At 44.5% G+C, this 57,671-nt stretch carries 40 protein-coding genes and 1 pseudogene (1 of these 41 running past the window's edge); 14 read left to right on the top strand and 27 right to left on the bottom strand.

From position 1 onward, the window contains the following. Nucleotides 1-326, bottom strand: the start of a protein-coding gene (gene fdhA, locus RB622_RS17325; protein ID WP_308047843.1) for a formaldehyde dehydrogenase, glutathione-independent. The gene continues 865 nt to the left of window position 1, outside the view; the window shows 326 of its 1,191 coding nt (coding positions 1-326); the start codon lies at nt 324-326; the stop codon falls past the left edge of the window. A gap of 202 nt (nt 327-528) precedes the next feature. On the opposite strand from fdhA, the gene RB622_RS17320 reads away from it, so the two are divergent. Beyond that, nucleotides 529-1,443: a helix-turn-helix domain-containing protein gene (locus RB622_RS17320; RefSeq protein ID WP_308047842.1), complete on the top strand. Its 915-nt coding sequence runs from the start codon at nt 529-531 to the stop codon at nt 1,441-1,443. 104 nt (nt 1,444-1,547) lie between these two features. Here the strand turns inward: RB622_RS17320 and RB622_RS17315 are convergent, their stop codons facing one another. From RB622_RS17315 to RB622_RS17290, 6 genes are all read right to left on the bottom strand, one after another. Beyond that, complete coding sequence (locus tag RB622_RS17315; RefSeq protein WP_308047840.1) at nt 1,548-4,166, bottom strand: glycoside hydrolase family 95 protein; 2,619 nt, start codon at nt 4,164-4,166, stop codon at nt 1,548-1,550. A gap of 168 nt (nt 4,167-4,334) precedes the next feature. Then, nucleotides 4,335-6,047 (bottom strand): RagB/SusD family nutrient uptake outer membrane protein, encoded by a 1,713-nt coding sequence (locus RB622_RS17310; protein ID WP_308047839.1) that lies wholly within the window; start codon nt 6,045-6,047, stop codon nt 4,335-4,337. Nucleotides 6,048-6,059: 12 nt separating this feature from the next. Beyond that, complete coding sequence (locus RB622_RS17305) at nt 6,060-9,239, bottom strand: TonB-dependent receptor (protein WP_308047838.1); 3,180 nt, start codon at nt 9,237-9,239, stop codon at nt 6,060-6,062. A 259-nt stretch (nt 9,240-9,498) separates the two neighbouring features. Continuing rightward, entirely contained in the window at nt 9,499-11,154 is a 1,656-nt protein-coding gene (locus tag RB622_RS17300) for a sodium:solute symporter (RefSeq protein WP_308047837.1), read from the bottom strand. A gap of 27 nt (nt 11,155-11,181) precedes the next feature. Then, a complete protein-coding gene (locus RB622_RS17295; RefSeq protein WP_308047836.1) occupies nt 11,182-12,414 on the bottom strand; it encodes an enolase C-terminal domain-like protein in 1,233 nt (410 codons plus the stop codon). An 18-nt stretch (nt 12,415-12,432) separates the two neighbouring features. Continuing rightward, nucleotides 12,433-13,245 carry an SDR family oxidoreductase gene (locus RB622_RS17290; protein ID WP_308047835.1) on the bottom strand — a complete coding sequence of 271 codons (813 nt, stop codon included), beginning with the start codon at nt 13,243-13,245 and terminating at the stop codon, nt 12,433-12,435. Nucleotides 13,246-13,548: 303 nt separating this feature from the next. Between RB622_RS17290 and RB622_RS17285 the strand changes: the two genes are divergently transcribed. Continuing rightward, entirely contained in the window at nt 13,549-14,451 is a 903-nt protein-coding gene (locus RB622_RS17285) for an AraC family transcriptional regulator (RefSeq protein WP_308047834.1), read from the top strand. Between the two features lie 13 nt (nt 14,452-14,464). Here RB622_RS17285 and RB622_RS17280 read toward each other — a convergent pair whose 3' ends face one another. The 5 genes from RB622_RS17280 to RB622_RS17260 all read right to left on the bottom strand — a co-directional run bounded on the left by RB622_RS17280 (nt 14,465) and on the right by RB622_RS17260 (nt 26,188). Continuing rightward, nucleotides 14,465-15,919: a DUF1501 domain-containing protein gene (locus RB622_RS17280; RefSeq protein WP_308047833.1), complete on the bottom strand. Its 1,455-nt coding sequence runs from the start codon at nt 15,917-15,919 to the stop codon at nt 14,465-14,467. A gap of 146 nt (nt 15,920-16,065) precedes the next feature. After that, nucleotides 16,066-18,384 (bottom strand): PSD1 and planctomycete cytochrome C domain-containing protein, encoded by a 2,319-nt coding sequence (locus RB622_RS17275; protein ID WP_308047832.1) that lies wholly within the window; start codon nt 18,382-18,384, stop codon nt 16,066-16,068. A 468-nt stretch (nt 18,385-18,852) separates the two neighbouring features. Then, a complete protein-coding gene (locus tag RB622_RS17270; RefSeq protein ID WP_308047831.1) occupies nt 18,853-21,330 on the bottom strand; it encodes a hypothetical protein in 2,478 nt (825 codons plus the stop codon). 88 nt (nt 21,331-21,418) lie between these two features. Beyond that, nucleotides 21,419-23,095, bottom strand: a complete 1,677-nt coding sequence (locus RB622_RS17265) for a RagB/SusD family nutrient uptake outer membrane protein (RefSeq protein WP_308047830.1) — start codon at nt 23,093-23,095, stop codon at nt 21,419-21,421. A 33-nt stretch (nt 23,096-23,128) separates the two neighbouring features. Further along, nucleotides 23,129-26,188, bottom strand: a complete 3,060-nt coding sequence (locus RB622_RS17260) for a TonB-dependent receptor (protein WP_308047829.1) — start codon at nt 26,186-26,188, stop codon at nt 23,129-23,131. Nucleotides 26,189-26,368: 180 nt separating this feature from the next. Here RB622_RS17260 and RB622_RS17255 point away from each other — a divergent pair, with 180 nt between their 5' ends. Continuing rightward, the gene (locus RB622_RS17255; RefSeq protein WP_308047828.1) at nt 26,369-27,703 is read left to right on the top strand and encodes a hypothetical protein; all 1,335 of its coding nucleotides are present in this window, start codon (nt 26,369-26,371) and stop codon (nt 27,701-27,703) included. A 20-nt stretch (nt 27,704-27,723) separates the two neighbouring features. On the opposite strand, the pseudogene RB622_RS17250 reads toward RB622_RS17255, so the two are convergent. After that, nucleotides 27,724-27,939, bottom strand: a pseudogene (locus RB622_RS17250) (transposase); the annotation flags it as partial. A 1,205-nt stretch (nt 27,940-29,144) separates the two neighbouring features. Between RB622_RS17250 and RB622_RS17245 the strand changes: the two are divergent. From RB622_RS17245 to RB622_RS17220, 6 genes are all read left to right on the top strand, one after another. Next, nucleotides 29,145-29,573 carry a hypothetical protein gene (locus RB622_RS17245; RefSeq protein ID WP_308047827.1) on the top strand — a complete coding sequence of 143 codons (429 nt, stop codon included), beginning with the start codon at nt 29,145-29,147 and terminating at the stop codon, nt 29,571-29,573. A gap of 72 nt (nt 29,574-29,645) precedes the next feature. Next, nucleotides 29,646-31,121 carry a capsule assembly Wzi family protein gene (locus RB622_RS17240; protein ID WP_308047826.1) on the top strand — a complete coding sequence of 492 codons (1,476 nt, stop codon included), beginning with the start codon at nt 29,646-29,648 and terminating at the stop codon, nt 31,119-31,121. Nucleotides 31,122-31,355: 234 nt separating this feature from the next. Continuing rightward, nucleotides 31,356-32,972, top strand: a complete 1,617-nt coding sequence (locus tag RB622_RS17235; RefSeq protein WP_308047825.1) for a sulfatase — start codon at nt 31,356-31,358, stop codon at nt 32,970-32,972. A 118-nt stretch (nt 32,973-33,090) separates the two neighbouring features. Next, a complete protein-coding gene (locus tag RB622_RS17230; RefSeq protein ID WP_308047824.1) occupies nt 33,091-33,621 on the top strand; it encodes a carboxypeptidase regulatory-like domain-containing protein in 531 nt (176 codons plus the stop codon). Beyond that, entirely contained in the window at nt 33,506-34,054 is a 549-nt protein-coding gene (locus RB622_RS17225) for a LytTR family DNA-binding domain-containing protein (RefSeq protein ID WP_308047932.1), read from the top strand. Before RB622_RS17230 ends, RB622_RS17225 begins: the two co-directional genes overlap by 116 nt. Nucleotides 34,055-34,140: 86 nt before the next feature. Then, the gene (locus RB622_RS17220; RefSeq protein ID WP_308047823.1) at nt 34,141-34,992 is read left to right on the top strand and encodes an MBL fold metallo-hydrolase; all 852 of its coding nucleotides are present in this window, start codon (nt 34,141-34,143) and stop codon (nt 34,990-34,992) included. Between the two features lie 31 nt (nt 34,993-35,023). Here the strand turns inward: RB622_RS17220 and RB622_RS17215 are convergent, their stop codons facing one another. Continuing rightward, on the bottom strand, nt 35,024-35,641 hold the full coding sequence (locus RB622_RS17215; RefSeq protein ID WP_308047822.1) for a dihydrofolate reductase family protein: 618 nt from the start codon (nt 35,639-35,641) through the stop codon (nt 35,024-35,026). A gap of 319 nt (nt 35,642-35,960) precedes the next feature. Between RB622_RS17215 and RB622_RS17210 the strand changes: the two genes are divergently transcribed. Both RB622_RS17210 and RB622_RS17205 read left to right on the top strand, forming a co-directional pair. Beyond that, the gene (locus RB622_RS17210) at nt 35,961-36,956 is read left to right on the top strand and encodes an OmpA family protein (protein WP_308047821.1); all 996 of its coding nucleotides are present in this window, start codon (nt 35,961-35,963) and stop codon (nt 36,954-36,956) included. 134 nt (nt 36,957-37,090) lie between these two features. Further along, a complete protein-coding gene (locus RB622_RS17205; protein ID WP_308047820.1) occupies nt 37,091-37,867 on the top strand; it encodes a 3-hydroxybutyrate dehydrogenase in 777 nt (258 codons plus the stop codon). Nucleotides 37,868-37,996: 129 nt separating this feature from the next. Here RB622_RS17205 and RB622_RS17200 read toward each other — a convergent pair whose 3' ends face one another. The 10 genes from RB622_RS17200 to RB622_RS17155 all read right to left on the bottom strand — a co-directional run bounded on the left by RB622_RS17200 (nt 37,997) and on the right by RB622_RS17155 (nt 53,046). Beyond that, nucleotides 37,997-40,258, bottom strand: a complete 2,262-nt coding sequence (locus tag RB622_RS17200) for a DUF6259 domain-containing protein (protein ID WP_308047819.1) — start codon at nt 40,256-40,258, stop codon at nt 37,997-37,999. Between the two features lie 21 nt (nt 40,259-40,279). Beyond that, nucleotides 40,280-42,253 (bottom strand): hypothetical protein, encoded by a 1,974-nt coding sequence (locus RB622_RS17195; RefSeq protein ID WP_308047818.1) that lies wholly within the window; start codon nt 42,251-42,253, stop codon nt 40,280-40,282. Then, nucleotides 42,253-43,707 carry a RagB/SusD family nutrient uptake outer membrane protein gene (locus tag RB622_RS17190; protein ID WP_308047817.1) on the bottom strand — a complete coding sequence of 485 codons (1,455 nt, stop codon included), beginning with the start codon at nt 43,705-43,707 and terminating at the stop codon, nt 42,253-42,255. The genes RB622_RS17195 and RB622_RS17190 overlap by 1 nt, the downstream gene beginning before the upstream one ends. 12 nt (nt 43,708-43,719) lie before the next feature. Next, entirely contained in the window at nt 43,720-46,956 is a 3,237-nt protein-coding gene (locus tag RB622_RS17185) for a TonB-dependent receptor (protein WP_308047816.1), read from the bottom strand. A gap of 191 nt (nt 46,957-47,147) precedes the next feature. Further along, nucleotides 47,148-48,335, bottom strand: a complete 1,188-nt coding sequence (locus tag RB622_RS17180) for a FecR domain-containing protein (RefSeq protein WP_308047815.1) — start codon at nt 48,333-48,335, stop codon at nt 47,148-47,150. A 196-nt stretch (nt 48,336-48,531) separates the two neighbouring features. Continuing rightward, nucleotides 48,532-49,107, bottom strand: a complete 576-nt coding sequence (locus tag RB622_RS17175; RefSeq protein ID WP_308047814.1) for an RNA polymerase sigma-70 factor — start codon at nt 49,105-49,107, stop codon at nt 48,532-48,534. An 802-nt stretch (nt 49,108-49,909) separates the two neighbouring features. Then, nucleotides 49,910-50,284: a group 1 truncated hemoglobin gene (locus RB622_RS17170; RefSeq protein ID WP_308047813.1), complete on the bottom strand. Its 375-nt coding sequence runs from the start codon at nt 50,282-50,284 to the stop codon at nt 49,910-49,912. A 244-nt stretch (nt 50,285-50,528) separates the two neighbouring features. After that, on the bottom strand, nt 50,529-51,392 hold the full coding sequence (locus RB622_RS17165) for a DMT family transporter (protein WP_308047812.1): 864 nt from the start codon (nt 51,390-51,392) through the stop codon (nt 50,529-50,531). 44 nt (nt 51,393-51,436) lie between these two features. Next, a complete protein-coding gene (locus RB622_RS17160) occupies nt 51,437-52,129 on the bottom strand; it encodes a phosphonatase-like hydrolase (RefSeq protein ID WP_308047811.1) in 693 nt (230 codons plus the stop codon). 26 nt (nt 52,130-52,155) lie between these two features. Further along, on the bottom strand, nt 52,156-53,046 hold the full coding sequence (locus RB622_RS17155; RefSeq protein ID WP_308047810.1) for an alkaline phosphatase: 891 nt from the start codon (nt 53,044-53,046) through the stop codon (nt 52,156-52,158). 519 nt (nt 53,047-53,565) lie between these two features. Here RB622_RS17155 and RB622_RS17150 point away from each other — a divergent pair. Then, complete coding sequence (locus RB622_RS17150) at nt 53,566-54,138, top strand: XRE family transcriptional regulator (protein WP_308047809.1); 573 nt, start codon at nt 53,566-53,568, stop codon at nt 54,136-54,138. On the opposite strand, the gene RB622_RS17145 is transcribed toward RB622_RS17150, so the two are convergent. Both RB622_RS17145 and RB622_RS17140 read right to left on the bottom strand, forming a co-directional pair. Beyond that, on the bottom strand, nt 54,135-55,385 hold the full coding sequence (locus tag RB622_RS17145) for an MFS transporter (RefSeq protein ID WP_308047808.1): 1,251 nt from the start codon (nt 55,383-55,385) through the stop codon (nt 54,135-54,137). The two genes, RB622_RS17150 and RB622_RS17145, sit on opposite strands and share 4 nt — an antisense overlap. 18 nt (nt 55,386-55,403) lie before the next feature. After that, a complete protein-coding gene (locus RB622_RS17140) occupies nt 55,404-56,489 on the bottom strand; it encodes an alcohol dehydrogenase catalytic domain-containing protein (RefSeq protein ID WP_308047807.1) in 1,086 nt (361 codons plus the stop codon). A gap of 248 nt (nt 56,490-56,737) precedes the next feature. Here RB622_RS17140 and RB622_RS17135 point away from each other — a divergent pair, with 248 nt between their 5' ends. Together RB622_RS17135 and RB622_RS17130 are read left to right on the top strand one after the other, a co-directional pair. Further along, a complete protein-coding gene (locus tag RB622_RS17135) occupies nt 56,738-56,938 on the top strand; it encodes a rhodanese-like domain-containing protein (protein WP_308047806.1) in 201 nt (66 codons plus the stop codon). Between the two features lie 100 nt (nt 56,939-57,038). Next, the gene (locus tag RB622_RS17130; RefSeq protein WP_308047805.1) at nt 57,039-57,224 is read left to right on the top strand and encodes a hypothetical protein; all 186 of its coding nucleotides are present in this window, start codon (nt 57,039-57,041) and stop codon (nt 57,222-57,224) included. Between the two features lie 234 nt (nt 57,225-57,458). Here the strand turns inward: RB622_RS17130 and RB622_RS30350 are convergent, their stop codons facing one another. Beyond that, nucleotides 57,459-57,566, bottom strand: a complete 108-nt coding sequence (locus RB622_RS30350; RefSeq protein ID WP_409021607.1) for a helix-turn-helix domain-containing protein — start codon at nt 57,564-57,566, stop codon at nt 57,459-57,461. Between the last annotated feature and the right edge of the window lie 105 nt (nt 57,567-57,671).

Here is a 57,671-nt window from a genome sequence, read left to right as displayed (position 1 = left end):
CCCGTCTGACCAGCCTTGCAATTTCGGCAGCGCCCGCAGGCGATGTTGAATGGGACTGATACCAGGTCGCCGACCTTTACAAATTCAACATCCCTTCCTGCTTCAATGACCAAACCGGTAATCTCGTGGCCGAGTACCAGTCCTGTGGGCGCCGTCGTACGTCCCCTGACCATATGTTGATCACTGCCGCAAATATTGGTCGATACAATTTTGAGGATTACCCCATGTTCACATTTTCGGCCTCCCAGGGAAAGTTTCGGATATTCTATTTCCCTTACCTCGACAACTCCTGGGCTAACGTAGGCCACTCCATGATTCTGACACATATGATTATAATTTTAAATGTTCTTGCGCTGTTATGAAACTGATTTAAAACAAAACCCAATATAGCTATACAGGAATAATAGCAATAGAACAATCCTCTTTTTTAGTGGAACAATGATATAATTATTAAGAATGCGGGAGTAGACTCAGGGGAACCCTGCCTTATTTTCTTAGTCAGATTATTAAGTTTCTTCAAAAAATCAAATGCAGAAAGCAATGAACCAGGCATGCCATCTTTCTCAGATAAACCTCAGTGATAGCACAAAACGCGATTCACTTGTAGAACATAGAAGGGTGTACAGCCTTAAGCACTGCGAATTGAATATCTTTGAAACGTCTCAAAGATGCTCGGATGTGACGCTTTCATATAATGGTCTGGTCGTTTCAAGCATGATGAGAGGCAAGAAGGTTATTTCCCTTTCCGGAGAAAAGGAATTTGATTTTTTACCCGGGGAGAGTGTCATCCTACCTGATCATGTATCCATGCGCGTGGACTTTCCGGAGGCTGACATAAACCATCCTGTACAATTCGCGACGTTGACGCTCGACTGGGACGTTGTGGATAAGAACCTGGAATTTCTCAACGAGCACTATCCCAACAGCGAAGCCCCTTTTCAATGGCAGCTTAATTTCAGCAAATACCACTTCGTAAATAATAAGGAACTGGCCGGCAGTATCAATAAATTAATCAGCATCAGCATGGAAACTGATCCTGCCAAGGACGCCCTTGCAGATCTTTCGCTTAAATTTCTACTATTAAGAATTATTCAGACACAAAATCTGGCATCGGTTCAGGAAACCATTTCAAATGCAGGTCGCTTTGCTGAGGTCATCGATTTTATCAATCGGCATCTTGTGGAAAAAATAAGTGTCGATATGCTGGCGCGTGAGTGCTGTATGAGCCGGTCGACATTTTTCCAATCCTTCAAGCATCAGTTTTCGATAACGCCTCTGGAATATATTTTGCGTGAGCGCATACGACTCGCCAAGGTACTGCTTGAAAATTCCCAGCTGAATATTACTGAAATCTGTTACCAGTCAGGCTTCAACAACCTGAATTATTTTATCAGGCAATTCAAAAAACAGGAAGGAATATCCCCTAGTTTGTTCAGAAGTTAAGTTCGTGCAGGTTATTGCAATTCCAGTTGTTGGGAGACGAATTTCCGGAAGCCCCCCAGCTCCCGGAAATTCCCCAATATATTATGGGGTGCCCCACCAGCTCTTTATTTACTTCGGATGGTGTATTCTTTCCCCTTGATCGTTTCAAAATCCTGCACAGCAGTCGGTTCAACGGTCAATTTTGAAGCCTGCGTTCCGCCATGTAACAATGGGTTTCCCGGGTTAATGAAAGTGAAAAGATCATTAGCATTTACGTCCGTGGCTTCTGTCGATTTCACACCGGCTATTTCCACTGGTTTATTTGTTCTAATACGGCATTTCCCGCCAAGCATTGACCGCACCGAAGCGTGTTTCACTTTCCCGTTTTCCCATTCCATGTCTATTTCAAAACCACCTCTTGCTTTCAACCCCTTAACCTTTCCCGAACTCCACGCTTTTGGAAGTGCGGGCAGCAAGTGTATTTCACCGGCATGACTTTGCACCAACATCTCGGCAATACCTGCCGTTGCGCCAAAATTACCATCGATCTGAAAGGGTGGACAGGCATCAAACATATTGGGATAAAGGCCACCAAGTCCACGGCTCTTAGGATCGTTTTCTTTGACCAACGTAAACAGATTTGACAAAAGGGTATGTGCTTTATCTCCGTTCAGCAGTCGCGCCTGAATATTTATTTTCCAACCCATTGCCCATCCCGTCCCTTTGTCGCCACGACGTTCCATTGTCCTGGCAACGGCAGCATTCAGTTCCGGATTGGCCTGAGGATTTATTTGGTTGGAAGGATAAATTCCATAAAGATGGGAAATATGGCGGTGTTCCTTTTCTCCATCCTCAAAATCAAATTGCCACTCCTGCAATTGTCCGTATTTACCAATTTGATACGGAAGTAATTTTAATATTTTTGCTTTGATTTCCTTGTAAAGGCGCTCGTCTTCTATGCCCAAAACGTCCGATGCTTCAATAAATCTGGCAAATGACTCCCTGATAATGGCCATGTCCATGGTTGGGCCTGGACTCATTGTGGATGTTTTGCCCTCACCGTATTTGAAACTATGCTCAGGAGAATGACCAACCGGTGTCACCAGATAACCTTCTTTGTTCGGAACAAGCCAATCGTTATAGAACTGCACGGCTCCTTTTAACAAGGGATAAACTTCATTTTTAAGGAATTTTTTATCGCCATGAAAAAGATATCGTTCCCAGTAATGACTGGTCATCCAGCCCGCACCCATTGGCCAAAACGAGCAGATACATATATCAATCGGTTCGGTATGCCTCCAAATATCCGTGTTGTGATGCACGACCCATCCTTTGTTGCCATACATAGCGCGCGCGGTAGCAGCGCCATTTACCGAAAGCTCTTTGACCATTTTTAAAAAAGGCTCGTGGCATTCTGATAAGTTCGTAATCTCAGCAGGCCAGTAATTCATTTCCGCATTGATATTGGTCGTATAAGCACCGTTCCAGGGCGGAATTATTTTATCATTCCAAATTCCCTGTAGGTTCAGCGGCTGCCCGCCCGGCCTGGAACCGGCAATCATCAGATAACGCCCAAATTGGTAGAAGACTGCAGCCAGGGCCTGGTCCTGACCATTTGAAAACAACTGTATGCGCTTATCCGTAGTAAGCCTGGATTGCTCTCCAGGGCTACCAATCTGAATTTGTGATCTGTTAAAAAGTTTTTGATAATCCGCAAGATGGATCTGACGCAGCACGTCATAACTTTTATTATCGGTAGAAGCCAGAAACTTCTTTGTCAGCTCAGCAGGAACGAGCCCTTCTGTCACAGGGCTTTTGTCAAATCCATTGAAACTGGTGACACAGCTCAATATAATAACGACTTCGGTGGCATCTGTAATCGTTAGTTTCTGGTCAGAAAACAGAACTTTACCGCCTTTATGGGTTTCCTTGATCCTTGCCTCAAAGCCAGTTCCCCAGCCATTAGCGTCGTCACCGTACAGGATTTGGGAAGCATCAGGTAATGGCGAACCATCCTTGTCAAAAATCTCCGGATACTTGTTCTGATCACCAGCCTTTTCGACCTGCGACAGCGTACGCCGAAGTACAAAACCAGGAGCCTTACCCGACATGACCAACTGATTGTTGCCGGATGAGAATTTTGCCAGGGGCTTATGCAGCGTTGAAAAACTAATTTCTCCGTTGATCTTTTCAGCTCCGTCGGCAGACAATTTTATAACGATGATCCTGTTGGGGTAACTCGCGAAGATCTCTCTTTTAAATTTCGTTTTGTTTACAGTATACTGAACACTGGAAACCGCAGTCGATAAATCAAGTGAACGGCGATAGTCCGTTGCCGGGGCCGCATGTTTAAAATTCATCCAGAGATCTCCCAGCGGCTGATAATCCTGATGATTCCGTCCAAGCCACTCGTCACTTATCATACTTTGGCCTTCGCTGTATTGCCCGTCCTTGAAAAGCTGGTCGACGTTTTTAAACTTTTTCCTGATGTCGATCGAAGTAAATGTACCCTTTGGGTCACCGGAATAGAGGGTTACTTCATTGAGCTGCAAATGTTCCTGCTCGACACCGCCAAAAATCATGGCTCCCATATAACCGTTGCCAATTGGGAGCGCTTCTGTCCAAACTTCAGCAGGTTTATCGTACCATAAGGTAAGGTCCCGGGAGTCGCTTTCAACTGGTTTGACCTGGGCAAATAAGTGCGTACTTATAAAAAGTATTCCGATTGCAAAAAAGAATTTCATTATAGTCATAGATGGTAAGGGGCTTAGGATAGCCAGGTAAAGTTACATTTCAAAAATCAGGGTTTCAAATTTGGTTACCTCAAAACCCAACAACGCAATATCGAAATTTTGATTTTAAAATCGGCTCAGCCCGCTGACTGACCGGCAGACTGAGCCGGTGCGAATTTGTTAATTATAACCCGGGTTCTGCTCAATTTTGGCATACACATTCCGGTTGATTTCCGTGAATGGTATCGGCCATAAATTGTGATATTGCTCTATGGAAAGACCAGATTTTTCGTTGTATTTTTTTGTCCGGTCATACAGTTTCCCCATACGGGTAAGGGTAACCATACGAAACTCTTCCGAATATAACTCTCTCATACGCTCGTCCAGCAGAAAATCGATGTTCACATCCGCGGCCGTAATCGAGAACGTTTTTGCCCTTGCCCTTACCACATTCAGATCGGCGGCAGCACTGGCTTTATCGCCCTTCTGAAGATATGCTTCGGCTCTCAAAAAGTACGTTTCCGGTAAGCGTATCAGGTAATTATCACGAAACAATTCGCTTCCATTGATCAGTAATTTTCCACCAAGCGGTGACACCAGCGCGTTGCCGGCAGCATCCTTCTGAATGTAAGCATCCGGAAAATCCCCTGCTGAAATCGTGTTCTTTTTTAGGATCGGAAACCAGTTTCTGATCGTATCCGCGAAGCTCGTTGTTCTATCCTTATACCCGTCTTTTACGTAATATTTGCCGTAATCCGGGGAGTTGGTGGGAACTCCGTCAATCTGAAAGTCACGGATGATGTTGTATTCTGAGTTTCTGATGTCTGTTTTACCACCGGCCCACATCGTGTAAAGTACAAATGTAGTCGGGCGCATCCAACCTACCCCACGACCCGACCATTTTTCATTGGGTCCTTTGATCGCACTGACACTTTTACCGTCCACCGCCGATTTAATGGTAACACTTTGCATCAACGGCATGATCGCCCATTGTTGTGCATCACGCTGCGTGGACGCCGGGTTCAGGTAATCAGACTGGATCACATAAAGCCCTTCCCGGTTGCCACTGGTTCTGTTTTGATTGCCAAGCTCAAACAGGTCGCGATATACATCGCCTGGCTGGGATTTACGTGCACCAAAACGCTCAGTCATCAATCCAACGCCAGGATAGCTAATCACCTGCGTCGCCATATTAATCGCCTCATCGTAAGATTTTAACGAGATATAAACCTCTGATAAGATATGCTGCGCGACTTGCTTGTTGACGGCTCCGTCCTTCACGGCATCAATGTTCCCAAGACTCCCGATGGCTTCAAGCAGATCCGTTTTACACTGGGTATACACCGCATCACGGGTGGCACGAACAAAATCACGGCGGGGTACTTTAATTTCTTCTGTTATCAACGGAACGCCTCCGTACAGATTGGCCAGCATATTGTAGCCCCAGGCCCTGAAAAACAGTGCCTGAGCACGGAACAATTTTTTATCCGCGTCATTCAATTTGGTAGATAGCGGAGCCCGGCTGATCACGACATTGGCATTGGAAATGATCTGATAAACACTCTCCCAAATGACCTGTGGAGGCCCGAAAGTCGGAACCATCGTATTTTTATAATCATTAAGCTTTACCGCGGGCTGATAATCCGTGGCATTCACCGCAAAATCTGTGGCATAGCGCAAAGCGAAGTACGCATCCAGATTTATTCCGCCAAATGCAATATTTCGAATCCGGTTATGCAAAAAGTTAACTGCTGACTGAAACTGCGCATTCGTTTCCAATGAATTATCCGGCGTGTAAAAGTCCAGTGGCTTTTCTTCCAGAAAATCGGTTTCGTTACAAGACAGCGAGGTGCCTAGTATCATTACGAGTATATACTTGAATATCTTTTTCATGTTGTTCTTCGATTAAAATTCAATGTTTAGCCCAACTGTATAGCTTTTAAGCAAAGGATATGCGCCCCTGTTCAGACCGGTTCCGGTTCCGGTTATGGTCCCGGTTTCAGGATCCCAGCCGTCCCAATCGCTGATCGTAACCAGATTTTTACCATTTACAAAGAGTTTGGCGCGGTTCAGCTTGATCTTCTGTGTAATATGTTTGGGCAAATTAAATGACAAAGTCACATTTTGCAGCCGCACGAAGTTTCTCTGGATGTAGGGAGAGAAAGTTTCGCCCAGTGCAACGGTATAATATCCGATCTGCCGGTAACGCGCGTTAGGGTTCTCAGGGGTCCAGTAGTCAAATTTGAAAATATTGCCGTTTGAGATATTATCAGGATTTGGCAATGTATTCCCCGGCTGTCCGTAATAGTATTTTTTTCCACCCTGGATAGAGTTAATGAAGAAACTGAATTCCCAGGCTTTGTATTTGAAACTATTCATGATACTGAAGCGATAGGACGGATCCGTGTATCCCAGAATTTTACGATCTGCCGCGGCAGTAAAAGCTTTGTCCTGGTTCATGTCCTCCACTTTGTATGTGCCATAGGTAAAACCTGCCGGAATTGCCCCTGCTTCCGAATCCGCCACTTGCCACATGCCGGTGATGTTGTAGTCATAAGCAACACCGTAGGGATGGTTAATGAAGATTTTGGAAGAGACCAGATCATCTTCTTTACCGTTCTTATCGGCATCGATGCCCAGAATACTGATCACTTTATTACGGTTCCGGGAGAAGTTCGTGGTGATATCCCAGGTAAAATCGCCTTTCGACACCGGCCTTCCCGACAAAGTCAGCTCCTGGCCCGTATTTTTCAGCTTGCCAATATTAGCCGGACTCTTGCTAAAACCATTCAAAAAAGGCAGGTCAACATCGAAAAGCAAGTTATAAGTATTGGAAATATACGTATTCAAACTTCCGGAAAGACGGTTCTTGAACAGGGAAAAATCAGCCCCAAAATTCAATGACTTCGTAGACTCCCACTTAAGATCACCATTGGCAAGGGCATTCATGTACTGCCCCTGTGCCGCGGCACCGTTATCGCCATAGAGATATCCGTTTCCGACAGAGGACGCAATCTTGGCTTGTGTCTGGTAACGGCCGACAGTCCTGTTACCGTTGATGCCGTACGATGCCCTCAGTTTCAGGTCATCCAAAAACGGAACATTGTCCTTAACAAATTTCTCTTCGCTGATGTACCAGGCGGCAGCCAACGAGGGAAAGACACCAAATTTATTTTTGGGGCCAAAACCCGAAAACCCGTCCCTTCTCATTGTTCCGGTCAGAATATACTTGTTTTTGTAACTGTAAATGACACGGATCATTGAATACAGACTTGCTTCCTTCCAGGCTTTGGACGTGTTACTTTGAAGCCCTGCCTGACCGGCATCTAACTTGTTATAGCCCAGGATATCGTTCGTAAAAAACTGCGAACGGGCAGTTGTGCCATCAAGCCGACGCTTTTCGAATCCGTACAAAAATGTGCCGGTAAACGAATGATCTTTCAAAGTCCTTTGATACGTTATGATGTTATCCAACGTCTGCGAATATTGCGTCGAGTCAACCTTATAAGCCTCTCCGTTGAAATTTTGGGCATTAGGGTTAAAATTGTTCCATTTGTAGCTGATCAGGTTTTGAGAAAAGTTTAACCTGTAGCTGAGGCCCTTTATAAAAGGTATATTGATATCCGTATAAATTACTCCGAACAAATTATTCCTTGTATCCCGATTTTGCTGCTGTATCTGTAAAAAAGGATTTACTCTGGAACCGTCCGGAAGCTTGATATACGCTCCGGAAGCGTCTTTGTAATCCAGTTGGGGAATCATAAACTGAACATCGTCCAGGCTTGGGGCAGCCCCCGAATAATTACCCAATCCTAAAAACGACTGGATACCTACTTTCATCCAGTTGGTGACCTGGGTATCCAGGTTAATCCTGAAATTGTAGCGCTTGTAGTTGTCGTTCTTTATCACATTCTGCTGGTTGGTATACCCCAGAGAGAAAAAATAAGAACTTAATTCATTCTTTCCGCTGATGCTTACATCATGGTTTTGAATGGATGGGGTTTTATTCGTCAGCAGATCCCACCAGTTTGTATCGGTTCCTTTTTGCATCCCTTCCAGAACCTGTGCGCTTACATATTTTGACGGATCAAAATCCGGATTCATGGTAAGCAGACCAGGACCCATCCGACTTAATGATAAATACCGGTCTCCTTTTTTTTTCAGAAATCCAGCGGCATCATCCGGAAGCATGGCCTTGTTGCTGATTTCCTGCAATGAATAGGAAGTGCTGTACTCAATAGTTGGTTTTTTGGTAGCCTTACCGGTTTTAGAAGTGATCAATATCACACCATTGGATGCCTGGGAGCCGTAAACCGCCGCGGCACTGGCATCTTTCAGTACATCAATAGAGGCGACGTCATTGGGATTTATATCCACAATACTTCCCCGATAAATAATCCCATCCAAAACAATAAGCGGGCCCGTTCCCCCGGAAATTGAGTTTCTCCCACGAATCGTAATGTCAGGGTCCTGACCAGCCTGCGTGGTCGCGCCCACATTCAAACCGGGAACCGCCCCCTGAAGAGATTGCAGAATACTCACGTTAGGCGACTCCTTAAAAGCATTCAGGTCGGCCCTGGATACGGCACCCGTGATGTCACGCTTTTTTGCCGTACCATAACCAACGACCACTACTTCTTCCAATGACTTGCTGTCGGGCTTTAATACGATATCGATTTTCCCCCGGCTACCCACCTCCATTTCCTGAGAAACATAACCGACATACGAAAAAATCAGAACAGACTTATCGCTTGCAACCGAAATTGAATACTCGCCAGAAGTATTTGATGATGTTCCGTTGGACGTTCCTTTAACCACCACGCTAACGCCGGGCAAACCTTCCCCTTTTTCATCGCTTATTTTCCCCGATACATTTATTTCTGCAACTTTTGATTTCGCTGTAAATTGGGCCGTTTTCGCTCCTTTTATTGATGTGCCTGGGTTTGCCAGGAGTGGCTTATTACACATCAGGACGGCAATGCCAACAATTAAACCTGTTCGCATAACACGTACGGTTTTCGAGCCTGGCAGACAAAACAAGCCCTGCCCGACTGAACTTTCAGTCTTGGTAAAAAAAAGTTTCATAATTTGAATAATTAAATTGTTGTAATTCCTTTCTGGCCGGACCACACCGTACCAGTTCGCATTCGTTCTCTTCTTTCAGGTTTGCGCTGTTTCCATATTATACTACCGATTATATATATACGTTATCATTTTTTTCAAATTCGGATATTGGTAAAACCTTATAACATCCCCCGGAATCATAACCAATATTTAAAAATTTATACGGTTCAAAAATCAAAGCTGGTGTGCGTTAATAATGCGGTGGTATGATTCAGAAAATTTATCGAAAGACCCAGAATAGACTACCCATAATGAAAAGCAGGACCACGGAGAGAAACTTGTAGTTACCAGGTCCTCTCCAACCGGGGCTTTCCAGCGCTTCAAATGGTGTTTTCCAAAATAATCCGATACTTTCCCGGGAATGAACAACCGGAAAGCGGCAGGATAAAGTCGCCTGTAAAATGGCGCAAAAGCAAAACAGATAAAACGCCATCATCATGAAAGGAATGCGGCCCATGATGGTTTCCGGATACAATTTATTCAATGTAAAAACCAACCCTCCCAAAGCCGATCCGATCCATAAAGTAAATTTCGCAGACACAGCCGAGGCCTTTTTCCAAAAAATTCCAAGAAGAAAAACACAGGTAATTGGTGGTGCAATATGTGCTATGATGTCGTTAAGTCCGTTGAAAATACTCTCGTAACTGTTAAGCAAAGGCAGCATAATCAGGGACAGCACCATCGAAAAACCCGCTGCCGCTTTGCCGACCATGATCAGTTTTTTGTCCGTGGCTTCCGGATTGCTGCGCTGATAAATGTCATAGCTTACGAGTGTCGATATGGAATTGAGCGCTCCGGATATCTGGCTCATCAGTCCGGAAAGCAGTGCCGCTACAAGTATCCCGATGAGTCCTTCCGGCAGCAATTGTGTGATCATTAAGGTATAAATCCCTTTGCTGTTTACCACTTTCCTGCCGTCCTCTATTGTCGTCAAAGCGGAAACATCCAAACCGCCTGTTTGTGACAGCGTGTAGGCAAACAGTCCCGGCAGTACAAAAATGAACACGGGTAAAATTTTGATAAACCCGCAAAAAAGAGGTCCGACACGTGCATGATTTTCATCTTTCGCCCCCAAAACACGCTGTACGATTGTCTGGTCAGCACACCAGTACCAAATCCCTAAAACAGGATATCCCAAAAACACGGCATACCAGGGCATGCCGCTTTCATCGCCATGCGGACGCATCATCGAAAGTCGATCCATCTGGCCCGAATCCCGTAGCACCTCGACCATCGGCTGCCATCCACCCATTTTATTATAGGCTGCCACACTGATAATGACGGCCCCGCAAAGCAACACAACAGTCTGAATCGATTCCGTCACGACCACTGCCTTCAACCCTCCGACGATGGTGTAAATGGCCGTGATGATAGAAATCCCGATAATGCTCAGGTACATATTGACTCCGAACAAGGTATGCAAAACAATGCCTCCGGCTAAAAGTGAAAACGAAATATGTACAATGATGGCAGACAAAACCGAAATTACGGCAAGCCAATCCCGACTGGCACGATCGTATCGTTTTTCCAAAAAATCGGGCAAGGTGGACACACCCGATCGTATGTAAAACGGTACGAAAAACAAAGCGAGCAATATGAGCACAAAAGCCGCCATCCATTCAAAATTTCCATTTAAAAGGCCTGTATCAAAACCGCTTTGGGCAAGACTTACCAGGTGCACGCATGATATATTGGTGGCAAACAGGGCCAGCCCGATCATTGGCCAGCGCAATGTTTTCCCGGCCAGAAAATATTCTCCGGCTTCATTCTGCACCTTGGCCCCATTTCTTTTATGCTTCAATCCCGCCCACAGACCAACAGCCAAAATAGCTGCGATGTACATTGCGCTTATCGAAATATCTATGAAATGAATCATTGTTAATAAAATAAATCTCAATTACATTTAATTCTTCAAAGCAATCAGATCGCAACTGCTACCTGCTTCCTGGGGTATTTTGTAAACGCCATTTTCAACGATGGCAGGATTGACAAAATGCTTTTGCAAATGAGGAATATGCTCTAAAAACAGCGCTTCATGCCCCATTGCTATGTGATTGAACAAGACCAGATGCTGATGAAGCTGGCCCATATCTCCGACGTGCGGAACAACGGGTATACCAAATTTTTTACATAACAAACTGATCGTTATAAATTCACTCACCCCGCCCACTCTAACAGCATCGACCTGAATAAACGCGGCCGCTTTTGCCTGCAAGTAGTTTTTAAAAATGACTTTATTGGGCACATGTTCGCCCAACGCCAGTTTCACGGGAGCCATGTGTTCCGCCAGTGTTTTATGGGCCAGAACATCGTCCGGATGGGTCGGTTCCTCGATCCAGTACGGGTTCATCGATTTCAACTGATCACAAATTGCCATAGCCTGGGAAAGATTCCATTGCTGGTTGGCATCGAGCATCACCTTAGCCTCGGGCCCAGCCACCTCTCTCACGATATGCGCACGGCGTATGTCCCTTTCAGGATCTGCCGAGCCTACTTTCAATTTCATGGCGGTAAATCCGCTGGCCAGGGCTTTGTGGCAATTCTCTCTGACTTTTTCATCGGAATAATTAAACCAGCCAACAGAAGTATCATATCCCGGATAGCCCCTGTCCAGTATATTTTCCCTGACATTCCTTGCCGGTTGTTCATCGTGCAATAAGGCCAGCGCCTGCTCTTTTGTAAGTTCATCTTCCAGATAAGAGAAGTCCAGGGTATTGACAATGGCCTCGGGGGAAAGTGTGGTAAGTAATTTCCAAAGCGGCAAGCCTCTTTTTTTTGCCCAAAGATCATAACAGGCATTCGTCACCGAAGCGAGCGCCAGATGCACCACACCTTTGTGCGGCCCGAGCCATCGAAACTGCTGATCATCAGATAACTGTCTGAAGAGCGCACCAAAATCAGCCATGGTTTCTTCAATATCTTTCCCAACAAGCTTTTCAGCGTAATACTGCGCAGCCTGGCATACCAGATCATTTCCTTTCCCAAGTGTAAATGCAAACCCGTTTCCAATGATCCCGCTTTCATCAATGAGCCGAGTGACGGCATAAGAGTAAACCGGATCGCGATGAATGGCGTCGCTGCCTGCATTGCTGTCCAGCTTGTACCTGACATCCCGAACCTCTATTCTTTTTATCATATCAAAAAAATCTGATTATCAATGCAGAGCACTTTTAAAATTCGTTGTTTTGAACATTCCATTAACCGTTTTCCTGTACCCAAGCTCTGCTCCGCCACTGACCGGCAATATGCAGCCCGTAATAAACCTGGCCATATCCGAAACCAAAAAAAGGCAGGCATCTGCGATGACATCGCCCTCCGGACAATAGCCCAATGCATGAATGCTATTCAGATAATCTTCTGCCTGATCGGGATTCGGTTGCTGCTCTGCCCAGATTTTTAACATGGGTGTAAGAACACCTGCCGGGGCAACGGTATTGACCCGAATGCCAAACGGCGCATAATCCAGTGCCATGGATTTTGTCAGGGCATTTATGGCACCTTTTGTCGCACTGTAAGCGGCATGAATTTCCTGTCCAATTTCTCCGACCAGGCTTCCTGTGTTCAAAATGTTCCCTTTTGAACGTTTCAATGCGTCTATTCCATAGCGGGTCGTATGGTAGATCCCTCCCACATTAACCTCAAACAACGCTTTCCATTCCGCTTCTGAGGTATCATGCAGAGCCTTGGAAGGGCTTGAAATGCCAGCATTATTATGGATTACATCAATTTTACCAAAAACGCGAAGGCATCGCTGGATTGCATCGTCTATCTCCTGACCATTTGAAACGTCGGCATAAATAAACAAAATATCGCTATGATTCAATTTCAGCTCAGCCTCCCTTAAGCTGGGCAGCTGGTTGCTTAGGATGCAGAGTTTTGCTCCCGCCTGCTGGTACACTTTGGCACATTCAAATCCAATGCCATCGGTGCCGCCTGTCAAAAAGATAACCTTATTTTCTAGTAGCATGTTGTTTAAAATATAAACCACCGAACAGGTTCATTTATAAAGTGGTATCGTGTGATGATATCGTTTTTCAAAAGTAATTCAACAATATAAATATTAATTTACTTAGCAAAAGTAGGATACAACTACGAGACAATGAATAGACCATTCACCTATTTTGATAGACAATTCTACTATTTTAAATTTTCACTACTATTCCATTTTATTTATTAAATGACAAATAGAATAGGAATAGTAAAATAAATCAACTATAATCGATGTAAACATTTTACCCGTCTTGACAATTCGATTAAAATTTATACAAATATGAGCAGTACTTTCAGAAGGCGTGATGGTTTTGAAGGAGAGAAACTGATTAGCCTGCCACCCGGCATCGTGCGCGACCTGATTCAAAAAAATCCGGCTCTGTTTCCCTTGTATATCACACATATCGGCTATTTCCCAAAGGCACAGTTTCACTACCGGGAGCGACGAAAAGGATGTGAAGACAACATATTCATCTACTGTGTTCAGGGAAAGGGACATTTTGTGATCGGCGAAAAGAAGTTTGATGTGACGGCCAATCAATTTATACTTTTACCGGCAACAGATACTTACATGCGATATTGGGCGAACAATGATGACCCCTGGACTATTTACTGGATACATTTCACCGGGGAAACGATCGGCAGTTACAATCAGTCCCTGCAAATTACCACCCAAAAGGGTCCCGTCAATATCCCGTTTAGCAAAAAAGCAATTGAATTGTGGCATCAGATATATCAGAGTCTGGAAATGGGGTATAGTATGGAAAACCTGGCCAACTCGAACATGAGCCTGAATTATTTTATCGCGCAATTTTTGTATCCCGACAAACACCTTTATCCGGATATTGTCGGCAAGAAAGATATCATTACCGAATCAATCACATACATGCGGCTCCACATTGATAAAAAACTTACCGTTGAGGACATGGCCAATATGCATAAACTTTCCTGTTCTCACTTTTCCATGTTGTTTCGAAAAGCGACAGGAATGCCGCCGCTGGATTATTTCACACATTTGAAAATGCAGAAAGCCTGTCAGCTGATTTATTCAAATGAGTCAAAAATTAAGGAAGTAGCCTTAAGTCTGGGGTACGAGGACCCCTACTACTTTTCAAGGGTTTTCCGAAAGAACATGGGGCAGTCGCCCGAACAGTACAAACTGACCGCAAAAAAGGTAGGATAGCTGCCCGAACAGCTTAAACGATTATTCCCTTCACCAATTTCCCGGCCACATCGGTGAGGCGGTAGCGACGTCCCTGGTGCTTAAACACCAGCTTCTCATGGTCAAGCCCAAGTTGATTTAAAATGGTTGCATGTAAATCATGGACATGCACCGGATCCTTTATAATATTATATCCAAAGTCATCGGTCTGACCATATTCAATCCCGGGTTTGATACCTCCGCCTGCCATCCAGATTGTAAATGCCCTTGGGTGATGATCCCGGCCATAATTTTCTTTGGTAAACTTCCCCTGACAATAATTTGTCCGGCCAAACTCCCCTCCCCAAATGACCAGGGTCTCATCCAGCAAACCACGTTGCTTCAAATCCGTAACCAGCGCCGCAGATGCCTGATCCACATCCATGCATTGGCCCTTTATTTCTTCAGGCAAACTCGAGTGACCGTCCCAGCCCTGATGATACAATTGTACAAAGCGCACCCCTTGCTCGGACAATTTCCTGGCCAACAGGCAATTGGCAGCATAAGTACCGGGCACCAGACATTCCGGCCCATACATTTTAACGATGGATTCCGGCTCCTTGCTTATGTCCGTAATTTCGGGCACCGCGGTCTGCATCCGGAATGCCATTTCATATTGCTGGATTTTGGTAACCACCTCCGGATCTCCAAACTCTCCAAACGTCCCCTCGTTCAATGCGGCCAGCTTATCAAGCATCTCCCGCCGTTCACTTCGATCCATTCCATCGGGATCACCAAGGTACAGAACCGGATTTTCGCCGCTGCTAAACTGTACACCCTGGTGCACCGAATCAAGAAAACCGTTCGTCCATAATTTAGAATATACACCCTGTCCGTTACCTTTTCCTCTCGACAACAAAACACAAAAACCCGGCAAATTCTGATTTTCACTACCCAGCCCATAACTTAGCCAGGCGCCCATGCTTGGACGGTTCCCCACCTGTGCCCCGCTTTGAAAAAACGTAAGTGCAGGATCATGGTTAATGGCGTCCGTATTCATAGATTTAATGATGCAGAGATCATCGGCAATCCGCGCAGTATGCGGTAATAATTCACTTATCCAGGCACCGGATTGTCCATGTTGGGTAAAATTAAATATAGACCCAGCCAATGGAAACTTAGTCTGATTGGCCGTCATCCCGGTCAATCTTTGTCCACCTCTCACAGACTCTGGTAAATCTTCCCCAAACATTTTATTCAGCAATGGCTTGTTATCGAACAGCTCATACTGGGAAGGAGCACCGTTTTGAAAAAGATAAATCACCCGTTTGGCTTTCGGTGCAAAATGCGGCAAACCAGCCATAATGTCATTTACACTACTGTCACCTCCCTTGAACATATCAGGTATTAACAGTGAACCCAAAGCGGCGCTTCCTATCCCCAAACTAAGTTTGGATAAAAAATGCCGGCGATTGGTATTCATTCCAAAATCAAAAACTGGTTTTTCCATATGTACTAGCTGTTGGCCTTTAGCGATTAACCGCCCCGCGGACCACTTTTAGCTTATTAATGTTATTATTTCTAATTTTCTTTTTGTACAAACTTTGTTCAACTGTTCCAGCAAAAGGAAGCTAACAGCCAACCGCTAAAAGCCAATCAAGATTTCGTGATCGTTTCCTCCATGTTATAGATCGTGCTGATCATCCGCATTAGCGCTGCGGCCTGGCCTATGTCGGCTACTTTCTCGTGCTTATATTCCCCAACATTCAGCACCCTTTCCGCTTTTCTTTTATCCTTTGAAAATTTCCCGAATTCATTGTTATAGTACTCCCGGAGAAGACCGACTTCCTTCTCAGTCGGGGCCCGGCACACAATCCGTTGAAACAATTCCTTTATTTTATCCTCGGTCGACAATTTCCGCCCCACCATACGCTCCGCAAGCACGCGTGATGCTTCCAGTACCGCCGGGTCATTGAGCATGATCAGCGCCTGCAAAGGTGTATTGGTCTTTTGTCTTTTCACCTCGCAATGGTCCCGGCTACTGGCATCAAAAACAATCATTGCAGGCGGGGGGAGCGTAAGCTTAATAAATGTATACATGCCGCGCCGGTAAAGCTGGCCACCTGTGTCCTGAACGTAAGTTCTTAAACTACCCCTGTTGGCTGTTGTGGCTTCCCAAATCCCTTTGGGCTGGTAAGGTTTTACACTCGCTCCGCCGATTTCGGGATTCAAAAGTCCGCTGCTGGACAACACAATATCCCTGATCATCTCGGCCGGAACGCGGTAACGGGCGCCTCTTGACAAATAAATATTCTCCGGGTCTTTCTCCTTTTTTTCCTTAGTCAATTTTGAAGACTGCCGGTAAGTGGCCGAAGTAACGATCTGTTTTACAAGCCGTTTAATATCCCAGCCATGCTCCATAAAGTCGACGGCCAGCCAGTCAAGCAAAGCCGGATGTGTTGGCAATTCGCCCTGCATCCCAAAATCACCGGTACTTTTTACAATCCCCCGGCCAAAAAATTCCTGCCATATCTGATTCACAAATACCCGTGCCGCCAGCGGATTTTCTTTACTTAATGTCCATTTGGCTAATCCCAAGCGATTTCTGGGATACTTGGTTGTGTCATATTTCATCACAGCCTGTAAACCACTTGCCGTGACTACCTTGCCGGGCGCGTCATACACCCCACGGTCAAGGATATGCGTAGCCCTGAGCGTATCATTTTCACCCATGACCGAAAGGGAGATCTTACTCGTGTCCCGGCTATTGATAAAGGTCAGAATATTCTTTACTTCAGCATTGGTGATGTCAAGTATTGGCGTAGTTGCCAACCCATTACCTTTCAGCGATTCCTGCCCTGCTTCTTTGGAATTATTAAAAAAAGCAAACAACCGGTAATAATCTTCCTGGGAAATTGGGTCGTACTTATGATCGTGACACTGGGCACATTCGACGGTAAGTCCCATCAATCCGGAACTGAAGGTTTTTGTTTTGTCCAGATTATATTCTATCCTATACTCTTCGGCAATAATTCCTGCCTCTTCATTGTATTTATGGTTCCTTAAAAAGGCCGTCGCCAATACTTGTTCCTTGCTGGCGTTCGGCAGCATATCGCCGGCAAGCTGCCAGGTAATAAACTGATCATAGCGCATGTTCCTGTTAAAGGCATTGATCACCCAGTCCCTCCATGGCCATTGCGTTCGTGCATTGTCATTTTGGTATCCAAAAGAATCCGCGAACCTGCCGATATCCAGCCAATACAAGGCCATTTTTTCTCCATACGACTTTTGGACAATCAGTTCGTCAACAATTTTCTCGTAGGATTTTTCACCTCCCTCCTTATCGATTTTTTGCTGCAGCGTCAGCGAAGGCGCCAGGCCTGTTAGGTCTAATGACAACCGTTTTATCAGCTGCTCCCGACTGGCTTCCGCACTGGGATCCAGTCCGTTCTCTTCCATTTTAGAGAGCGTAAAATAATCGATTTCATTTTTCGGCCATGAAGTATCCTCCACCTCTGGCAAAGCACTTTTTAGGGGCGCTACAAAAGCCCAGTGTTGCTCATATTTCGCTCCCTGATCGATCCATTTTTTCAACAAGCCAATTTCATTTTCGGTCAAAAGTCCTAAATGCGATTCGGGTGTTGGCATCTGATAATTCGGATCCACAGAAGTAATTCGCTTGTAAACTTCGGATGCCTCGGGGTTGCCGGGAATGATAGCAAAGCCATGTCCGTCTTTCAATTTAGCATAAGCACTCCCGGCCATATCCAGGCGGAGCCCTGCTTCCCGTTTTTTCGCATCCGGTCCATGACAAGCAAAACATTTGTCGGATAAAATGGGGCGGACATCAAAGTTATAGCTCACGGATTCATTGCTGCCCCCTCTTCGCAAAGTTCCATTTTTTTGAAAGCAAGAAATAACCAGCACGGCCATTAAAGCCAAGGACGCCATTAAAAAGAAAAACTGTTTTTTCATTCGCTAATCAATAAACCTGTCAAAAAATCTTTTTGCCTGGCATTCGCCTGGTTATGGGCTTTCACTGCCAGTCATGCATCCCACACTTTATCTTTTTTCTTCAACTACCAAAGTGCAATAGTCCTCATTTCTAATACACCGCCCGCGAACTTCTGGCGTTAAACCAGTCGATTCAGTAAAAGTAGTAGTGAAAAAATCCCATGGAAATGGATGAATCAGGTAATTAGATGGACAATACCATTAAAATTATAAACTAAACCGTTGGGTGCGTATGAACTTCATAATTCAAACACTTCTACTTAAAGTGATAGGTTACACAGAGCACCACAGAGGATAAAAGAGAGGCACAGAGGTTTACATATGCGGGCTGTTACAAAAGGCTTTCTACAAGTCATGCGTAGTTGAAAAAACTACGCATGACTTGTAGAGCGAGCAATGAATCGATACTTCACAGCCTGAAAGACTGCCTTAGTTATATTCCAGCAGCGAGGTAATTTTACATGGTTTATCTGTTTTAAACCGAACCCAACGCGAGGAGAATTCTTTCGGGAAACTATAATCCAGCTTCTGTCCCGGCTTGACTGTAAAGGTCTTGTACACCATCCAGGGCCCGTTTCCAACCGGATCGGCTTCGATCGTAACCATTACAGCCGAGGTTGCCTGATGTGAAAGCTGTAAACTGCGTTTATCATAAAAACCAATCAGGTAAGGATCTGAAAGTTCACCGGCTTTCACGTTGGTATTTTTCCACGGACCTCCATGCCCTATCGGCTTACCCAGCTTCCAAAGATCATCAATAACACCAGCCCAAACAGCCGCTTTTTTATCGTCCGAAACGATAACATGGTCGTTTTTGCCAAACTTTCCTGCATCCAGTCCTGTCATCACCAGCAATCCACGGTATGAAGCATAGTCGTTAATGCGAAGGTTATGGGAAGATACCGGCCTTATTTTAGCATAACCGTCGGCATTTTCAGCTGGCAATTCATAAAATGTCCCGTGGCAGTTGAACAGGTCGCGCTCCGTAGCTACTTCCCGGCAAATCCGCAACACATGCTGGTTCGTGAGATTGGTAAAGGCCTCGTTGCCAAGCGGCAGCCGCCAGCGTCTGCCCTGGTCATCCACGATCAACACCGACGATTCCTCCACCGCAACGGCCTTTTGTGGAATAGCAAACTGGTTTTTGATAAGTGACAACGTTTTCGGATCGTCTTTACGAACAAGTTTCATATCTCCACCAAGTTCGTAATACCCAGTTTCTTTGGGCGTTACACCTGAATAATCCATAGCAGCTATACCTAAAACGCGGCGGTTTTCTCCTAAACCATATAACAACCCACCGGATGTACTGGTAGCCGTAACCCGGCTTAACCCATCGAAAATCGGACTGGCGACCGTTGTTCTGTTATCATTGGCCGAATAGAAAAAATGAGCCGACACGTTGGTTGTTTCCTTTGCTTTCAATCTTATCCATTCACCCGTATCGCCGACAGCAAACACAATTCTCTCCGCACTTTTAGCACCAACTTTTACTGATTTCAGCGGAGTCCAGATTCCATTTCCGGCCTTATCCACTTCCAGCATAAAGTCCACGTCCTGGTCTCCATTGTTTTGAATCCAAGCTGCTCGGTTAGGCCAGTCGGCAAACAGGAATGGTTCGGAAGTCTGACCCGTTTTTACCGTTTCATTCAGCCAGACGGCACCTTCGGCAGTATTGGGGCCGAGCTCATCCGGTTTTTTCAGCGAAGTAAACCAAAGATTGGAATTGGATTGTCCCGGCCCCTCGATATTGCCCTTTGCTTTTCGTTTGTTCAAAAATTCCTTTTGCGCCGAATCGTCGCATCCAAAAACCAACTGGTCATTCCATCGCGTGTAATCCCCGATCACTTTCAGATAAGAAGTTTTCGGCCGGATGCCCGCTGCATTCTTTGAAGAAAACTGGCCGGGAAATTGCCAGAACATTCCGTGCATGGTCATCAGATAATCCGGTTTTCCGGTTGTACCGACATCGCGTATCCGTGGCCATTCCGTATTCCAGCCATGGGCTCCGTCATAGCTGTGGCTTGCTTTTGGTAAGCGGTAAAAAGTCCATTTGCCGCTGTCGCGCACACCCAATAATACCGATTTGTGGTCCCATCCCGTAGCCCATATCGGATCGGTTGCAGGATTTTTATTGCCATAAATACCCCCCGGCCCCGTTACTTCTACAAACTGGTTTCTGCGGATAACCTTCCAGGTTTTCCCGTCCCATTCCGACAAAGAGCCTGACTCAATGTCAAACTGTTTTTCCGCCTTTGCGCCCGGTTCTCCGTTATTGGAATAAACCATCACCCCCTGCCCCGAATAAAAACCTTTGCCATGTGTTCCCGGAAGCAGCCCCTTGGACTGATAGGTTGATTTTTCCGTTTTCTTGCCCGCACTGATATTACCATCCTCGAACAGCATCGTTGGCTTTAAAGTCTTTACATCCACTTCATAAAAACCTTCTTCCATCGTTCCATAGTAAATTTTATTGGCAGGATCTTTAAGATGGCGGGCATTACCCGTGTGACGGCCAGGCATTGTTTTATAGGGTATTGCTCTTACCGCACCCTTGCTGTCAATGGCATATGGACCCATAAAAAGCTGCTTGCTTTCCGGATGGATCATGCGGTTTGCAGGCGTACCGCCAATACTTTCCGGGCGTACAATCTGCGTGAGATCTGGCGTAATTTCATACAATTTATCCGATGAGCCGAACGGCAAATGAGGACCATAAGTGATCACCCAGAGCTTTCCTGCCCAGGGAACTACGGCACCGGTACCACATTCACCTTCATTGTTATACATGGCCAGATGCGGGTAAACGCCACTGTACGAAGGTTTGTTTTTAAGTTGCGCCATGATCGTGTGACCAAGCGTCAAAAACGACAACACAAGGCAGGCTGACAAACTGTTTTTTTTCATTAAAATAATGATTAATCTGTAATATAAACTGTTGCAAAATCTGATCAAACCCGGCAGGACAGACTATCACTGCCGGGGGCATTAAAAATTAGTAACCTGCGTTTTGGGTAATGTTGGTATTCACCCTTCTTTCCACGGCTGGTATCGGCCATAGATATTGTCTGGTTTTATCAAATGACCTTTGCGATAATACCTTTACATCTGCACCAAATCCCGAATAATCTGCAATGCCGTCTCCGTCTATTGGCGTAACTCCCGGGAATGGCCATTTTGCGCGGCTTTGTGCTGCCGGATCCGGTAATCCGATCACGGGCCTGGAAAGTGCTTTTTCTGCCAGTTTCCAGCGAATCAGATCCATGTACCGCAAGCCTTCCCGCGGAAATTCAACCCTGCGCTCACGTCGTAATATCTTTTTAAGTAAAGCGGCATCCATCGTAACAACCGAAGGATACAAGGTCGTCTGCTCCACGGAGACGCCATAAGCACGTGCACGAATCTGATTGATCGCGTTTAAGACACTTTCATCGATTTGCCCCAATTCTATTTTCGCCTCCGCATAAGTCAGCAGAATTTCTGCATACCGGATAATGATTGCGTCGTTATCCTCAACCAGGCGATCGGGCCAGGTTTGATCAATTCCCTTTTTCCATAAAAAACCGGTGAAACTCGCAAAAGCGGCCACGGCACGACTATCCTTATTGGGTACTTTTTTATTTTCTTTTGAACTGAATATGGTGAGCGAGTCGGGATGCGGCGAATAATTGTAACCAAGCCATTGGGTGTTAAATTCGACAATGTTGGCGGTCAGACGTGGATCGCGGTTTTTGAATGGCGTTTTAGGATCATACAAAGGAGACTCATTAATCGGTTTCCCATCCGTACATTCGTAGGCATCGAGGATATCGCGGGTCGGGAGCTGCGCGCCAAAACCGCCTGCGTTTCTGGAAATATTATCCTGCACATAACCCGCCGCACTAAACACCTGCTGTTTTTCATCCCGGGGAACGCTGATGATCAATTCCCGGCTTGTCTCACCGGCTTTGGTAAATAATTGCTGATAACTTCCGTGAAGCGCATAGCCGGCACCCAGTTTCATAACGCTCTCGGCAGCCTGCCTGGCAATTTCCCATTTGCCCAAATACAAAGCCGTCCTCGCTTTGACCGCCAGCGCCGCACCGCGGGTAAACCTTTTCGTCTCGGCGGCGCCATACGTTATGGGAAGATTGGCAGCAGCGAAATCCAGTTCTGTAAAAATGAACGCCAGGATTTCATCTTTCCCTGTTCGCTGTACTTCATAGGATTCTTCGAGCGCGACCGGTGAAGTCAGAAGAGGCACGTCGCCAAAATGGGTAATCAACCTGGAATACTGGTAAGCGCGAATCAGCCGCATTTCCGCTTCCAGACGCAGCATAACCGATTGCGGGGTATTTGCAACGGCCCGATCCTTGCTCGTCAGAAAGGAATTAGCCCGGGCAATGGCTTTGTAACAATTCAGCCAGTAGGTCTGCACGGCGGCGTCATCGGCATTCATCGTGCCACCAATCACGGCATTGGTCAGCTGGCCGCGGTGCCATTCATTGTCACTGAAAAGTTCATTGTCATTATTCCAGAACACACTCCGGTACAGATCGTTCACTGCCAGTTCCAGTTCGGTCTGGTTGGAGTAAAATGTTCCGGTCGAAGCTTCCGAAAGCGGGTTTAAATCAAGGGTGTGACAGCCGGTAAATCCTATACTTGCCAGCCATATCCATGCTATTTTTTTCATAATCAGGAATGTTAAATTTCGTTGACGTTTCTTTTAAAAACGGATGGTTGCTCCCGCCATAAAGGTTGACACGATCGGATAAGCATAACTTCCCGACTCAGGATCGAGGTATTTGGGAAACTTGCTGAACGAAAACACGTCATTGGCAGATGCATAAAAACGTAATGTCTGCACGCCAATCCGTTTCATCAGATCCTGTTTGAGGGTATAACCCAGCGTGATATTTTTCAGACGAAAATAACCGCCATGGATCAGCCAGTAATCCGACAGTGTATAATTGGCGCTGTTGGAGGTGCGCGAAAGTCGTGGATAGGTGGCTGCAAGATTTTGCTGCGCGGTATTATTCACACTCCAGAACTTGCCTTGCATATCCGCCGGCATATTGCCAAAAGCCTCGGCAAAGGGCTGGATCACCTCGCTGCTCAGGCGGGAACGTTTTTTACCAACTCCCTGAAAAGTTACACCAAAATCAAAACCGGCATAATCTGCGCGCAGGTTTCCTCCGTACAAATAGCGTGGCAGCGCACCACCCAGCAGCACCTTATCATCGGTCGTAATCTTTCCGTCCTTACTCACATCCACATAGCGCACGTCTCCCGGTTTTGTCGTTACGTTTAAAACGGGAGCGCCTGTGATCTCGTCCTGTGTCTGGAAAAGACCGTTGGACAAATAGCCAAACCATTCATTGTACTCGCTGCCATTCCGGATGATCTGGTCACCGCGGAATTCCGTTCCTTTTAAATCTCCCACCGTCGATTTTGCATCCGATAAGTTGGCAGCCAGCGAGTATCCGAACTTATTGATCCGGTCCTTCCAGGCCAGTTCAAGTTCCCAACCCTTGACGTTTAAAGTACCCGCGTTCTGGTTGGGTTTGTCATAACCCATGTACAAGGGAACATCAAGCGGCAATAGAATATCGGTTGTTGTCTTTTTGTAATAATCCGCCCCCAGTGTCAGCCGGTCGTTCAGGAAAGCGGCATCCAGACCGAAATCCGTGGTACGACTCGTTTCCCAGGTAATGTTTTTTACGGCATAAACCTGCTGACCGCCACCGGTTAAAGGGACTACGCTACCATTCTGATAAAACAGCGCCGTGGAAAAATCGATGGTCGCCATGTATGGATAGTAAGCCGGGTTGCCATCCTTATCCAGCAAGCGCTCATTACCCGCTTCACCCCACGATCCTCTTACTTTCAGGAAAGAAAGCCAGGAAACATTTTTCATGAAGTTTTCTTCTGAAACTGTCCAGCCTGCCGAAACAGAAGGATAAACCGCTTTCCGGTAAGCAGACGCAAAACGGGACGAAAGGTCCGAGCGAAGGTTTCCCTGAACAAAATATTTACTCTTATAATTGTACTGAAGTCGTCCGAAAAACGAATGCAAACCCGATTCATTAGCCCCGCCAGCGTTATCCCTCAGCTCCGTAGAACCGGAATTCAGATAAGGGAAATCAGTCAGCGCAAACCCGCTTCTGGATGCTCCCAGCGTTTCCAGCGATCGGTAATTTTCTTCATATCCTGCCAGGATATCAAAGGAATGCACACCATTGATTTCCTTCACATAATTCACCAGCGCCTGTCCGTTAATGCTTAATGACTCGGATCTGCCTTCTGTCAAAATCGTTCTGGCCTGGTTCACAACCGGACTTGGCTTTCCGTCAGCGCTTGTAAAGCGGATTTGTTTGGAGAAATATTTGCTTTTGTCGAGATCAAATACCGGTGCTACGAGGACCGTAAAAGTAAGGCCTTTCACAGGTTTGTAGTTAAAAGATATCCGCCCTCCGATCTGATTTGACAGACTTTTGGTAGACCCGCCCCGCCTCAGCTGAGCCAACGGATTCCGCCCGTCTTTACCCAGTGCAAGTCTGCCATCGGCATAAACATCGTCGTAGATCGGCGGCATAATCCGGGATTCATAGATTGGATTAAAGCTGTTATCGGGCAGCTCGTTTGCATTTCCCTTGTTGGTTGTTCGTTTGTAAAAAACATCCAGGTTAACCCCGATTTTATTGCTCACCTGCAAATCGTTATTAATCCGAAACAAATAACGATTGTATGAACGGTTATCATAAAACGCACCGGAATTGGTGTACCCCAGCGAAGCTTTGGTTTTGATCTTATCCGTTCCCATGGTGAAAACAAGGTCGTGGCGCTGCCGAGGCGCATTGCTCCGGGTAATCATCGATTTTTGCCAGTTGGTATTCGGGAAATTATCCGGATTCACGCGGTTGCTGTCCAGATAATTATCGATCAGTGTTTTGGCAAAAGGCCCGGTGCTCGCACCGTCATTGGTGGCCTGCTCATTGAAATAACGCATATAATCCTGCACACCCACATAATCTGGCGTAGCTGTTGCCCGCTGCACACCGTACTCATAGGTGTATTCAAGGCTACCTTGTCCACTCTTCGCGCGTTTGGTCGTTACCAGAATAACACCGGCAGCGCCTCTCGAACCATAGATAGCCGCGGACGCAGCATCCTTTAAAACCGTTATACTCTCCACATCTCCAGGATTCACATTATCGATACTGCTGACAGGAACTCCATCCACAATCACGAGCGGATTATTGGTACCAATTGTTGTAATGCCACGGATAAGGATACTGGATCCGGATCCGGGCGCACCACCACTCCGGGTCACCGAAACGCCGGCAATACTTCCCTGTAAAGCCTCCGAAATCTGAACGGTTTGACGGCCCGCAACATCCTTCGAGCCGATCGTAGAAATCGCACCGGTGAGATCTTTCTTTTTCTGCGTTCCATAACCGACCACCACAACTTCCGATAAAGCATTATCTTCGGGAGTCATTGCAACATCCAGCCTGGTTTGCGTTGCCAGTGTGATTTCCTGACTACGGTAACCTACAAACGAAAAGGTAAGAATAACCGGGTTCTGATCAGAAACAGGCAGGCGATATTGTCCGTTCACATCCGTAACCGTACCACGCTGGGTACCTTTGATGACGATACTTACACCGGGCAGGTCTTTCAGTTTCTCGTCGGTAACCTTGCCGCTAATCTCCCTGGTTTGTGCCATAAGTGGACAGAGCCAGCTAAGAAACATAGCACAGGATAGTAGAATTTTTTGTCGCATATTTTTCAGATATTTAAGGTTTGATCCCCAATCAGGTCTCTGATCGGACAGAAATAAATTTTGTTTTGCAAATATAATTTTGAACAATAAGAAGAGAGCCCGAATGGATTGACCAACCTTTTATACAAAATTATGGACAACCCAAATCATTAATAAACAACATATTACAGTATCATAATCATGGAGAATGGACAAGGCCAGGCGAGCTATTTAGACTACTTCGACCACGGATGTCAGCTGATCAGTGAGATTTATGGCAAGCAGGATATTGCCACATGGACAAATAGCGACTATATCAAGCTTAGCAATATTCTTTATAAAAAAACAAGCGTACAAATCAGCCCGAATACCCTCAAACGAATATTTGGAAAAATTAAAACCGACGCGCGTTATTATCCGCAGAAAGCCACCCGCGATGCGCTGGCGATTTACATCGGTTTTAAAGACTGGGATCATTTCACGAACTCCCAATCTCTGCCAGGCACGAGCAGCCTGCTGAAAACCCCGACCCGTGAATTGCCGTTAACCATAGAGGATCCTATTTATCTTCAAAAAAGGAAGGTTAAAAACGGGTTCAAAAAATGGATAATCCTGGGTGTTGTTATTGTACTGACGGGTGTTACTATTTTTTTATTTCGTGAAAAAATATTCCCTTCCAGGGTAGAACAGGTTAGCCTGATCTGTAAAAATCCGGTGGGAGAAAATCCCCATTCTGCTGTTTTTGTATTACGAGGCATCAGCCAGAACCACGGCCAGTCTGCTCCCTACGTTATTGAATTTGGTGATGGAAAAAAAATCACTACAAATGGCAAAGACAGCCTGTTTTCTCACTACTATGAACAGCCGGGCAGGTACTTTGCTGTATTAAAACACTTGGATCAGGTACTTGGCACGGCGACCGTATATCTGAAAACGAACGGGTGGACGGCTACCGCGCACATGATGTATGATACCACAAGGGTTTATCCGATTGACTTTCCTGATCTTTTCAAAGGAAGCAGGTACAGCATCAGCGCAACCGAAGTTGCCCATGCCGGTGTGGATACGAGCCGTACTTTTTTTGTCGATTTTGATAACAGCCATATCACGAACATTGACGGAGATAATTTCGAGTTTTCTACGAAAGTCACAACCTCCCATGACCGTCCGGGCGTACGATGCTCGCAGGTACGGGTCCTTTTGCTTGGCGAATCTTCAAGTCATTTGATCACGGTCATGAAACCCGGCTGTCTGCACTGGACGACAGCTCATTTTTCAGAGATCAAAAAACAGGGCAAAGTTGATAATCTGGATTTTCTGGGAGCCGATTTCAGCAAGGGGGGAACGATCGGATTAAAAGTGGTTAACAAACATGCCGTGTTGTATCTGAACGATAAGCAGGTTTTCAGCATTGCCTACAAGCAACCGCTGAAACAGATCTATGGTGTGGAAATCACATTTGCGGGTATTGGTACAATTCATGCCCTCAACCTGAAAGATATCAAAACCGGTAGAACTTTTGACGGGAATTTCTGAAAGTAATGAAATGAATGCTATCACCACAGTACAATTTTTACATGTTTAGTTAATACAAAGTGAATTCGATTTAAACTGCGGATCGATAAAGCGGCGAACCGTCCGTAGAACCTGCCCATTGATAACTCCCCGCTTTCAGCTAAGGTTTTGAAGATCTTATGGATATGAATTCTCTGATTTTTGCAAACTTTCAGTGCGCCCGCCGCTACGGTGGTACTATCCATAAAGCTTACTCCTGCGCATTTTGCTGCTTATGGAAATCATTTGGTCGTAAATATTGGTAAAAATCATAGCAACACGGAAATAATTCTATCACCATCTGTGATAATACTATAAACGATATGAAATGCCCTTCCTAAATTTGAATCATCAACATACATATAACGATATCCTTTGCATACTAAAACACACATTATACCTTTTTCCACTTCTATTTAGCGAATCGGTGTCCCGCTGGAGAATTCGGATTTAATGACAAGTGGATTTCGTAACAGACAGACCATTATAAGAAATTGTTTCGCTGGAGTGTATTTATTTGAAAATCATATATAACTGATTCTGGCGTCCAATTTTATGTGTTCTTGATTTTTACATTCTATGAGTCATGGGTATCGAAATCTCCATGGGATTTACTAACCAGTCATTTACAATAAACCCTATCTCGATTTCTTTTGCAGTGCTATCGACAGTCGGCTTACGCCTATCAGGTTGATAAAAGGAACAACATTTCGGACGACTGCCGATTGCTTAAAGTCGACGGCACAATTGTCTTTCAATATAATTTGTGACAGGATCTAATATAATTTCTTACCGTTGGATAAATCGATCAATACTTACTCGGAAATAACACACTAGAAATTCATGAAATATAAACAATTTGATTAGTTTTATGCATAATTCAATTATAAGAAGGGAGTTTTGGCCTACCGATGTGTTTCTCTTGTTGAAATATTGTTGTTTACATCCCACATTCATCATTGGCATATGAAAAACAATCTATCTATTTCTACGGTTTAACAGGATAGCTACGTGTTATCCTATTAAAGTTCTGCACTTTCTTTGCACTTGTAAAATTAATATAAAAACTGACCAAGTTCTCAGTTGGGTCGGTGTATTATTTTACCAAGTAAATTATGCCTTCCATTTGATTTACATGTGATTATCTAAGCCATCCGCAGTTAAAGAAAGTTTGCATAAATATAACTTTCGACTCCGTTTCACAGGAATCCTGGATGCCTTTTCATCCTGATTCACGAATCCGTTACGATCCGGAATTCCACTGAGCAGTTGTCTATCCACAATAGATAACCAAGTCTGGCATTGCATATGTGTTGACGATTATTGATTAACGTTAGTTATCAATACGAAGTGATAATTAACTTTTGTCCTTCATAATAGACTTTAAAAGTAAAATCTGTTTAACATCTTAATATAAATCATTATGAAAAAAGTACTATTTCATCTCGCTTTGCTATTAATTATCGCCTCCAACTGGAAGTGTGAAAATATGGTTTTGGATCATTGCTGCGCAAAGGAAAATCTTGCTGTTGGTAAGGCAAAAAGTGCAATAGATGATTTTAAACCTACATTAGAACGTAGAACTGAGAATTTAAAAGTGGCAAATGACGAGTTAAAGGACGCCCTTGCAAAACAAAAACAGGCGGTGGCGGATCGAGATGCCCATCCCGGTGATGACAGCTATGAAGCTGCATTGCGTGTTGCCAATACGATTTTACAAGCTAAAATTAAAAATCAAGAAGAAAAACAAACCGAATTTGATAAAGCAACTGCCCAGATGAAGGCATTGACAGATGCTTTGACACTTGCCGAGAAAGCCCTGGAAGAATGTGAAAAAAATTGTAAGCATTGAATGTTTTTCTCCTTTCAGTAAATCGAACAAGACCTAAAAGCCTTAACTCAGGAGTCAAAATCACTAAAAATCATGAGGATTTTTATTGTCTTTTTAATCATTCTAACGAGCAGAACTGGGCTTTCTCAATCCCTTCCTTATAACCTGAAAGCGCATACGGAGTTTGGCGGTTCGATAGCTACCGGCAAAACGATACCATTTTGGTTAAGAACTAATCAAAATGGTATCGTTCCCAATGTAGCACCTTTTGGAACAATCCGATTGGGATTGCATAGAGCATATTTACAACATGACACTTTACCATCGGGCAAAGGACGCAAATGGAACTGGGGTTTCGGTCTTAATACTATTGGAAATCTGGGTAAGCAAAAAAATCAATTCCTGGTAGCAGAAGGTTATTTCAAGGTTAAATTCCATAAAGTCGAAATACTCGCAGGCCGTAGAAATACCGTTACAGGCCTGGGAGATTCCACTCTGTCATCAGGCTTCATGGTTGTTTCCGGCAATGCACTTGCCGTTCCAAAAATCTTGATATCTACACCCGACTATCTACCCATCAAAATATTAAAAAAATACCTGGCTATCAATTTTGGATTTGCCCATGGCTGGTACAATAGTGATTACATCAAAAAAGCATTTATACATCAAAAATATTTTTACTTACGATTAGGAAAGCCCCAAAGTAAATTCAAAATCTATACCGGCCTTCATCACCAGGTTCTGTGGGGAGGTGAAGCCGAATATCTGAAACTCCGACCTGATCTTGCAAAAAATGGCAAACTACCGTCTTCCTTAAAATACTTTGGTAATATACTACTGGGCACCATACCAAAACGTGATAATAATTTATCCGTATTCGATGGTGATTATCGTATCGGAGATCATGTTGGAAGCTATGACGCCGCTATGGAAATCAGCTCATCCAAAGGGTTATTTCTTCTTTATCATCAGCACATATTTGATGATGTATCAGGCGCCGTGTTAAAAAATTTCCCGGACGGACTTTCTGGATTTTCCTGGCATAAAAAGGTTGAAAAGGATGCAAACAATCGCTTCCATGTTCAACGCGTCGTCATGGAGTTTATCAGTACTTTATCCCAAAGCGGGCGTTCTTTTGTCCAGTTAAATTCTGGTTTTCAGGGAAATGATAATTATTTCAATCATGCCCAATACAATGAAGGCTGGTCCTATTTTGGCAAAACGATAGGAACGCCATTTATCATCCCATGGAAAGATGTAACTCCCAAAGCCTCTGAATCAAGAGGAGATTATTTTCCCAATAATAGAATCCAGGTATTTTATGCAGGATCAGAAGTCGTGTTGAATCAAAATCTAAAATTAATCAGTCGTCTCTCCTTATCTAACAACTTCGGAACGAACGATCACCCTTATCCGCAAACGTTGCACCAATTTTCCTATATTGTTTCTACTGAAATAAAAATGCGCAAGTTTTACAACAGCCATGTCGCCATCTCAATATCCGGCGATAAAGGGCAGCTTCTCCCAAATGCCAATGCTATATTTTGCAGTATCCGAAAAGAATATTGAACAGTAAAACGACCCCACTCCTTTCTTCTTCGTACATACCCCTTATCGCCAGTCAGATTTCTAAATCCGAAACAGATTTTTAATTTGATTAACTATATTACACAACCTTTCATTCAGATTCCTGGCCAGGACAGATTATCTATTCCGTTTGAAACAGTATATTTTGCAGGAAAATGTTTTCCTTAAAGGAGCAGGGACAATTCATTAATAAACTTTCATCAATCCGATTCGGGCATGACGGGCAAAAAATCAGCTAAGATTCAATCGATACATTTGTTTGGGAACCGTGTAAATCTCTTTACCGGATTTGTTAAAATAAGCGCAGTAGTAATTTTTTTTGCGGGTATCTTTTGCAGTATTTTAGCGCATAGTCAGTCTCCGAAAACCCCTCCCAATATCGTCATTTTCATGGTCGATGATATGGGTTGGCAGGACACTGCCGTTCCTTTCTGGGATAAGAAAACGAATTTCAATAAACGTTACCACACGCCAAACATGGAGCGGCTTGCCAGAGAAGGCGTAAAATTTACTTCTGCGTATGCCATGCCCGTTTGTACGCCTTCGCGGGTAAGCCTGCTCACGGGTGTCAACGCAGCACATCATCGGGTAACCCACTGGACTTCACCTGACAAAAATAAAAATACTGATTATCCCGACTCAACACTTAATCCGGTAGATTGGAATATCAATGGGTTCAGCCCAGTCGCCGGTATAGCACATACGTATCACGCAACCTCACTCGCCACTGTTTTATCCAAAAACGGTTATTACACCATCCACGCCGGAAAAGCGCATTTTGGCTCTGCGGGAACACCCGGTTCTGATCCCTTGCATGCTGGTTTTAAAATTAACATTGCGGGAAGTGAAATAGGGCATCCGGCAAGTTATCTGGCAAGCAAAAATTTTGGAAATGCTGATGGAGGGAAACCAAACCGTAATGCCGTTCCGGGCCTGAAAGCATACTACCAAACCAAGACTTTCCTTACCGATGCCGTGACCATTGAAGCCCTCAAAGCACTGGAAAAACAGGTACAGAACAGACAACCGTTCTTCCTGTATCTGGCACACTATGCGGTGCACGTTCCGCTTGACGCCGACGAACGATTTATGGAACGATATCTCAAAGCTGGCCTTGATAGTACGGAAGCAAAATATGCATCCCTGATTGAGGGCATGGATAAAAGTCTGGGCGACGTACTTGACTACCTTGACAAGGAGAATCTTTCGAAAAATACGGTGATCATGCTCATGTCCGACAATGGCGGATTAAGCCTTACCCCGCAACGGGGAGGGACTGCCTGGACGCATAACCTGCCGCTTAAAGCCGGGAAAGGGTCTGTGTATGAAGGCGGTATCCGGGAACCAATGCTTGTTCGCTGGCCGGGCGTGGCAAAACCAAACTCCGTTGCGGACCAATATGTCATCATTGAAGATTTCTTCCCAACCGTGCTCGATATCGCCAATATTAAAAACCCAGAAACGATCCAGCAAACCGATGGCCGGAGTTTTCTGCCTATCCTGAAAAATCCGTCATGGAAAGACCAAAACCGCGAGTTGGTGTGGCACCATCCTAATAAATGGATCGGTGCCGAAGGCCCTCAAATCCATTTTGCCACCGCTTTCAGAAAAGGTAACTGGAAATTGATTTATGATTACAGAAAAGGAAAGCTTGAATTGTATGATGTAAAAAATGATATAGGGGAAATGCAGGATCTGGCATCACAGAACCCTGAAAAAACAAAGGAGCTCGCGGCACTACTTACTAAACAATTAAAAACGTGGCATGCGCAGTTACCTTCGTTTAAAAAGAATGGGAAGCAGGTTCCCTGGCCGGATGAAATAAGTCGGTAATCAACTGCGCTGAACAATTTACATTTCGTCAAGAAAACAAAGCCGCCAGTCAAGATAATTAGAGGAATAAATAGCCCATGGGTAGTTTTAGACTGCAAATCACAAAACTACTTACACTATGTGGCGCTATCAATATCTTTTTGTTTTCGTGTTTTATTTCGCTGCGACGGGGCTGGCCCGGGCACAGATTTTTGGCAACGTCCTGGCTCCCGATAAAACGCCGCTGATGGGCGGAACAGTACTGGCGCTAAATCCCGCAGACTCCGCCTATATTTCCGCAACAGTCACCAACACCAGCGGTCATTTCCTGATCAAAGATCTGAAATCCACTCCCTACATTGTTTCATTTTCGTTGGTCGGTTACAAAAAACGGATCGTCCGAATGGATACGAGTCTGCGAAACACCAGATTCTTTACCGTTGTTTTAGACGAAGAACTGCAAGTATTACAGGGCATAACCATTACCGGACAGCGGACAGCCTTCAGCTATGAAGGCGGAAAAACAAATCAAAACAACAAGCCCCGATCTGCCCCTGCTCGATATCGAAATGCCCGATATGAGCGGTACGGCATTTTTGTCGACATTAGTCAATCCCCCGAAAGTGATCATCATATCTGCCTACGAACAGTACGCGTTGCAGGGTTATGAACTCAACGTGACAGACTACCTGCTAAAACCGGTATCTTTTGCGCGTTTTCTCAAATCAGTGAATAAAGTCCACGATTTAATGACAACCGAAAAAAAACATGAAGACGATTACCTTTTCGTAAAATGCGAACACAAATTTAAAAAGCTATTCCATAAAGATATTGTGTACGTAGCCAGTATGGAAAACTATGTCGTGATCCACACCGCTACTTCAAAAAACATTGCCTACAACACCCTGAGGCAGATTAAGGACAACCTGCCCGCCCACCTGTTTATTCAAACGCACCGCTCTTACCTGGTCAATCTTGCCTTTGTCAAATCGATTGAGGGGAATGAACTGGATCTGGGCGCTGTCAAAGTACCCATTGCCCGAAACTTGAAAGATGACGTCTTCAATACCATTATCAACAGCCGTTTGGTCGTTAAAAAGTGACTTTAACCTATAATAAAGCGCAATTAAAATTCTGAATCAATTAACATAATCAACTTACCAAACAAAAGCCCATTAAATCCTCCGTTATGATAAAATATGCCCTTATTCTGATACTTTTCGCAGAACATCTCTTTGCACAAACCGTAAGTGAAAATTTGCACGTTACCTATATTGCCAATGAGGGTTTTATGTTGCAGACTAAAAGCAAAAGGGTACTTATCGACGCATTATTTACGAACGGTTACGGAGCCTTTCCTACACCAAGCCAATCGACCCTAAAAAAAATCGTCAATGCAGATCCACCTTTTGACCAGGTAGCCACCTATTTGTTAACACATTACCATGGAGATCATGCTGATTCCAAGCTGATTCGAGCCTATCTGACCCGCCATCCCGAAATGAAGCTGATTACTTCGCTACCATCCCTGGTCTTTATAGATGGCGAAGAGTTCGGCTTTGTTAAACTGGAAAAACAATTTGTGGAAATGACGCCCAAACAAAACATGAGCATTTCACAAACCATAAACGGCATTGATGTTAAAGCCATGGCCATAAAGCATCTATCATTTTTTCAAGATGGTGTCGATATAGAAAAATACATGTTCAATTTGGGATATTATGTAAAACTGGATGGTATTGGCATATTGCATACCGGTGACGCCTCTATGGAAACTTTTAAAAATTATATGGAGAAAAACACGCATCTGAAATCACCTGTCGACGTGGCGTTTGTATATTTTGATATGCTTAAAAACGGTAAGGCGGACATTGACTATCTGATGAAAACCATCAATCCTAAACATATTGTCATTATGCATGTTTGGGAAAGTGCCTATGAAGAATGGAGCCAAAAGGTTGAGGAATTGAAAAACTATTTCCCCAACCTTTGGTTTCCAAAAGTGGAGATGGAGACAAAAATTTATAACCTTGACCGGTAATATTTATATTGTTGGGTCGAACAAGCTAACGCTAATTGGCCGATGCTTCCCCGGCGTGGCCGATCGGTACTTCGCCGTTGGGTTCATAAGTGGTCATGAGTACCCCCGTAGTAGACACGGCGTGTTTGACCAATTTAAAATTTCCTGAAGCTATCCCCTCGCGAAAGAGTTTTTTCCCTTGACCCAAAATCACCGGAAAGATCCAGATATTCATCTGATCAATCAGGCCGAATCGGAGCAGTGACTGGATAAAATCGGCGCTTCCCCACATTTGCAGATCGGCTCCATCGCTGGATTTCAAAACTTTAACTTGATCAATGGTGTCGCCGTTCAGCAAAATAGTGTCCTTCCAGCTGCCCTCTTTAAGCGTTTTTGTAGCGACATACTTTTTGATCCCATTGAATTTTTCTGCAATCGGCCCCTTTTGAGACGGCCAATACGGCGCCCACAGGTCATAGGTGAAACGCCCCAGTAACAGGTCATAGTCCTGCTGCATTCGCTCAGCCATCACCTGCTGCATGCTATCGTCCCATTGTGTCGCGGACCAGCCACCGAGGTCAAAGCCGTTTGTCCTGTCTTCATCAGGTCCGCCCGGCCCCTGTATCACGCCGTCCAAAGATAAGAATTCGTTCACGATGATCTTTCTCATGATATTTCAGCATTAAAGGGTTCAAATAAGTTGGTTGATGATGCAAGTTAAAAACACCGTTTCTAACATAAGCGGTGCAAACCCGTCTCTTCCACTGGGCAAATGCGACATTAAGCTGAATTGCCACATGCTTAGCTGGGGTAAACGACAAATCATAATACCTTAGCATTAAATAGTATAGACTCAGGCGGCGGAAAATCCATACAAATGTGTGTCGTTTTTGAGCTGTTAAGCAATAGCATTATTGCGAGCCAAGAGGTAACTTGCCTGCGCAAGATATTTTTTATGAAATTTAAAAACCAAAATTTAAAGAATTAAGATGAAAAAAGGAATCCTTTTATTGGCTGCAACAACGATGATTTTATCATGTAATCAGGCTCCTAAAGAAAACCAAAACAAAGAAGTTTCAAGCGAACAGACTTCAAATAAGGAGGAAGCCAGTGAACCAGCAGGAAGTTTTAACATCGAAAACACGCCGTATTCGGATGCCGATTTAGGAGACTTCCCTTTTTTCACATTACCAAAAGGATTAAAGGCGCAAAATAAACCATTGCAAAAAAACTTCGACGTGTGTTTTTTTCCTGTTAATGGCGTGATGAGTCCTATTGAAGGTAAGCTATATAAAATAAATGTTAGCGCAGAACAGGGTGAGGAGTTCTCCCAACGATATTTTGAAAAAAGCATAGCGGATTATTTACAGTCAGTCGGAGCTGTAAAAGTATTTGATGGTGAAATTAAACGGGAAGAATATGAGCGGTACCATAAACAGGATCCCAATAAAGGAGACGAAGGAGATATTGGCTATGCAGATGAACAAATCAAATTTTATGTTATCCGTACCAAAGAGAAAGGAAATATCTATGTTCAATTTTCCGCCAATAATGCCAGCGGAAAACTAAATATTCTTCAGGAAGAAGGATTCCGGCAAACCATAACAAAGGTTACCGCTGATGAGATTGTAAAAGATCTTACAGAGAAAGGAAAATCGATTCTGTACATCAATTTCGAGGTAGATAAATCTAACATTTCAACGGACGGAAAAGAAGTAGTGAATCAAATTGGTGAAGCTCTCAAGAAAGAGGCTTCTTTAAAAATCGCTATCGAAGGACATACCGACAATACCGGTGATGCCACATACAACAAAAAACTGTCAGACGAACGCGCAAACGCTGTGCTGATTGATTTGGTAAAACAAGGTGTCGTTAAATCCCGGTTATCTGCAAAAGGTTTTGGAGCCGAGCGGCCATTGGTTGCAAATGATTCCGAGGTAAACAAAGCTAAAAACAGACGGGTGGAGTTAGTAAAAGTGAAATAATTTCGAAGTTCTTTATGTTTCTTAAAATAGAACTATGAAGAAAATTCTTAAACCTTATCCCATATAGTTTGGTAACGGGTTTTAAAATGAATCCCTAAGATTGTGATGAGCTTTATACTATTAGTCTCCAGATTATGTCCTTCCAAAAAGTGATTTTTATTACAGGCGCTGCCAGCGGCATCGGTTATGCCCTTGGAGAAGCGTTTGCACGAGACGGTGCGCGGGTTATTTTGAGCGACATGGACCAGCATAAGGTAACAGAGGCTGCCAGTTTTCTGAAACAGCAGGGGCTTGATGTGACTGGCGTGAAGTGTGATGTGACTATTGAAGATGACATCAAAAATGCGCTCGATCAAACACTTCGGGATTTTGGACAGATTGACGTACTGATTAATAACGCCGGATTGCAGTTTATCGCTCCAATTGAAGATTTCCCAACAGAAAAATTCGAACTCCTGCTAAGAGTAATGCTGACCGCTCCTTTTATTGCGACGAAGCATGTTTTCCCGACGATGAAGAGGCAAAAATCAGGACGCATCATCAATATGGCATCTATAAACGGATTGGTGGGATTTTCTGGAAAAGCAGCCTACAACAGCGCTAAACACGGCGTGATAGGTCTCACCAAAGTCACAGCCCTGGAGGGCGCTGAATTTGGGATCACCGCCAATGCCGTTTGCCCTGGATATGTAGATACGCCGCTGGTAAGGAATCAGCTGGCGGATCTTGCCAAAAACAGGCATATTGATATTGAGGATGTACTCGAGCAGGTGATTTATCCCCTTGTGCCGCAAAAGAGACTTTTATCGGTGCAGGAAATAGCAGATTATGTGCTGTTTCTGGCTAGCGACAAAGCCAGGGGTGTAACCGGACAGGCGGTCGTTATCGACGGCGGCTACACCACCCAGTGATTGTTTGAATACCAAAATCTCCACCAAGTCACTCTGTGAACGATAATAGATATACGTTATTCTGATTTTTTACAACAATTGAAAGTATGTGGAGCCGGCAATGTCTATGACTCTTGCCGGCTCATACTGCTATGGATTGGGCTCGATTTCAAGGAAGAGCGAGCTCGCGCCTGGAATTTTCAAGGAATGATCAATCTTGCCATTTGTAAAGCTGGTTAACATGTTTCTGCCGAGCGCTGTAATCCGATAAATAGTTCCGCTTTTACCTTTTAATCCATATTGATTTAAATCTAATCGAATAGCGGCGTTATAATCAGCATCAGCAATATTGGTTAAAGCAATGCCCAGGTTTTTTTTGTCCGATAGCCATACACCGCTATAAACCGTCGGATATGATTTTTCATAGTTGGTTACCTTCTCCTTTTGCCCTGCATAGATTGAAAGTTTAGAAATGGACATTTTTTGCAGTGGAATATCCATCCTGATATTTTGCATCATTTTGCCATGCAGCAAGTATTCGGCCGCTTGATTCCTGATCTTAACCAATTCATATAAATAGCCCATTTCCTTTTTGCGATCCGTATCCAGGGAAGGCAAATAATTTGATATCATGGGTTGCATACCCCAGGCAAAAGAACGGCCTTGCTCCATCAGAAACTGCTGGTTATACTTTGCATCAAGTAAGGTTAACGCGTCAGTAGGTTTCTGTTCAGCTGGCCACTTTTCGTCATACGGCGGTTTGAGTAATGATGAATAGTTCCCGTAAATAACGGCATAAGGATGGTATACGGCCTGGAAGAGCGGAATCGGTATGGTGGCGCCGGCTCCGGAGTAACGCTCTAAGCTTACCTGCAGGGCAAGAAATGCATCCAAATAAGGAAGCCACGCTTCGCTAACACCTTCTCCAGACAAGGTTATCTGATCTCTGGCGGTCGTATTTATCCTGTCTCTGATCTGCTGGGTTAGCTTTCCGGCACCTTGAGCCCAATAATTGCCACCCCCGATCTGGTGGCCGTGTTTCGTATCAAAGCACATCCGACTCAGACATGCCTGATCCATGTAAATTCCGTTAACGCCATAGGCATTTATTACCGTGTCTGCCAACCCCGTGTATTTGTCCCGCCAGGCGTTCGCTGCCAGGCACATGTTGGTGAGTGATTTTCCGGAGAAAATGTTAAAAACATGATCCGTAGTACTGCCATCCCTATTTTTGGCTGCATTTTTTATTGCCCCTTCCGCTTCCCACGATTTCGTTGATTTGCTCCACTGCATTTGATTCATGTAAACAATGGCATTAATATTCCTGGACTGCGCCTTATGAAGATCTTTCATAAAATTGTCTTTCCCATCACGTGGCGGAATATATTCAGGGAAACTGTCGTCGTAAGATGATCCATGCCACCAGTGCCAAAGTACACTGACCGGTAGCTTAATTTTCTCCTGGATCGCAGTAGCCGGATCCAACACCTCCCCGGTCCGTCCGCGGTTCCATACCCATAGACCCGTTTGTTTCAGCCAATCGGGTACCTGATTGTTTTTAAGTCTGGCGGTGTTCGCCCATTCCTGTTTTGTTCCCCAGTTTCGGTATATCTCTGCCGCCTGGAACCAATCGCCCTTAAATCCCCCGACAACTGCTTTGTATGGTATGGTATAGGTCTCGATCCCGAATTTAAATTCGGGGTAATTCATCATCTGAAAAACTAATTCGGACTGATCACTGAGTCCAAGTTTAAAATCTTTCTGGAACGCATGCGCGTCGTCACTGGCGACATAAAAACTATTTTCCCCTGGTTGGTAAACGCTGATAAACTGCATGGACAATTGTCCGGGGTAAATCCATTGAAACGTAGGTTTTTTCATCGATTTCAATATTCCGGCCGGGTTTTCATACAAATGCCCCATCCAGTTCGGGACTGCGGCGAGTGATTTTTCGCTATTTTGAATACCCCCAATAATGGGATACGTTACCGTTTCAATGGCATACGTATCAAGGCCCGAAACCTTCAATGACCAGTAACTCAGGGAGTCGTTCTGCGCAAGGCTTATCGTGGCACGCACTAAAATTCCTGCCAGCTTTGGCAGGTCCGTTCCTGACCAGATCAGCTCGAGCTGATTCTTGTTGATACGCTTTGCTTCCAATTTTTTCAGATGATGCGGCTCGATTTTGATCTTTTGTTCTTTTCTATCAAGCAGATTAATTTCCCAAAGAGAAAACGCGTCCTCATTGGTCACAACAGTTTGTCCGGATTTAACCATTTTTGACAGGCTTCCGCTTTTACCTGAAAATGTCAGTTCCAGGTAACGACTGCTCAGTTCGATCCGATTATCGTCTGCAGCACACAAAGGGCTGCATGCCAGCGCCGTCAGGGCTAGTAATAGTATAGCTTTCATAAAGGTTCTTTTTGAAATTTCTTACCGAATTCTGAAGAGGAAAGTATCTCCCTCTTTTGCATTTAAAACAAAGTTTCCATCCTGTACAGGATATTCCCTTTCCGCTCGTACATCATAGATTTTCCATGTGGGCGGTACGCTGATGGTACGTTTTCCAGCCTCCTTGCAATGCACCGTTAACCAGCCATTACCGGCATAAACTACATCATTTTCCGAACTGAAAAGATGTACGTTCGCCATGCTGAAAACAGACCGCAAATCATCCGGACGCCAACTTATTCTTCCGTCATAACGGTGCTCCAAACGATTCCCCCGGTAAACAGTTGTTCCGCTCGGATCAGTTACCAGCGACACACCTGTTTTTTTCTGAAGCAATCGGATCGTCTTTTTTTCAGGCGGGGTAAGCTCGTGCAATCCCAGATACCATATCACCTTATACCCCTTGTTCGCCAGTGAGTCCAGATCCGAACGCAGGAAAACATCAAAACTGGTTCCGCTGTTACCCAATGCGTACCGGTTGGCCAGCAAACTACCCGTTACTTTGCCCAGACTGGCATCATAAAATTGCAATTTTTCATCAACAATCACGGCCACTTCCGGCTTATACGTGCTCTGGGTATTTTTGCTGTTGTTCCCAAAGTTTTCGGATAACAAATTAGCTTTTTGAAATACCGACAGCAGCTTTGGATCACTAAACCAACCGCCCCACATATCGAACCACCATCCTCCATAGCCATAGGCCAGCATGCGACCCGCATTTTTCCAAAGATAAGAAGCCGACCGTTCCATGGATTCGGGGCCTTTCCATACTCCGGAACTATACCAATCTCCCGTGGGATTGATCTCCGGTGCAACATCTTTCAAATAGCGGGTCAGGGCAGTTCTTGTGTCATTTTCCGCCATCCACAGTTTGCCATGCAACTGTACGGATCGTATAGCCGCCATGGGCATCCAGTCGACCCCGGTTTCCCGTCGATAGTCGTTAGGGCTTGAAAGATAATCCAGTGTGGGACATTCCAAAAGCTCGGATAGAGAACCGTGCCCGCGACGCGGATCATGTACAAAGAGATGATACCCATAAAACGCGCCTGTCAGCAGCTTTCCATTGCTATTCTCTTTAACCAGTTTGGAAAAATAGGATATATTTTCAACAATGACACTGGTGTGAAAAGCATAAGCGTCTAAGCGCCTTTCATTCCCCTTTTTCAGGACCAGTCCATCCCCTTTAATCCTTCCACTGATATCCGCTATTGTTGCATTTTCGAATGTAACTGAAGGCAGCTTCCAGGCTTTCTTTAACGAAGAAACTTTGTTTTTATACTTGACGCGCAGCCACCTTCGGAAATGGTTGTTTCTAGCTATACTCTCGTCATAAAAGTGTTCCCCATAATGATAAAACCACTCCTCCGTCCCCCCACCTGCCACATGGACACCAATGAGGTTTGCGTTAAAGGGCGAATTTTTAATCCAGGTAAGTAAGGCCTGCAATGCCATACCGGCATCCTGCCTCCACTTGTCCGACGAGAAGCTCACCCGCAGGCTTTCTCCGGAGGGCAGTCTGCAAACCTCAGAAGGATTCCGCTCCTCCCACCAACGTGGAGGATCCAGATGTATCCGCACGATTACTTTGGCGTCCTTCTTTACCCGTGTAAGCGCTTCAAATTCCTTCTGAATGATGGTGAAATCAAATTTGTTTTCCGCCAGCCAGAACGAGGGTCTAAACGGTTTGATCCCCGATGTTGAATTGATCCCCTGGTTGCCAAGATAGGCCGGAAGGCAAAAAATATCCACACCCTGGTCCGCTACTTCCTTGTAAAACTTGCTTTGCCCCAGATAAGACATATAGGCAAACGGAGGTACCCGACGCTCATTGATCCAAAGCTCAGGTAGTCCCGCGTTGCTTTTGACAGAAGCGGTATTTAGAAAAGACTGTCCATTGCAAACCCATGCGTCGGCTAATCCCAGTAACGTCAAAAATAGTGTCAGATACCGCATCAATAGCCCGGGTTTTGATCAGATTGCGCAATGAACGGATTGGTATCGATTTCCTGTTGAGGAATAGGCCAGAACAAGTGTATATCTTTAACTTCCTTTCCCAGATTCTTCAGAATGGTCGATTTGATCTTATCGGTCCGTTTTAAGTCCAGCCATCTTTTACCTTCCATGAACAACTCATACGCCCTTTCCGTAAGAACGGTATCAATAAATTGTTCTACATTCCACCCGGCTGCCTGATAGTCTATCGGCGAGATACCCGTTGCCGGATATCCGTAAGCACGCCTTCTAATTTTATTGAGACTTTCTATACCCGCAGCGGTGGGGCCGTTGTTTAAACGGGCATCGGCTTCTGCATGAATTAACAGCACATCGGCATACCTCAAAAAGGGATAATCATTCGCATGGCCAACAGAAGTCGGGGCTGCGGAATCCCGCCATTTACTAAATAGCACAGGGGTAGAAACAGGCAGTTTCTCAATCTTTCCGGTTTTTCGGTTTTCATATTCCGTAAAGACATTCCATTGTTTTCGAAGATCCTTAGGATCCCAGCTGTTCAGGAATTTATTGTCGAGTGTAGAATAAATTACGTAATTCCCAAACGGAGAAAACTTCGTTTCACTCCATAATAAGTTACTCGGCCACTCCCACCCGTTTTGGTTGTTAAACTTGAGGTAAAACACCTCCTCAGAAGTACCGTTGGCTCCTGCTCCAAAAATTTTGTCCCAATCATCCAATTTGTTAACGGCAACCAGGCTGTATATCTTGGCGTTAATCACTTCTTCGGCCTTTGCCTTCGCTGGTCCCCATTGACGATTGGTTAAATACACTTCGGCCAATAGACTCGAAGCAGACCATTTGCTGGGTTTCCCATACACTTCCGGACTTGGAGGCAGATTTATTTCCGCATACTGCAGATCTTCGATGATCGCTGTATAAACTTCCGCCACGGGCTTTCTTGCCGATTCCGTGGTAATGACGTCAAGATACAAAGGCACCGGCCCCCAATGCCGAACCAGGTGGTAGTATACCAATGCCCTCATGAACCTGGCCTCCGCAATCAGCGCCTTCTTGACGGACTCATCAGCCTCAATAGCCGGGATATGGGAAATAGAAATATTCGCATTCCGTATGCTGGTATAGAATGCCGTCCAAATTGCCGCTACGCGTGTAATGTTGGTAACATCCAGTCCTTTGTATTCACCGATAATCAACGTAGAACCTCTGCCCTCAGCATAATCGGCCATAATTTCCGTTTGCAAAAAATAGGGTCCCACAAAGGTCCCGCTTCGTAGCGGACCATAGATAGCGGTTAACGAAGATTTAGCGTCTTCGAGCGTTTTGTAATAGTTCGCTTCGGACATTCTGTCTCTTGGCACTTCGTCCAAAAAGCCCTGGCATGCGACCAGAAGAAAGAATGGTATTATATATAGAAGTTTAGCTGGCGTTTTCATTTTTGATAAATCTTAAAATTTTAATTTTAAACCCACCATGAACGTTTTGGCATCGGGATAACCAAACTGATCAATACCCTTGGATATACCAGCACCTCTGGTATTCACTTCCGGAGAATAGAACGTATAGTTGGAGATTGTAAACAGATTTTGGGCAGCTACATAAATTTCAGTACCGCTAAAAAGCCCATTACGCAAACCATCGAAGGTATAGGACAGTTGAACATTTTTCATTCTCAAAAATGAAGCGTCTTCAATAAACCTGTCTGAACCCAGGTAACGTGTCGTTTTGCTAATTTTAGGATAACGCGCGTTTGTATTTTCCGGTGTCCAGTAGTTGTTCAGTACGTCACTGATCTGATTAATTCCGAAGCTAAACCCATCCCCAATATTTGACAGGTTATAGTTCAGTATATCTTGTCCCTGAATGGCAGTGACGACGAAATTAAGATTGAAATTTTTATAACGCATCGTTGAATTTAAGCCAACAATGAAATTCGGGTTGGGGTCGCCGATGATGGTTCGGTCCAGTGCGTTAATCGCGCCGTTGTTATCCAGATCCTTGTATACGATTTGCCCTGCCTCGTTATATCCATTCTCCACATACCCGAAAAATACGCCGATCGGATATCCTTCCCTTACCAAACTCATCGCCGGGAGCGTGTTTCCTAAAACCTCTCCAAAAATATCCGCCCCTCCGTTGAGAGAAATAACCTTGTTTTTATTACGTGAAAAATTCACCCCCAGATTCCATTTAAACGGCCCTTCAAACAAGTAAGCGTTCAGCGCTACCTCGTAACCGTTGTTCTGCACATTTCCTAAGTTTTTGACCATCGCACTGTAACCAGTCGAAGGCGAAACGCGTACAGAGTTCAAAAGGTCGCGGGTATTTTTCCGGTAATAATCAACGGTCAATTGCAGCCTGTTTTTAAAGAGACTCAGATCTAGTCCCGCGTCGAACTGTGTCGTGGTTTCCCATTTCAACCGCGGATTTGGCTGCAGGAACCCCGGAGCAAACCCAACATAGAGATTTTGGTCAAATACAGCGGTTACATTGCTAAGTACGGATAACGACTGGTAGGGTGAAACAGCCGTATTTCCCGTAACGCCCCAGCTACTCCGCAGCTTAAACTCTCCGACCACAGAGCGGATATCTTCCCAGAACGCTTCCTCATTCAATTTCCAGGCAATGGCAGCGGATGGGAAATAGCCCCATTTGTTGGCTGCACCAAATCTGGAAGAACCATCAGCCCGCACACTTCCCGTAAGGAGATATTTCCCTTTGTAGGCATAATTTATTCTCCCTAATCCCGACAACAGTGAATAATCGTTGAAGCTGGAATTGGGAATGCCCGGAGAAGATCCTGATTCTAAACTATAATTTTCGAGTGTATTTGTTAAAAAGCCCGTAGCACTGGCAGACAGGTCCCGGCTGGAATTCTGCTCGCTCATCAATCCTGCTAACAGACTGATATCATGTCCCTTTCCTAAATCTTTATGATAGGTAAGGGTATTTTCGTTAATGATATTTTGCGACTCTAAGTAGGTTATGGATGCGCTTCCTTTGGCTGTGGGCTGGAAAATATTTGGCGAAAAGAAATCTGTTCTGGCGAGTGCATACTGTATCCCCCCTGAGGTTCTAAAAGTAAAATCATTCAGAAATTTCCATTCAACATATAGATTTGCCAAAAGTGAATTATTGATGTTGGCATTCTTCCGTTCCAAAGCCATGGCCACAGGATTTTCTGCGATGTCAGGGCTAAAGGAGTACTTGCGAACATTGCTGTATTTGCCAGAAGCATCTCTTACGCCTACCGTTGGGGGTGAAATTAAAGCGCCGCTCAGGACACCGGCTCCTCTTTCCGAATTCTCGCTAAACAGAGAATTAGATTCTCTCCGGACCATGATCGTGTTAAGGCCCATATTCAGGTTCTTTGAGATTTTATGCCCTATCGCGCTTCTTAGCTGGTATTGTTTATAGTAAGAATTAATAATTATGCCTTTCTCATCGAAATAACTACCAGAGATATTGAAGTTGGTTTTGTCATTCCCCCCGGAAACAGACAGCGTGTGGTTTTGTATGGCAGCACTTCGAAAAATCTGGTCCTGCCAGTCGGTGCCTTCGCCCATCGCACTGATTTCGGCATCTGTAAAAAAGGGCGTTTCTTTATCGTTAGCCGCCCGTACGTTTGCCAATTGTGCAAACTCTTTGGCATTTAACATGTCAATTTTTTTTGTTACGGATTGAATCCCAAGATAACCGCTGTAATCGACTCTCGTTTTACCGCTTCCCTTTTTAGTCGTGATCATGACCACCCCATTGGCTCCCCGGGAACCATAAATGGCGGTTGCCGAAGCATCTTTCAGAATTTCCATGGACTGAATGTCATTCGGATTAATACTGCCAACTGAAAGAGCCATGGGCAGTCCATCCACTACATACAAAGGCTCATTACCCCCGATGATGGAGTTCCCTCCCCTCACCCTTACACTCAAACCACTGCCAGGCGCACCCGAATTCTGCAAAACCTGCACACCGGCGGATAACCCGGTTAGCGCCTGTATCGGGTTACGGATAGCCTGTGCCTGAATTTGCTCTCCTTTTACAGAAGATACCGAGCCGGTAAGATCACTTTTTTTGACACTACCGTATCCCACCACCACCACTTCATCCAGCGCCTTATTATCGACCTGCAGCATTACTTCCAATGCTGTTTGCGCGCCTACCTGGATCTCTTTTGACAGATACCCAACAAAACTAAATATCAAGACCGGACTACCGTCCTCCACTTCCAACCTGAAAGTTCCATCCACATTGCTGGTAGTACCCTGTTGCGTTCCCTTGACCACAATACTCACTCCAGGCAGCTCCTCCCCTTTTTCATCCGATACCTTTCCTTTAATTTCCTGCTTTAATACCTCAACTTTGGGCTTGACTTTTATGGATTCATGCATTTTGGGTTTTACCACAATTATTTTGTCTACCAGGGTGTAGGTTAATGGCTGGTTTGCGAAACATTCGTCCAAAACCTGCTCTAAAGTCCCCTCAGATATATTCATGGTAACGGGCTTGGCCCGTTTGAGCAGCTCATCGTTGTAGATAAACTGGTAACCGCTTCGTTTTTTAATCATTTTGATCACCTGTTCCATGGGTGTTTTCTCCACGGAAAGCGATATTTTTTGCGAAATGGCGGCGGCACTGACCTGCATACAGGCCACCAGGGTGATAAGGACAACACTCAATTTCATCGCAAATAATATTTTAAATGGGATACGACGAAGCCTTTGGCCACATTTGCATCGTAGCTTTTTTTTCATAATTTTACAAAGTTTGGGTTTAGAAATAGTTTATGGTTCGCACTGTACAATTCATTTACAAGCCCTGATCCTACCGGTAGCGTGGCAGCGCTATCGGTTTTTTCATGCCTGAAATGTTTTACCTATTGGATTTCCTGAATAGATATCTTTTTTCCTTCAATTTCAAATTTTAGTTCGCCCGACATTTCCAGAATCCGGAGCACCTGAGACAAGGAGTTATTGCGTGAAATGACCGCAGTAAAATGTTTATCCGGAATTAACTGTTCGTCTTCAACCTCAACATCATACCAACGTTTCAACTGACGCAGGATACTGCTCAGGTTTTCACTCTGAAACTGGAAATAACCATTTTTCCAGGCAACCGCTTCATCGGTATCCACATTTCTGACCTGTATCCGATCACCCATCATTACCTGCTGACCTGGCACTATGATTTTGTTACTGATTCCATTGCCAACCTTCACAGAACCTTCTAACAACGTGGTCTTTGAAGCCCCCTCATTGGCATAGGCCATCACGTTAAAATGAGTTCCCAGTACCTCGACCCTGGTTTTTGGCGCCTGTACCACAAAGGGCATATGCGTGTTTTTGGTAATTTCAAAATATCCTTCACCCGTTAAATTCACCGTGCGCTCGGATCCCGAAAAAGCCGTTGGAAAATGCAGCGAGGATTCCGAATTGAGCCATACCTTACTACCATCCGGCAAGACAACATGGTACTGTCCTCCTGCTGGCGTGCGGATTGTATTGTAAGAAATCTCTCCGTTACCCTGCTGATTAAGAATTTCATATACAATCTGTCCGTCTTTTTTGCTGATCCGAATTCCGTTTTTTTCATTAACAGTGCCATTGGCCATATCTTTCAGCACCAGGACAGAACCATCGGCTAAGGTGAGCGTTGCTTTATTTTCACCGGGTAAAACATCCTTTGTGAGAACAGGCGTCTCAACCTTTGCCATCTGCAAACTCTTATCTTTATACGCAAGATAAAATACTAGGTATGAAAACCCTACCGCCAATACGGCAGCAACATACTTCCAGTATTTCACGATGGACACCGAGCGCTGCTTCGGCGATTCGTTTATAGCATTTGTCAAATTTTCCCAGGCTGCCTCTTTATTCACTGTCGAAAAAAAGTGAAGGTCATCAGTCTGAACTTCTGGATTTTCCATATCATCCAGCAATTGCTGGTTCTTTTTATCTGCATCCGTCCATAACCGAAGTTGCTCAATCTCCTCATAAGAAAGATCTCCTTTCAGATACCTGGAAATTAAGTCTGCCTTTGCGAACGGATCCCCCTTCTTTGCCATATCAAAAATTTAATTATAATACTAAGACGACATCAGAGGCAAAAGGGGTGAAAGAAAATAGAAATAAAAATGATTTATTTTTTTGGAGAGCCAAATACCCGTATGAGATCTCTGACGGGTGACCCATGTTACGCTCTTATGATGAAGGAAAATATTCTTAAACCAATACAACCCAACAAATGGTGGCGTATCACTGTTAGCAAGACAGTAAGAATAGTAAAAAACTGAATGCCCTGGACGCCAGTTTCAATCTAAGTAATTGAAGTGCACGTTGTTTCTGCGTTTTAACGGTGTTGATGGATATCCCCAATTCCTCAGAAATTTCCTGATTCTTTTTGCCCAGGAGATAACTCATTTCCAATACTTTCCTGCACCCAAGTGGTAACAACGCAATGGCATTGAAAATCTCCGATAAAACCTCCGCACGAATAATGTCATTCTCTATATCACTTTCTTCAATCGGATCGGCATCAAGCTGATCCCGAAATTTCCGGACCACCGTTCGATGCTTTAATATATCCATGCAGGTGTTTCGCGCAGTTGTGTACAAAAAACCCTTGATCACATTGGGTTCACTACCAACCTCTCCTTTGCAATTCCAGTAACTTATGAACGCATTTTGAGCCACATCTTCTGCCTCTTCCTTATTCCCCAGCATCTTGTAGGAAAAGTATACCAGACCCGTATAACTCATGGAAAAAACCGATGTAAAGGTCAAATCATGCGCTACATTGCTGTGCGAAAATAACGGCTTACAATCCAATGAGTCCATAATAGACAAGATTTAAGGATATCCCATTCGGGTATATCTAAGAATTGATAGATTCCTCGTGTGAAATTTTCATCGAAAGTACTAGTTTTTATAAAAATTATAACAATTTAAAACTGGTATTAACCAGTCAAACCCCAATATAGATCATTTTAACCTTAGAAAATTGAATCGGTTGACAATATACTCCCGAATTTTCTACTTTTTCTCATGAACCACCTGGTTTAGTTCTCTAAATTTTCCTATCTCAAATGAGCCGCCAAAATTTGTCATGAACATAAAGAATTCTGGACCGATCCTAGCCGATTGTTTTGGTTTGTAGAAATTTTGCTTGGAGACCGTATTTGAAAATTTCCAGGATATAACGCCTTGGGGCGGCGGACTCTCACAGTTCAAATACAGCAAATTTGTGCTCGTGCAAAATGAGATACCATACGGAAATCGTGAATCTCCAGTGTGAGGAAGACAAGAAAATAACCCCTACCTTCCTAGTCAATTTTCACGACCCATTTAAATTGACAGGAGTATGGAAAAATACCAGCTTGGGAAAAAACTTTCGTCAGAACATCGGCTATCTTGCGGGCCTGGAATTTAAACCATTTCCTAGAGAGAATTTTAAACTTTTTGGATATTATTACAGGAATACCCTTAGGTTCAGGCATGCTGTGGCGGAAGCCAATGAGCGGAAACAATCAAACTTTTTTCTTTCGGCGTCCTGTATTTCGTAAATGCATTGTAGGATTGAGGGCCTAGATAAAAATTCAAGCAATAGCATATCAAATCCGACATGCTATCTTAAAATTACTTATTTAGCAATTATCATGTCTTTCAATGACCAGAGGACAGCCAGCACATCTTTTTTTGATTCTTCGTCAACGTTATGTTTATCTAATACCATCAAAATGTCATCAACAACGTGCATGTATTCAGTGGGATTTATGTTCATTCCCCTATGCGTGGTAAGCATGTCTCTTCCAGAGTAGGTTACAGGTCCGCCACTTCCAGCGCTAAAAAAATCAATCGAGTGCTGCTTGATTAATGCAAATTTTTCAGGCTGTTCTTTGTAGGGTAAAAACCTGGCGCAGATTGCCGGGTTATTCATATGTGCCTCAACAGCATCGTTAACAATTTCTGTGATACCTTTGGTACCACCAAGTCGCTCAAAAAGAATTTTAGTCATGATCGTTCTTTTTAATTTGTTTAACAATTCATATGATTTGTACAATCCCTAACCAGGGAAACATAATCGTTTATCTGGACAGGCCGAAACTGCTAACCAAAACCAATGAAAAGATACTGATTATAAGTCAGATAGCTGATTTTTAATTATTATTCGGCCATGTTATTTATTGAGTGGTGATCAGAAGTTTTTTTTCGGTAGGTACATAAAAATAACCACCTGAGCGCTTCTTTGCCGAACTGATTCAACTTAAACCCAATGCAATAATGCCGCATAATATTAACGCGCTGGCAACCAGCCTTCTTTTTCCATGTTTTTCATTGAAAACGCGTGACCCCATAAATACTCCCAGTAAAATGCTGGTTTCCCTGGCCGGTGCGACGACTGTTAATGGCGCGTGTTTCAATGCTTCCAGCACCAGTATATACGCCGCCGGACTCAGTACAGCAATGGCGACAATGGTCCATTTGTGCATGTTTACCGCTCTTTTCAGCTCTTCCTTTTGTGAAACAATGAATGGAAAGAGTATAATGGCGCCAAAAAGATTCGTCTCAAGTGTGAGCGTCAAAGGAGAAACTGCATAGAATTTTACCGCAATGGTGTCATTGATGGTATACAAGGCAATAAACAAGCCGGTAAGCACACCATAGATGAGACCGGTAGCTATTTTGCCGTTCTCCTCCTTTTTCAGGCTAAGCCCGGTGATCAGCAATACGCCCGCAATAATTAACAACAAGCCCAAAGTTGTAAGCAAACTTAGCCGCTCACCCAAGAATAGAATGGCTGCCACCGATGAAAACAGCGGTCCTGATCCCCGGGCAAGCGGATACACAACCGAAAGATCAGCACTTCTGTAACCTTTTTGTAATACAGTGTAATACGCAAGATGCAGCACCGAACTGCTTAAAGAAAACCAGGAAAGAGCCTGTGACCAAATTACTTCACCCCTGTTAATTTGAAAAAGCACGATTGGCAAATATACAATACTGCTCACGCAGTAGACCAGCCAGATAAAAGGAATCCTGCCTTGCGTTTTTTTGGCAAGCAGGTTCCAGCAGGCATGTAAAATAGCTGCGGTAAGTACCAGTGCTAAAACATAAAAACTCATTTCCGGTGGTTAAAAAGCCTTTGTTCAACAAGTCCGACATCCGCTCATACGGGTTGAGCAACGGCCAAACGATCAATGATAGGTATTAATTCTGCCAGGTCATCGATCACGAAATCCGGATTTGCCTCACTGAGCTGCCCATGCGTGTGTGCCCCTGTGGTTATGCCAACGCTCAAACGGCAACCCGCATTCCTCCCCTCCTCGATATCGATTGCCGAGTCTCCTACCTTCACCACTTCATCTGCGTTATGAATACCCAGCTTGTTCATTGCCCAGAAAATCATATCCGGGTCCGGCCGGTTTTTGTCGACGTCCGACGCCGTGACGAGACAATCGAAATGCTCACCTTCTTTCCAGCCGATTTTCCCAATCAATCCCTCTGCAATTTCTCGGTTGTAGCCCGTATTGAGTACAACCCAGATGCCTCTATCTTTCAGCGCGGCAAATATTTTGCTGGTGTTGCGCTGCTCGGTGACATTTAGTTCTTTGTACGCATCTTCAAGCAGCAAAAGAAAATCTTCAAAAATCTGTTCCGACAGTGACGCATCAGCGATTTCTTTTGACGCCAATACACTTCTGATCGCCGCCAGCTTTTCCTTGCCTGCGCCCTGTGCCAGCACTTCATCCAGCCTAAAATCAAAACCGCGCTGGTTGATAGCCAGCATCAGCGTTTTGTACACCACGTTGTTTTCATCGACCGTCGTACCAGCCATATCAAAAACAGCCATTTTTATCATTTGTCTCTTATTTAGAATTAAAAATTTTACTTAAAAGCCGTTTTTACCGGCCGGCCGATCCAAACCTGCGGTTGCTTCAATTTGAATAGGGCAGCAATAGTGGAAGCTGTATCAAAAGTCATGACACTTTCCTTTATTTCATTTTTTTTACGGATTCCCGGGCCTGCAATGATCCAGGGGATCTGCATTTCCTGCATGCTAATAGCACCGTGGCCTTTGTTGATACCGCCATGATCAGCTGTAAAAATGATCGCCGTTTTGTCCATAATACCCGCTTCCTCGATGCTTTTAATAATACTGCCTATGTGCGTATCGGTACGTTCGATGGCCGCATAGTATTCCGGCGTCCCGTGTCCTGCATTGTGCCCGACACTATCGACATCGTGCAAATGGATGAAAAGGAAATTGGGTTTCTTTTCTTTAATGTAGGAAGTGGCAGCCTTCGTCAAAGCAATGTCACCGTCGCAGTTCTGGTCTTTGTTCACGGCTTTTTTAGGGAATAAATAACCGATACCGTCCCACTCGTAAATCACGCCGATCTCGCTTTTTGGCCTTTCTTTTCTTAATAAGCCATAAACCGTCGGGAACATGCCGTACTCGTCCAATTCTCGGGCAGGCAGGTCGGGCGACTGGCTGCCCCATTTGGTATACCCGTGCAGCTCGGGACCAGCTCCCATCACCATCGAAGCCCAGTTGGGCGCGCTTGAAGAAGGCAAAACGGTGCGCGCATTCAACGTCCAGGAACCTTCCTCCATGAGCTTGCGCAGGTTGGGCGCTTTTGCTTTGTCAAAGGCATAAGCGCCGAAACCGTCCGAGCCGATCAGGATCACGTGCTCGATCTTGCCTTGCGCAAAAGCGGCTTGAAAACAAAATAAAGATAAAGGGATCAGGAATAGTTGTCTAAAAAATGATTTCATCTTATTATCAGCGGTTTAATATTTCGTAAATATCAAAAATGATGTTTATTATATTGATTTTTGACAGTACCATCTTCATAAAGTTGAAGAAATGTGCCTCCAGGTGCCATTACTCAGATCGTGGACTACCCTCTGAAAGAAGTGGTTCACGATCTTCCTTTTGAACAACCTTCGACCCTTTTGGATTGCAGGATATTTCAATCAAATAAAAGTTCTCATAACTTGGAAATCTTTTGTGTAAGCATTGATACAATAAATTAAAAACGAAACAGGGTATTTTAGGATGCTGTGTATATTTCCGATAATGGTCTGACCCGGGCCCCGGACTTATACTATTATCTTAAATCAAAGATAAAATGAAAAATTGTTTATTCATACTAAACATATATCAAATATTTATTAACTATGAATTGTTCCCATGATTTAAAAACAACATAATTGTGTCGCCACGCAGGTTTGGAAGCTTATTAGTTTTTAACTATTTGGCTCTATGCCAGATTTTTTTACTATTCTTGCCAAATGGATGGATTTTTTATTCTAGAGGTTGGCCGCCGCATTAAACAGAAAAGGCTGGACAAGCGAATGACCCTACAGGAACTGGCCGACAAGTCCGGTGTGAGCAAAGGATTGGTTTCACAGGTCGAAAACGGTCGCACGATCCCGTCGCTGCCGGTCATGCTAGGCATTATCCGGTCACTCGAAATTGAGGTCAGTGCATTTTTCGATGGCCTTAGTTTATTGGAACCTACCATATTGGTCAACAGGAAAAAAGATTACGCTCCGTTTGAGAAAGAAGACGCCAAAGGCTTCAATTATACCCGTATCATGATGCGTAACCTGCCTGCCAGCACCATTGACTTTGCGCTTCTTGAGCTCAGCACCGATTCCTTCCGCGAGGAAGTGACTACCGATGCATACGAATTTGTATATATTGTTAAAGGACAAACCGAATATCTTGTCAATGGTCAGACTCTTATTTTAGAAGAGGGTGATTCCATATTTTTTGATGGCCGCCTGCCGCACGTTCCTAAAAATACCTCTGATCAAAGCTGTATGCTGCTGGTTCTGTATTTTTTCGACCAAAACAACTAACTACGATACGCTATATACGCCACCTTCCCTACCGTCGAAATAGCTCCCGCTGAAAGCAGGCAGATCAATGCGATGATCAGGAAAATATGAGAGCTATTTCCCGTGATGTCTATAACCCTGCCGAGCATGGGCTCTCCCAGTGCGGCAAAAACGTAACCGCTCATATTCATCAAACCGATCCCGGTACCCGTTCGCTGATTACCTAGCATCTCCGGGCATAATGTCCAAAAGTTGGCTTGCGGCCCGTAGACGAAGAAGCCTGCCAGTAACATGAACATCGCCTGCAAGGCAGTATTGCCGGCTGGTGTAATAAAAATCACCAGCGCTACCAACGCGCTGGAAAGCATACCGAAACGGATGGAAGCGACGCGGTTTCTTCCGAAAAGCGTATCAGACAAATTGCCAAAAGAAACAGCGCCAGCCGCCATTCCAACCGGAAGCAGGAAGGTCACCCACAAATTGTGCGGATTGTCTTTCCAGTTGCTTCCCAAATAATGAACCGGCACCCAGAATATAAAGCCATAGCGTGCCATGCTTTCGAAGCCAAATGCAAGGGTGACTCTTAAAAAGCTGGTATTTCCCATGACCTCTTTGTAACGTTGCAGCCAGTTCTCGTTATGCTGTCCGTCTTTTAAGGTATGATCCTCGTCGGGATTTTCAAATCCAAGATCTGAAGGCTTGTCTTTTGCGAAAATCAGGAATAGCGTGGAAGTAACCAGCAAAAGCAACACGGGCAACCTGAAAAGCATCCGCCACTCCATATTTTCTTTTAAAATCAGAATAGAAAACAGGTAAGTGACCACAGAAGAAAGACCTGCTGCCATCGTATAAAAGCCGAACGCCTTTCCCTTCTCTTCTTTTCCCCACCAATTGGAGATGATTTTTCCGCCCGGCGCCCAAGCCATCGATTGGAAAAACCCGTTGAGGGCCCAGAGTACCATGACCCAACGCAACGACGGGGCAAAGCTTATGGCTACATTGGCGCCGATCGAAAGATACGCTCCCAAAGGCATCATGATTCGGGCACTGAACCGGTCGGCCAGGTTGCCGTTCACAAACTGCCCGACCGCATACCCTATCAGCATCGCGAAGCTGATCCAGCCAATGGTGGCAAAAGGCACATTGAAGTCGGCAGCCATACCGTGCGCCGCCCAGCCGAAGTTGTGACGACCCGTGTAGAAAAACAGGTAGCAAACCATCGTGAGCAGTAACATCTTCCACTGCTGTCTGCGAAAAGCATTAACCATAATCCTCTTTTTTGTGATTTATAAACGAATCCCTACCCTCAGCGGTTTGTGTGCAAGGGCATATTCAAAAGCCGCCTGTGCCTGGGAAAGCGTAAACTCCTTCCCGATTATTTTGTCAAAAGGAAAATCCTTGTGACAACGCCCGATAAATTCGACCGCAGCTACAAAATCCTCATAGTTGTAGTTGTGCAATCCCTTAATCGTAATGAGCTTCCGCACGATCTGCTCGGCATCGCATGCCACTTTACGGGCAGTAAAAACGGCCCCGACCCATATGGCAATACCGCCAACCCGCAGGGAATTAATCCCCATTTCCATCGCATCCGGTGCTCCGCTCATATCGAACACAACATCCATATCTTCTGGCGAAGGCTGAAGCTGATCGGTGACTGCGTTCACCTCGGAATGCCCCAAGAGATAAGTGTCACCTGCGCCGAAAGCCAATGACTGACCGAGACGTTGGCTATTAATATCTGCCGTTAAAATCATAGCAGCGCCCGCGTCCTTGCACATGGCAGTGCATACGATACCCAGTAAACCCAGGCCCGTGATAAGAACACGTTTGCCCCGAATATCTCCTGCAAGCCGTAAAGCGCCAGCTACCGTGGCAATTGCACAGTTGATCGTTGCCGCAACAGCCAGCGGTACATCACCAGGAATTCTTAATATCGCCGTATTCTCCTTCAATATGCAATATTCGGCCAACCCGCCGTGAAACGCATCCTGATCCGTTAACTGGGCATGGCCATATTTAAACAATCCAGAGGCTTTTTGCGGCATTCCCTTCAACGCTTCCGCCGACTGCGGATCCGACGAAAAGATACACCAGGTTACTACATCCCCTACCCGAAGCGGATTACCAGCGTAATCCCGACCAGTGTGCCCGGATCCGATCTCAACTACTTCCCCTACAATCTCATGCCCGAGTACGGTAGGCGTTTTCTCATGCCTTACCCCACAAAAAGTGTGGAGATCGCTCCCACACAGGGTAGTATAAAGATTTTTGACCAAGACCTCAGCGTGGCCTATCTCAGGAATTTGTTTTTCAATCAGTTCCAATTCTTCTCCTACACCGGTAAATACAAGTAAACTAGCCAAAGTCATAAATTATTGATGTCAAGTAAATTTCGAGTCAAAGGTAAAAAGCTAGATGTTTATTAATACTAAACATTAGTTTAATAAATTGTTAAGATGTGATGTATTCAGAATTTATCTTTTATTGCTTCAAAAAGTTAAACCGGCTACGAATTTCTAAATCCTGTCTTCGATCAGGCATTATATCGTTATCTTACCAGCCCAACGGGTCTTTTCAAATTCTGACAAATAAAAAGCGATTACACCTAAGCAGCCGAATGAATAAAAACATAACAATTCGTGATTTTTTCAAGTTAGCCATTGTACTTGCCGATGTAAGAACGCCCGCTGAATTTGAGCACGGACACATACCAGGAGCATTTAATTTACCGCTTTTCAGTAATGAAGAAAGAGTTATTGTCGGTACAACGCATAAACAAATTGGAAGGAACAGGCCATCCTGCGGGGTTTTGATCTAACCGGACCTAAGTGGTCGGGCTTTGTTAAGGATGCCTTGCAGATGGTTCCGGATAAAAAATAGCCGTTCATTGCTGGGCCGACGGAATGCGCAGCGGGGTCATGGCATCGGCACTTGATCTCTACGGATTCGAAGTGTACCTGATAGAAGGTGGTTGTAAGCATTATCGAAGATGGGTGCGCGATCAGTTTGAACAGCAGTATCAGCTTGTCATTTTAGGAGGTATGACTGGTTCTGGTAAAACAAGGATCTTACAGCAACTGCAAAATCTGAATGAACACGGATAGTTTAAAGCCTAAATTATAATCACGTTGACTACGCCTTTTTACTGATAATGAACATGCTCCCATCATAAGTCAAATTTGTGTCAACTTATTTCAGGACGAGACAGTTTATGATTAAAAGGCCAGCAATTTTTTGTATATTTTTCTAATACTACGGCTCCCATTTTGCTTCATTTATAGCAAAAGTAGTGGCTGTGTTTAGCCAATTGGTATCACAAAAAATATATGGAACAAGACTTACTTGAAGGTTTTGCGGAATGCTTCGGGCGAATGATTGGTATGCTTTTTAAAAAAGCGAATAAAGTAGGAAGGGTCTTCAAATCCTAAATCGAGAGACTGTAAAATGAACTCTGTCTAAAAGTTTTAACTTTAAGACAGAACATGGAAAAGACGGAATTCGAACAGATGCGCGATAAGGCGCTCGAACAGTTGATGAAAGGACAATCATTA

Origin of the sequence: Dyadobacter sp. LHD-138, from assembly GCF_030929615.1 — a bacterium.
In the GTDB taxonomy this organism is placed as follows: Bacteria; Bacteroidota; Bacteroidia; order Cytophagales; family Spirosomataceae; genus Dyadobacter.
The sequence above is the reverse complement of the archived record's forward strand: the minus strand, read 5'-3'. Positions and strand labels throughout refer to the sequence as shown.

What these genes read in the sequence shown, in the direction of transcription:
- RB622_RS17320 (WP_308047842.1), top strand. Translation starts at nt 529, where the DNA reads ATGCAGAAAGCAATGAACCAGGCATGCCATCTTTCTCAGATAAACCTC.
- RB622_RS17315 (WP_308047840.1), bottom strand. Translation starts at nt 4,166, where the DNA reads ATGAAATTCTTTTTTGCAATCGGAATACTTTTTATAAGTACGCACTTA.
- RB622_RS17310 (WP_308047839.1), bottom strand. Translation starts at nt 6,047, where the DNA reads ATGAAAAAGATATTCAAGTATATACTCGTAATGATACTAGGCACCTCG.
- RB622_RS17305 (WP_308047838.1), bottom strand. Translation starts at nt 9,239, where the DNA reads ATGAAACTTTTTTTTACCAAGACTGAAAGTTCAGTCGGGCAGGGCTTG.
- RB622_RS17300 (WP_308047837.1), bottom strand. Translation starts at nt 11,154, where the DNA reads ATGATTCATTTCATAGATATTTCGATAAGCGCAATGTACATCGCAGCT.
- RB622_RS17295 (WP_308047836.1), bottom strand. Translation starts at nt 12,414, where the DNA reads ATGATAAAAAGAATAGAGGTTCGGGATGTCAGGTACAAGCTGGACAGC.
- RB622_RS17290 (WP_308047835.1), bottom strand. Translation starts at nt 13,245, where the DNA reads ATGCTACTAGAAAATAAGGTTATCTTTTTGACAGGCGGCACCGATGGC.
- RB622_RS17285 (WP_308047834.1), top strand. Translation starts at nt 13,549, where the DNA reads ATGAGCAGTACTTTCAGAAGGCGTGATGGTTTTGAAGGAGAGAAACTG.
- RB622_RS17280 (WP_308047833.1), bottom strand. Translation starts at nt 15,919, where the DNA reads ATGGAAAAACCAGTTTTTGATTTTGGAATGAATACCAATCGCCGGCAT.
- RB622_RS17275 (WP_308047832.1), bottom strand. Translation starts at nt 18,384, where the DNA reads ATGAAAAAACAGTTTTTCTTTTTAATGGCGTCCTTGGCTTTAATGGCC.
- RB622_RS17270 (WP_308047831.1), bottom strand. Translation starts at nt 21,330, where the DNA reads ATGAAAAAAAACAGTTTGTCAGCCTGCCTTGTGTTGTCGTTTTTGACG.
- RB622_RS17265 (WP_308047830.1), bottom strand. Translation starts at nt 23,095, where the DNA reads ATGAAAAAAATAGCATGGATATGGCTGGCAAGTATAGGATTTACCGGC.
- RB622_RS17260 (WP_308047829.1), bottom strand. Translation starts at nt 26,188, where the DNA reads ATGCGACAAAAAATTCTACTATCCTGTGCTATGTTTCTTAGCTGGCTC.
- RB622_RS17255 (WP_308047828.1), top strand. Translation starts at nt 26,369, where the DNA reads ATGGAGAATGGACAAGGCCAGGCGAGCTATTTAGACTACTTCGACCAC.
- RB622_RS17245 (WP_308047827.1), top strand. Translation starts at nt 29,145, where the DNA reads ATGAAAAAAGTACTATTTCATCTCGCTTTGCTATTAATTATCGCCTCC.
- RB622_RS17240 (WP_308047826.1), top strand. Translation starts at nt 29,646, where the DNA reads ATGAGGATTTTTATTGTCTTTTTAATCATTCTAACGAGCAGAACTGGG.
- RB622_RS17235 (WP_308047825.1), top strand. Translation starts at nt 31,356, where the DNA reads ATGACGGGCAAAAAATCAGCTAAGATTCAATCGATACATTTGTTTGGG.
- RB622_RS17230 (WP_308047824.1), top strand. Translation starts at nt 33,091, where the DNA reads ATGTGGCGCTATCAATATCTTTTTGTTTTCGTGTTTTATTTCGCTGCG.
- RB622_RS17220 (WP_308047823.1), top strand. Translation starts at nt 34,141, where the DNA reads ATGATAAAATATGCCCTTATTCTGATACTTTTCGCAGAACATCTCTTT.
- RB622_RS17215 (WP_308047822.1), bottom strand. Translation starts at nt 35,641, where the DNA reads ATGAGAAAGATCATCGTGAACGAATTCTTATCTTTGGACGGCGTGATA.
- RB622_RS17210 (WP_308047821.1), top strand. Translation starts at nt 35,961, where the DNA reads ATGAAAAAAGGAATCCTTTTATTGGCTGCAACAACGATGATTTTATCA.
- RB622_RS17205 (WP_308047820.1), top strand. Translation starts at nt 37,091, where the DNA reads ATGTCCTTCCAAAAAGTGATTTTTATTACAGGCGCTGCCAGCGGCATC.
- RB622_RS17200 (WP_308047819.1), bottom strand. Translation starts at nt 40,258, where the DNA reads ATGAAAGCTATACTATTACTAGCCCTGACGGCGCTGGCATGCAGCCCT.
- RB622_RS17195 (WP_308047818.1), bottom strand. Translation starts at nt 42,253, where the DNA reads ATGCGGTATCTGACACTATTTTTGACGTTACTGGGATTAGCCGACGCA.
- RB622_RS17190 (WP_308047817.1), bottom strand. Translation starts at nt 43,707, where the DNA reads ATGAAAACGCCAGCTAAACTTCTATATATAATACCATTCTTTCTTCTG.
- RB622_RS17185 (WP_308047816.1), bottom strand. Translation starts at nt 46,956, where the DNA reads ATGAAATTGAGTGTTGTCCTTATCACCCTGGTGGCCTGTATGCAGGTC.
- RB622_RS17180 (WP_308047815.1), bottom strand. Translation starts at nt 48,335, where the DNA reads ATGGCAAAGAAGGGGGATCCGTTCGCAAAGGCAGACTTAATTTCCAGG.
- RB622_RS17175 (WP_308047814.1), bottom strand. Translation starts at nt 49,107, where the DNA reads ATGGACTCATTGGATTGTAAGCCGTTATTTTCGCACAGCAATGTAGCG.
- RB622_RS17170 (WP_308047813.1), bottom strand. Translation starts at nt 50,284, where the DNA reads ATGACTAAAATTCTTTTTGAGCGACTTGGTGGTACCAAAGGTATCACA.
- RB622_RS17165 (WP_308047812.1), bottom strand. Translation starts at nt 51,392, where the DNA reads ATGAGTTTTTATGTTTTAGCACTGGTACTTACCGCAGCTATTTTACAT.
- RB622_RS17160 (WP_308047811.1), bottom strand. Translation starts at nt 52,129, where the DNA reads ATGATAAAAATGGCTGTTTTTGATATGGCTGGTACGACGGTCGATGAA.
- RB622_RS17155 (WP_308047810.1), bottom strand. Translation starts at nt 53,046, where the DNA reads ATGAAATCATTTTTTAGACAACTATTCCTGATCCCTTTATCTTTATTT.
- RB622_RS17150 (WP_308047809.1), top strand. Translation starts at nt 53,566, where the DNA reads ATGGATGGATTTTTTATTCTAGAGGTTGGCCGCCGCATTAAACAGAAA.
- RB622_RS17145 (WP_308047808.1), bottom strand. Translation starts at nt 55,385, where the DNA reads ATGGTTAATGCTTTTCGCAGACAGCAGTGGAAGATGTTACTGCTCACG.
- RB622_RS17140 (WP_308047807.1), bottom strand. Translation starts at nt 56,489, where the DNA reads ATGACTTTGGCTAGTTTACTTGTATTTACCGGTGTAGGAGAAGAATTG.
- RB622_RS17135 (WP_308047806.1), top strand. Translation starts at nt 56,738, where the DNA reads ATGAATAAAAACATAACAATTCGTGATTTTTTCAAGTTAGCCATTGTA.
- RB622_RS17130 (WP_308047805.1), top strand. Translation starts at nt 57,039, where the DNA reads ATGGCATCGGCACTTGATCTCTACGGATTCGAAGTGTACCTGATAGAA.